The 55,682-nt window shown below is 66.5% G+C and carries 57 protein-coding genes and 2 pseudogenes (2 of these 59 running past the window's edge); 28 read left to right on the top strand and 31 right to left on the bottom strand.

Annotation, left to right across the window (positions count from 1 at the left end):
• Positions 1–480, top strand: partial view of an oxygen-dependent coproporphyrinogen oxidase gene (gene hemF, locus FPZ24_RS02500; RefSeq protein WP_146569567.1) — the 3' portion only. The gene continues 363 nt to the left of window position 1, outside the view; 480 of the gene's 843 nt are visible here — the last part of the coding sequence; its start codon lies beyond the left edge, outside the window; its stop codon occupies positions 478–480.
• Here hemF and FPZ24_RS02495 read toward each other — a convergent pair.
• Both FPZ24_RS02495 and FPZ24_RS02490 read right to left on the bottom strand, forming a co-directional pair.
• Entirely contained in the window at positions 467–1,234 is a 768-nt protein-coding gene (locus tag FPZ24_RS02495) for a hypothetical protein (RefSeq protein WP_146569566.1), read from the bottom strand. The genes hemF and FPZ24_RS02495 overlap by 14 nt on opposite strands.
• Positions 1,231–2,052 (bottom strand): hypothetical protein, encoded by an 822-nt coding sequence (locus tag FPZ24_RS02490; RefSeq protein WP_146569565.1) that lies wholly within the window; start codon positions 2,050–2,052, stop codon positions 1,231–1,233. The genes FPZ24_RS02495 and FPZ24_RS02490 overlap by 4 nt, the downstream gene beginning before the upstream one ends.
• A gap of 71 nt (positions 2,053–2,123) precedes the next feature.
• Between FPZ24_RS02490 and FPZ24_RS02485 the strand changes: the two genes are divergently transcribed.
• The 5 genes from FPZ24_RS02485 (at position 2,124) to FPZ24_RS02465 (ending at position 4,503) form a co-directional block, all read left to right on the top strand.
• The gene (locus FPZ24_RS02485; RefSeq protein ID WP_205012856.1) at positions 2,124–2,357 is read left to right on the top strand and encodes a DUF433 domain-containing protein; all 234 of its coding nucleotides are present in this window, start codon (positions 2,124–2,126) and stop codon (positions 2,355–2,357) included.
• Positions 2,354–2,674 carry a DUF5615 family PIN-like protein gene (locus tag FPZ24_RS02480; RefSeq protein ID WP_146569564.1) on the top strand — a complete coding sequence of 107 codons (321 nt, stop codon included), beginning with the start codon at positions 2,354–2,356 and terminating at the stop codon, positions 2,672–2,674. Before FPZ24_RS02485 ends, FPZ24_RS02480 begins: the two co-directional genes overlap by 4 nt.
• Complete coding sequence (lipB, locus tag FPZ24_RS02475) at positions 2,671–3,327, top strand: lipoyl(octanoyl) transferase LipB (protein WP_146569563.1); 657 nt, start codon at positions 2,671–2,673, stop codon at positions 3,325–3,327. Before FPZ24_RS02480 ends, lipB begins: the two co-directional genes overlap by 4 nt.
• 90 nt (positions 3,328–3,417) lie before the next feature.
• Complete coding sequence (locus FPZ24_RS02470; RefSeq protein ID WP_146569562.1) at positions 3,418–3,657, top strand: hypothetical protein; 240 nt, start codon at positions 3,418–3,420, stop codon at positions 3,655–3,657.
• A gap of 174 nt (positions 3,658–3,831) precedes the next feature.
• Positions 3,832–4,503, top strand: a complete 672-nt coding sequence (locus tag FPZ24_RS02465; protein WP_186728993.1) for a hypothetical protein — start codon at positions 3,832–3,834, stop codon at positions 4,501–4,503.
• Between the two features lie 4 nt (positions 4,504–4,507).
• Here FPZ24_RS02465 and queE read toward each other — a convergent pair whose 3' ends face one another.
• The 6 genes from queE to FPZ24_RS02435 form a co-directional block, all read right to left on the bottom strand.
• Positions 4,508–5,149, bottom strand: coding sequence for a 7-carboxy-7-deazaguanine synthase (gene queE, locus FPZ24_RS02460; RefSeq protein WP_146569561.1), 642 nt, complete (start codon positions 5,147–5,149; stop codon positions 4,508–4,510).
• The gene (gene queC, locus FPZ24_RS02455; RefSeq protein WP_146569560.1) at positions 5,146–5,835 is read right to left on the bottom strand and encodes a 7-cyano-7-deazaguanine synthase QueC; all 690 of its coding nucleotides are present in this window, start codon (positions 5,833–5,835) and stop codon (positions 5,146–5,148) included. Before queC ends, queE begins: the two co-directional genes overlap by 4 nt.
• 169 nt (positions 5,836–6,004) lie before the next feature.
• Positions 6,005–6,370 carry a hypothetical protein gene (locus FPZ24_RS02450; RefSeq protein WP_146569559.1) on the bottom strand — a complete coding sequence of 122 codons (366 nt, stop codon included), beginning with the start codon at positions 6,368–6,370 and terminating at the stop codon, positions 6,005–6,007.
• Between the two features lie 89 nt (positions 6,371–6,459).
• On the bottom strand, positions 6,460–7,365 hold the full coding sequence (gene hslO, locus FPZ24_RS02445) for an Hsp33 family molecular chaperone HslO (RefSeq protein WP_146569558.1): 906 nt from the start codon (positions 7,363–7,365) through the stop codon (positions 6,460–6,462).
• A gap of 116 nt (positions 7,366–7,481) precedes the next feature.
• Positions 7,482–8,399: an ornithine carbamoyltransferase gene (argF, locus tag FPZ24_RS02440; RefSeq protein WP_146574097.1), complete on the bottom strand. Its 918-nt coding sequence runs from the start codon at positions 8,397–8,399 to the stop codon at positions 7,482–7,484.
• Between the two features lie 132 nt (positions 8,400–8,531).
• The gene (locus tag FPZ24_RS02435; protein WP_146569557.1) at positions 8,532–9,728 is read right to left on the bottom strand and encodes an aspartate aminotransferase family protein; all 1,197 of its coding nucleotides are present in this window, start codon (positions 9,726–9,728) and stop codon (positions 8,532–8,534) included.
• 122 nt (positions 9,729–9,850) lie between these two features.
• Between FPZ24_RS02435 and FPZ24_RS02430 the strand changes: the two genes are divergently transcribed.
• Positions 9,851–10,573, top strand: coding sequence for a hypothetical protein (locus FPZ24_RS02430; protein ID WP_146569556.1), 723 nt, complete (start codon positions 9,851–9,853; stop codon positions 10,571–10,573).
• Positions 10,574–10,613: 40 nt separating this feature from the next.
• Here the strand turns inward: FPZ24_RS02430 and FPZ24_RS02425 are convergent, their stop codons facing one another.
• Together FPZ24_RS02425 and FPZ24_RS02420 are read right to left on the bottom strand one after the other, a co-directional pair.
• Positions 10,614–11,012 carry a hypothetical protein gene (locus FPZ24_RS02425; RefSeq protein WP_146569555.1) on the bottom strand — a complete coding sequence of 133 codons (399 nt, stop codon included), beginning with the start codon at positions 11,010–11,012 and terminating at the stop codon, positions 10,614–10,616.
• A gap of 109 nt (positions 11,013–11,121) precedes the next feature.
• Positions 11,122–11,931, bottom strand: a complete 810-nt coding sequence (locus tag FPZ24_RS02420) for an ABC transporter permease (protein WP_146569554.1) — start codon at positions 11,929–11,931, stop codon at positions 11,122–11,124.
• Positions 11,932–12,039: 108 nt separating this feature from the next.
• Between FPZ24_RS02420 and FPZ24_RS02415 the strand changes: the two genes are divergently transcribed.
• From FPZ24_RS02415 to FPZ24_RS02395, 5 genes are all read left to right on the top strand, one after another.
• Positions 12,040–12,699, top strand: a complete 660-nt coding sequence (locus FPZ24_RS02415) for a GcrA family cell cycle regulator (protein ID WP_146569553.1) — start codon at positions 12,040–12,042, stop codon at positions 12,697–12,699.
• Positions 12,700–12,862: 163 nt separating this feature from the next.
• Positions 12,863–14,080: a DUF1996 domain-containing protein gene (locus FPZ24_RS02410; protein WP_146569552.1), complete on the top strand. Its 1,218-nt coding sequence runs from the start codon at positions 12,863–12,865 to the stop codon at positions 14,078–14,080.
• A 97-nt stretch (positions 14,081–14,177) separates the two neighbouring features.
• Positions 14,178–16,160, top strand: a complete 1,983-nt coding sequence (gene parE, locus FPZ24_RS02405) for a DNA topoisomerase IV subunit B (protein WP_146569551.1) — start codon at positions 14,178–14,180, stop codon at positions 16,158–16,160.
• 18 nt (positions 16,161–16,178) lie between these two features.
• Positions 16,179–17,258, top strand: coding sequence for a serine hydrolase (locus FPZ24_RS02400; RefSeq protein ID WP_146569550.1), 1,080 nt, complete (start codon positions 16,179–16,181; stop codon positions 17,256–17,258).
• A complete protein-coding gene (locus FPZ24_RS02395; protein WP_146569549.1) occupies positions 17,216–17,485 on the top strand; it encodes a hypothetical protein in 270 nt (89 codons plus the stop codon). The genes FPZ24_RS02400 and FPZ24_RS02395 overlap by 43 nt, the downstream gene beginning before the upstream one ends.
• Here FPZ24_RS02395 and FPZ24_RS02390 read toward each other — a convergent pair.
• The 6 genes from FPZ24_RS02390 to FPZ24_RS02365 form a co-directional block, all read right to left on the bottom strand.
• Positions 17,482–17,748, bottom strand: a complete 267-nt coding sequence (locus tag FPZ24_RS02390) for a hypothetical protein (protein ID WP_146569548.1) — start codon at positions 17,746–17,748, stop codon at positions 17,482–17,484. The genes FPZ24_RS02395 and FPZ24_RS02390 overlap by 4 nt on opposite strands.
• Positions 17,721–18,278, bottom strand: a complete 558-nt coding sequence (locus FPZ24_RS02385) for a GNAT family N-acetyltransferase (RefSeq protein WP_338061667.1) — start codon at positions 18,276–18,278, stop codon at positions 17,721–17,723. Before FPZ24_RS02385 ends, FPZ24_RS02390 begins: the two co-directional genes overlap by 28 nt.
• A complete protein-coding gene (locus FPZ24_RS02380) occupies positions 18,275–19,066 on the bottom strand; it encodes a LysR family transcriptional regulator (RefSeq protein ID WP_146569547.1) in 792 nt (263 codons plus the stop codon). Before FPZ24_RS02380 ends, FPZ24_RS02385 begins: the two co-directional genes overlap by 4 nt.
• 94 nt (positions 19,067–19,160) lie before the next feature.
• Positions 19,161–19,559 (bottom strand): Co2+/Mg2+ efflux protein ApaG, encoded by a 399-nt coding sequence (apaG, locus tag FPZ24_RS02375; protein ID WP_146574092.1) that lies wholly within the window; start codon positions 19,557–19,559, stop codon positions 19,161–19,163.
• Between the two features lie 8 nt (positions 19,560–19,567).
• Positions 19,568–20,776 (bottom strand): trans-sulfuration enzyme family protein, encoded by a 1,209-nt coding sequence (locus FPZ24_RS02370; RefSeq protein WP_146569546.1) that lies wholly within the window; start codon positions 20,774–20,776, stop codon positions 19,568–19,570.
• A 165-nt stretch (positions 20,777–20,941) separates the two neighbouring features.
• The gene (locus FPZ24_RS02365) at positions 20,942–21,478 is read right to left on the bottom strand and encodes a J domain-containing protein (protein ID WP_240047675.1); all 537 of its coding nucleotides are present in this window, start codon (positions 21,476–21,478) and stop codon (positions 20,942–20,944) included.
• A 113-nt stretch (positions 21,479–21,591) separates the two neighbouring features.
• On the opposite strand from FPZ24_RS02365, the gene FPZ24_RS02360 reads away from it, so the two are divergent.
• From FPZ24_RS02360 to FPZ24_RS02340, 5 genes are all read left to right on the top strand, one after another.
• Positions 21,592–21,885, top strand: coding sequence for a BolA family protein (locus FPZ24_RS02360; RefSeq protein ID WP_146569544.1), 294 nt, complete (start codon positions 21,592–21,594; stop codon positions 21,883–21,885).
• Complete coding sequence (locus FPZ24_RS02355) at positions 21,872–22,582, top strand: glutathione S-transferase (RefSeq protein WP_146569543.1); 711 nt, start codon at positions 21,872–21,874, stop codon at positions 22,580–22,582. The genes FPZ24_RS02360 and FPZ24_RS02355 overlap by 14 nt, the downstream gene beginning before the upstream one ends.
• Positions 22,583–22,748: 166 nt before the next feature.
• On the top strand, positions 22,749–23,186 hold the full coding sequence (locus FPZ24_RS02350) for an NUDIX hydrolase (protein ID WP_146569542.1): 438 nt from the start codon (positions 22,749–22,751) through the stop codon (positions 23,184–23,186).
• Entirely contained in the window at positions 23,183–24,085 is a 903-nt protein-coding gene (locus FPZ24_RS02345) for a pirin family protein (protein WP_146569541.1), read from the top strand. The genes FPZ24_RS02350 and FPZ24_RS02345 overlap by 4 nt, the downstream gene beginning before the upstream one ends.
• Before the next feature lie 88 nt (positions 24,086–24,173).
• Complete coding sequence (locus FPZ24_RS02340; protein ID WP_186728990.1) at positions 24,174–25,136, top strand: TolB family protein; 963 nt, start codon at positions 24,174–24,176, stop codon at positions 25,134–25,136.
• Between the two features lie 7 nt (positions 25,137–25,143).
• Here the strand turns inward: FPZ24_RS02340 and FPZ24_RS02335 are convergent, their stop codons facing one another.
• Positions 25,144–25,569 (bottom strand): DUF5990 family protein, encoded by a 426-nt coding sequence (locus FPZ24_RS02335; RefSeq protein ID WP_146574090.1) that lies wholly within the window; start codon positions 25,567–25,569, stop codon positions 25,144–25,146.
• A 168-nt stretch (positions 25,570–25,737) separates the two neighbouring features.
• Here FPZ24_RS02335 and FPZ24_RS02330 point away from each other — a divergent pair, with 168 nt between their 5' ends.
• The gene (locus FPZ24_RS02330) at positions 25,738–26,637 is read left to right on the top strand and encodes an alpha/beta fold hydrolase (RefSeq protein WP_146569539.1); all 900 of its coding nucleotides are present in this window, start codon (positions 25,738–25,740) and stop codon (positions 26,635–26,637) included.
• Here the strand turns inward: FPZ24_RS02330 and FPZ24_RS02325 are convergent.
• Entirely contained in the window at positions 26,634–27,740 is a 1,107-nt protein-coding gene (locus FPZ24_RS02325) for a DUF2332 domain-containing protein (protein WP_146569538.1), read from the bottom strand. The two genes, FPZ24_RS02330 and FPZ24_RS02325, sit on opposite strands and share 4 nt — an antisense overlap.
• A gap of 60 nt (positions 27,741–27,800) precedes the next feature.
• Here FPZ24_RS02325 and hisG point away from each other — a divergent pair, with 60 nt between their 5' ends.
• Genes hisG through nusB form a run of 3 tightly spaced genes read left to right on the top strand, consistent with a single transcriptional unit; the run spans position 27,801 to position 30,216 of the window.
• Entirely contained in the window at positions 27,801–28,451 is a 651-nt protein-coding gene (hisG, locus tag FPZ24_RS02320) for an ATP phosphoribosyltransferase (RefSeq protein ID WP_146569537.1), read from the top strand.
• Positions 28,448–29,740, top strand: a complete 1,293-nt coding sequence (gene hisD / locus FPZ24_RS02315; RefSeq protein WP_146569536.1) for a histidinol dehydrogenase — start codon at positions 28,448–28,450, stop codon at positions 29,738–29,740. The genes hisG and hisD overlap by 4 nt, the downstream gene beginning before the upstream one ends.
• 17 nt (positions 29,741–29,757) lie before the next feature.
• Complete coding sequence (gene nusB, locus FPZ24_RS02310) at positions 29,758–30,216, top strand: transcription antitermination factor NusB (protein ID WP_146569535.1); 459 nt, start codon at positions 29,758–29,760, stop codon at positions 30,214–30,216.
• A 17-nt stretch (positions 30,217–30,233) separates the two neighbouring features.
• On the opposite strand, the gene FPZ24_RS02305 is transcribed toward nusB, so the two are convergent.
• Entirely contained in the window at positions 30,234–30,536 is a 303-nt protein-coding gene (locus tag FPZ24_RS02305; protein WP_146569534.1) for a hypothetical protein, read from the bottom strand.
• Between the two features lie 72 nt (positions 30,537–30,608).
• Between FPZ24_RS02305 and FPZ24_RS02300 the strand changes: the two genes are divergently transcribed.
• The 3 genes from FPZ24_RS02300 (at position 30,609) to pyrE (ending at position 34,532) form a co-directional block, all read left to right on the top strand.
• Positions 30,609–31,604, top strand: a complete 996-nt coding sequence (locus FPZ24_RS02300; protein WP_146569533.1) for a thiamine-phosphate kinase — start codon at positions 30,609–30,611, stop codon at positions 31,602–31,604.
• Positions 31,605–31,703: 99 nt separating this feature from the next.
• Entirely contained in the window at positions 31,704–33,815 is a 2,112-nt protein-coding gene (locus FPZ24_RS02295) for a sodium-translocating pyrophosphatase (RefSeq protein WP_146569532.1), read from the top strand.
• Between the two features lie 126 nt (positions 33,816–33,941).
• Positions 33,942–34,532, top strand: coding sequence for an orotate phosphoribosyltransferase (gene pyrE, locus FPZ24_RS02290; RefSeq protein ID WP_146569531.1), 591 nt, complete (start codon positions 33,942–33,944; stop codon positions 34,530–34,532).
• Between the two features lie 106 nt (positions 34,533–34,638).
• Here the strand turns inward: pyrE and FPZ24_RS02285 are convergent, their stop codons facing one another.
• From FPZ24_RS02285 to FPZ24_RS02275, 3 genes are all read right to left on the bottom strand, one after another.
• Positions 34,639–35,388: an isocitrate lyase/PEP mutase family protein gene (locus FPZ24_RS02285; RefSeq protein WP_146569530.1), complete on the bottom strand. Its 750-nt coding sequence runs from the start codon at positions 35,386–35,388 to the stop codon at positions 34,639–34,641.
• Between the two features lie 103 nt (positions 35,389–35,491).
• Positions 35,492–36,292, bottom strand: a complete 801-nt coding sequence (locus FPZ24_RS02280) for a LytR/AlgR family response regulator transcription factor (protein WP_146569529.1) — start codon at positions 36,290–36,292, stop codon at positions 35,492–35,494.
• A complete protein-coding gene (locus tag FPZ24_RS02275; protein WP_146569528.1) occupies positions 36,289–37,467 on the bottom strand; it encodes a sensor histidine kinase in 1,179 nt (392 codons plus the stop codon). The genes FPZ24_RS02280 and FPZ24_RS02275 overlap by 4 nt, the downstream gene beginning before the upstream one ends.
• A 753-nt stretch (positions 37,468–38,220) precedes the next feature.
• Here FPZ24_RS02275 and FPZ24_RS02270 point away from each other — a divergent pair.
• A pseudogene (locus FPZ24_RS02270) lies at positions 38,221–40,134 on the top strand (TonB-dependent receptor); the annotation flags it as partial.
• A 201-nt stretch (positions 40,135–40,335) separates the two neighbouring features.
• Here the strand turns inward: FPZ24_RS02270 and FPZ24_RS02265 are convergent.
• Both FPZ24_RS02265 and ligA read right to left on the bottom strand, forming a co-directional pair.
• Positions 40,336–43,710 carry a TonB-dependent receptor gene (locus FPZ24_RS02265; RefSeq protein WP_146569527.1) on the bottom strand — a complete coding sequence of 1,125 codons (3,375 nt, stop codon included), beginning with the start codon at positions 43,708–43,710 and terminating at the stop codon, positions 40,336–40,338.
• Positions 43,711–43,866: 156 nt separating this feature from the next.
• Positions 43,867–45,948, bottom strand: coding sequence for an NAD-dependent DNA ligase LigA (ligA, locus tag FPZ24_RS02260; protein ID WP_146569526.1), 2,082 nt, complete (start codon positions 45,946–45,948; stop codon positions 43,867–43,869).
• Between the two features lie 98 nt (positions 45,949–46,046).
• Between ligA and FPZ24_RS02255 the strand changes: the two genes are divergently transcribed.
• Positions 46,047–46,364 carry a hypothetical protein gene (locus FPZ24_RS02255; protein WP_146569525.1) on the top strand — a complete coding sequence of 106 codons (318 nt, stop codon included), beginning with the start codon at positions 46,047–46,049 and terminating at the stop codon, positions 46,362–46,364.
• Here the strand turns inward: FPZ24_RS02255 and FPZ24_RS02250 are convergent.
• From FPZ24_RS02250 to FPZ24_RS02240, 3 genes are read right to left on the bottom strand one after another with little or no spacing between them, the layout of a single operon-like run.
• Positions 46,361–46,666 carry a hypothetical protein gene (locus tag FPZ24_RS02250; protein WP_186728988.1) on the bottom strand — a complete coding sequence of 102 codons (306 nt, stop codon included), beginning with the start codon at positions 46,664–46,666 and terminating at the stop codon, positions 46,361–46,363. The two genes, FPZ24_RS02255 and FPZ24_RS02250, sit on opposite strands and share 4 nt — an antisense overlap.
• Positions 46,666–48,330 carry a DNA repair protein RecN gene (gene recN / locus FPZ24_RS02245; RefSeq protein ID WP_146569523.1) on the bottom strand — a complete coding sequence of 555 codons (1,665 nt, stop codon included), beginning with the start codon at positions 48,328–48,330 and terminating at the stop codon, positions 46,666–46,668. Before recN ends, FPZ24_RS02250 begins: the two co-directional genes overlap by 1 nt.
• 40 nt (positions 48,331–48,370) lie before the next feature.
• Positions 48,371–49,318 (bottom strand): outer membrane protein assembly factor BamD, encoded by a 948-nt coding sequence (locus FPZ24_RS02240; RefSeq protein ID WP_146569522.1) that lies wholly within the window; start codon positions 49,316–49,318, stop codon positions 48,371–48,373.
• A 143-nt stretch (positions 49,319–49,461) separates the two neighbouring features.
• Between FPZ24_RS02240 and FPZ24_RS02235 the strand changes: the two genes are divergently transcribed.
• Both FPZ24_RS02235 and FPZ24_RS02230 read left to right on the top strand, forming a co-directional pair.
• Complete coding sequence (locus FPZ24_RS02235) at positions 49,462–50,286, top strand: class I mannose-6-phosphate isomerase (protein ID WP_146569521.1); 825 nt, start codon at positions 49,462–49,464, stop codon at positions 50,284–50,286.
• Between the two features lie 121 nt (positions 50,287–50,407).
• On the top strand, positions 50,408–51,580 hold the full coding sequence (locus FPZ24_RS02230; RefSeq protein ID WP_146569520.1) for a glycosyltransferase: 1,173 nt from the start codon (positions 50,408–50,410) through the stop codon (positions 51,578–51,580).
• A gap of 98 nt (positions 51,581–51,678) precedes the next feature.
• Here the strand turns inward: FPZ24_RS02230 and FPZ24_RS02225 are convergent, their stop codons facing one another.
• From FPZ24_RS02225 to secD, 4 genes and pseudogenes are all read right to left on the bottom strand, one after another.
• On the bottom strand, positions 51,679–52,926 hold the full coding sequence (locus FPZ24_RS02225) for a DUF3089 domain-containing protein (RefSeq protein WP_240047577.1): 1,248 nt from the start codon (positions 52,924–52,926) through the stop codon (positions 51,679–51,681).
• Between the two features lie 57 nt (positions 52,927–52,983).
• Positions 52,984–53,358, bottom strand: coding sequence for an Mth938-like domain-containing protein (locus tag FPZ24_RS02220; protein ID WP_146569519.1), 375 nt, complete (start codon positions 53,356–53,358; stop codon positions 52,984–52,986).
• Positions 53,358–54,321: pseudogene (gene secF, locus FPZ24_RS02215) on the bottom strand (protein translocase subunit SecF). Before secF ends, FPZ24_RS02220 begins: the two are co-directional and overlap by 1 nt.
• Before the next feature lie 12 nt (positions 54,322–54,333).
• Positions 54,334–55,682 carry the 3' portion of a protein translocase subunit SecD gene (gene secD / locus FPZ24_RS02210; RefSeq protein WP_146569518.1) on the bottom strand. The gene runs 313 nt beyond the window's last position, so only the last 1,349 of its 1,662 coding nucleotides appear in the window; its start codon lies off the right edge, out of view; it ends in the stop codon at positions 54,334–54,336.

The following is a 55,682-nucleotide window of genomic DNA, read 5'->3' as shown; positions in this document are numbered from 1 at the left end:
CGGTTCCTGGTCACGACCAAGCGCTGGTTCGGCGGCGGCGCCGACCTCAACCCGCCGCTGCCGATCGCGGAGGATACCGGCGACTTCCACGCGACGCTGCAGGCGGCGTGCAACGCACACGATGCGAGCTACTATCCGCGCTTCAAGAAATGGGCGGACGACTATTTTTACATCCCGCATCGCCAGGTGCATCGCGGCGTCGGCGGCATCTTCTTCGATCATGTCGAGGGCGATTTCGCGACGAACTTCGCGTTCGTGCAGGATGTCGGGCGTGCGTTTCTCGACGCGTTTCCGCGGATCGTGCGGCGGCGGATGCTCGACGCCTTCACCGAAGCCGACGTGCAGGCGATGCGCGAGTGGCGCGGGCGCTATGCCGAATTCAACCTGGTCTACGATCGCGGGACGTTGTTCGGGCTCAAGACCGGCGGCAATATCGACGCGATCCTGATGAGCCTGCCGCCCGTCGCTAGCTGGAGCTGAGACGCCGCCACGCCGCGACCTGCACCAGCGCCGTCGCGATCGTGCCCAGCGTCGCCACGCCCGCCGTGATCGCGACGACGATCGCCCGCGCGATCGGATTGGGCGCGTAGGTCGTCATCCATTGGTCGAGCGCGAGGAACGGCATCGCGGCCAGGAACTGCGCGAGCAGGATGCTGAGCAGCACGCCGGCTAACAGCAGCATGTACCCGCGGGTCAGCGTGAAGCTCCGCCCGATTGCCGCCACCGCGCCGATCGGCCGCGCGGCCAGGATCGCCGGGCCGACCAGCGACATGCGCGCGCCGACCAGCGCGATCATCGGCATGATCAGGAACGGCAGCCACAGCAGCAACGGGCTGACCAACGCCAGCGGCAGGGTCCAGATCGTCCAGGCCAGCACGAACCGCGACACCAGTCGCAGCGCCACGTTCAACGCGTTGCCGACCGTCGTCCGCTCTCCCGCCAGATAGACCGCGACGAGCGCGAACTGGCCGAACACCATCGCGGCCAGCACGACGACGTACCAGATGCCGTACGCGCCGACCCACGCGCTGAACGCCGCCATCCAGGCACGAAAGATCGGATCGTTGGGGTCGGTGCTGGTCAGCGCACTGGTGTCGGGCAGCGCCGGCACCAGCAACTGCACCGCCAGCTGCGGCAGGAACACGAACACCCCCGCTACCGCGGTCAGCATGTTCCAGTCCGCCCGCCATGCAGCCCAGGCGTCGGCGTAGATCGTCGTTGCGCGCAGTCTCACGCCGCAGGTACGCCTTGCTGGCGACCGGTCACGGCGCGGTAGAGCTGCGCGGAAAACGCCGCGACGATCAGCGTGAACGCGGCCGTCACCGCGCCGCCGAGGATCGCGACCACGATTCTGCCCACCGAAAACGGGTTCTGCATGTCGGCGAACAGGCCGATTACCGTGCCGATCCCCGACGTGATCGCGGCGAGCGCGACAAAATAGACGATGACGAACAGCAACCAGACGCCGATCATCTTCCACACGATGCCGCGCGACAACGCCCAGGCGCGCTTGATCGCAGCTGCCACTCCGCCTTCCGCAACCACGACCGGATAAAGCAACGCCAGCTTGACCGCGACGACCAGCACCACAATCCCCAGCACGAGCGAATAGAGCGATACGAATACCGACGCGGCGCCCGACAGATTGGCCTGCGCCATCCCGCCGCTGCCGAATGTCGACAGATCGACACCGTTCGCGACGAGCGTTGCGATTACCGGCACGGCCAGGACCGCCGTCGCCGCCAACAGGATGAGCATCGCCCCGACCGCGCGCCCCAGACTGCCGGTCGCCGTCGAAATCGCGCGCGATCGGCCGCCGTCCGGCGCGAACGCCAGCGCGATCACCACGAGCTGCCCCCAGATCGCGATCAGCCCGCAGATCAACGCGATCCCCTGCGCCAGTGCGGACGGCACCGCCGGCGCGGCCCCCTTGATCAACGTGTTGACGGTATGCGGTATCAGGAAGGCGAGAAGGATAACGGGCAACAACGCGCGCATATTCTCGCTCAGGAATTCGGTGGTCCGGTCCCAGACGTTGCCCATATTGACCATTACATTCTCCGACCGACTACCGATGGGTCCATAAAGTTGCGAAAATCGCAATTCTATCGCAAATATCGCAAATGACGTTGGCAGGCTTTCCGCGCATCGCTGTCGATCCGCAAATCTGCGGCGGCCGTCCGGTCGTCGCGGGTACACGGGTTCGCGTCACCGATGTACTCGAAATGCTCGCGGGTGGTGCGACGGCCGACGAGATCACGGCCGATTTCCCGTACGTGAGCCACGAAGACGTTCGGGCCGTCTTGACCTACGCGGCCGCCCAGGCCGACCACGCGGTGGTGCTCGCCGCCGAATGAAATTCCTGGTCGATGCGCAGTTGCCGCCCGCTCTGTGTTCCTGGCTGCGAGATCAAGGACATGTGGCCATGCATGTCGCCGACATCGGTATGCTCGCCGCCAGCGATAGCGAGATCGCGCTCAGGGCCGAGACCGACAATGCCATCCTGATCAGCAAGGATGAGGATTTCCTGACTCTACGGTTGCCGGATCGGTTCGGCTTTCTTTGGATGCGATGCGGAAACGCGACCAATCGCGCATTGCTCGCATGGCTCGATCCGCGCTGGGAACAGATCGAACGCTTGCTCGCGACCGAGCGGCTCGTGGAAGTTCGATGATCCCCGACGATATCGAATGGCGCGTTTCCGCCGGCCTCACGCCGTATGCCGAGAGCCTGGCCGAGATGGAGGCGCGGGTCGCGGCGGTGGCGGGGCGCGAGGCGCGCGAGCTGGTGTGGCTGCTCGAACATCCGCCGGTCTACACCGCGGGGACCAGCGCCGATCCCGCCGAGCTGATCGATCCGCGCTTTCCGGTGTTCGATACCGGGCGCGGCGGGCGCTATACCTATCACGGGCCGGGGCAGCGGGTCGGGTATCTGGTACTCGACCTCGACAAGCGCGGGCGCGACGTGCGCTGTTTCGTCCATGCGCTCGAACAATGGCTGATCGCGACGCTCGGCGATTTCGGGATAGCGGCGCGCGCCGAACCCGGGCGGGTGGGCATCTGGACCGGCCAGGGCGCGGCCGAAGCCAAGATCGGCGCGATCGGCGTGCGGGTGAAGCGCTGGATCACGCTGCACGGTTTTTCGGTGAATCTCGACCCCGATCTGTCGCATTTCGGGGGCATCGTGCCGTGCGGGTTACCCGATTATCCAGTGACCAGCGCGGCGGCGCTGGGGAGGCCGATTTCGCTCGCCGACTTCGACGCCGCCCTCGCCGCCCGACTGCCCGATTTTCTGGCCGCGCTGCCGTGCGGACGAAAACCCGCTTGAGCGAAATGATATTACCGATTAATGTCCACCTCGATTTGGGTATTAAGGCCGGAAAAAGCCGACCAAATCCTTTATCTAGGGAGCTTCCAAATGCGTTCTTTCATCATCAAGGGCAGCATGATCGCCGCCGCTGCGCTCGCGATCTCGGCCTGCGCCAAGACCGAAACCACCAACACCGTCACCGAGATGAACACCTCGACCGAGACGATGAACGACACGATGACCGCGCCTGACGCCGGCACCATGAACGGTGGCGACATGATGGCCAACGACACGATGACCACCACCAACACCACGACCACCACCAACACGACCGGCAACGCGATGTAATTGCCAGGTCGTCCATTCCTTCGGGGATGGATGGTCGTTTCTTTAGGGGCCGTTCGCCTGGGCGAGCGGCCCCTTTCGATTCCGGCGCCGACGCGAAAACGAAAGCGCTTGGGGGCGGCAGGAAATCACCCTAGGATATTGGCCGACGGGGAATAAAGGTTCGAAGGGACGAGGATGGCAGCCGTTAGTTTTGGGCGTATCGTGGCGGGCGCGATGCTCGCCGCCGGCGTGGTCGCGGGGTCGCCGGCATCAGCGCAGTTCTTCCTGAAATCCTACGATTTTCGCGGCGGTCCCGTGACCGGCCTCGAGCCAGAACTGAGCATGCCGATGCCGGGTGCGACCCCGGCGGAGATCCGCGCCGGGCTGACCTGGAACCTGCGCGCCGCGCTCAACGTCGCCGCTTTGCAATGCGATTTCGCGCCGACGTTGCTGACGGTCGACAACTACAATGCGATGATCAAGGATCATGCCGGCGAGCTCAAGAGCGCGTTCGACACGCTCAACGCCTATTTCGTCCGCACTGCCAAGACCAAGGCGGCGGGCCAGTCGGCGTTCGACCGGTTCGGCACTCGCACCTATTCGGCCTTCGCGACGGTCGCGGCGCAATACGGCTTCTGCCAGACCGCCGGCAAAGTCGGAACCGCCGCGGTCTTCGCGCCGCGCGGGCAGTTGGGCGATGTCGCGGTCAACTACATGCGCGAGATGCGCAACAGCCTGATCCCCTATGGCGAGCAGCAATTCCCGCGCGCTTTCTATTCGCGTACCTACCTGTTCCTGCCCGATTTCCAGCCGAGCTGCTGGAAGAAGGGCAAGTACAGCGTCAGCTATTGCGGCAAGAAAAAGTAGCGGACTAGCGCAGGCCCAGCCGCTTGTGCACCTGTAGCGTCAGGCGCCAGCGCGGGCGATCCATCACGACGGCGATCGCGGCCGCCTCGCTGGCGGCATTGCCCGCCGCATCGCCGGTGTCGAGCGGCTGGATCAGCAGATTGGCGAAATCCCAGCCTTCCAACGTGTCGAGGTCGCTGCCCGGCTGCGGCCAGACCAGCTTGAGTTCGTCGCCCCGGCGCTGGACGACCTCGCTTCCCGCCTTCGGACTGATGCATACCCAGTCGATGCCGGGATGCGCGGGGAGCGTGCCGTTGCTTTCCATCGCGATGACGAACCCCTCGGCATGGAGCGCGTCGACCAGCGCATCGTCGATCTGCAGCATCGGCTCGCCGCCGGTCAGGACGCAGAACCGCTCGGCATGGTCCGGCCCCCAGAAGTCCGCCGCCGCGGCCGCGAGCGCCGGCGCGTCGGCGAAGCGCCCCCCGCCCTCGCCGTCCGTGCCGACGAAATCGGTGTCGCAGAACTGGCAGATCGCGCTCGCACGATCCTGTTCGCGCCCCGACCACAGATTGCACCCGGCAAAGCGCACGAACACCGCGCGCCGCCCGGCGTTCACGCCCTCGCCCTGGAGCGTGAGGAACATCTCCTTGACGGCGTAGCTCATGCGATCGTGGCGTAGTGCGTCGGGTCGGGGACGCCCGCTTCCTCGAAGCCCTTGGCGCGCAACCGGCAGCTATCGCACAGCCCGCAATGCAGCCCGCCCGGTGCGGGATCGTAGCACGACCAGCTCAGCCCGAGGTCGAGGCCCAGGCGCGTTCCCTCGCGGACGATGTCCGCCTTGGTCATGTGCTGGAGCGGGGCGTGGACGCGGAACCGGTCGCCCTCGACCCCCGCCTTGGTCGCCAGCGCCGCCATATCCTCGAACGCGGCGATGAATTCGGGGCGGCAATCGGGATAGCCCGAATAATCGAGCGCGTTGACGCCGATCACCAGATCGCGCGCGTTCGCCGCCTCCGCCCAGCCCAGCGACAGGCTGAGGAAGATCGTGTTGCGCGCCGGCACGTAGGTGACGGGGATATCGTCGCCGACGCCGGTCTTCGGTACGTCGATCTCGGCGGTCAGCGCTGATCCGCCGAACGCGCGCAGATCGAGCGGCAGCACGACATGGCGTTCGGCGCCCATCACGCTCGCGATGCGTCGCGCGGCGGCGAGTTCGATCTGGTGGCGCTGGTTATAGTCGATCGACAAAGCGAGCAGCCGATAGCCGTCCGCGCGCATCATCGCCGCGGCAACCATCGAATCGAGGCCGCCGGATACCAGGGCGACCGCCAGGGGCGATGTGGAGTTCATGGTCGTGACGCGAGCTAAGCGCTTCGTCCCCGCGCCGCAACCCGCCCAAAACAACGGGCCACCTTTTTGCAAAGGCGGCCCAGTTTGGACGCTTCCATGCGTCAACTAGGGAGAAAGCGTGCTCGAAAAAGGCACGCCTCCTTATGCGCGCCGATCCCTAAACGCCGGCTTAACGGGGCGACGGCCCACCGCAGGCACCGGCGAACTGACCTTCGTAGCTGGTGTCGAACGGCCGGCCGTCGGGCGTGATGCCTTGCGTATCGAGGCGGATCTGGCCTGGCTGAGTCATCGTCACCGTCGTCTTGCCATAGCCTTTCGGCCCGCAATTATACTGCACCGTGACGCGGTCGGCGGCATCGACGATCGTGAAGTGCGCGCACGCGACGCCGGGATGGTTGAACTGGATCAGCTGCCCCGGATCGCCGACGCAGACCGCCCGACCCATCGCGCTGCCGATTTCCTTGAACTGCCAGCGGCCGCGCTCGATCCCGGCGAGCGCGCCGAGCGGCCCCGCGGCCGCCGCAGCGCCAGCCATGGCCGCGATCAATGCCGCGGCGGCGAATCGTGTCCCCCCCTGTCATGCGCCCTCCTTCGCAGAAGATTGTGGCATGCTCGCGGCGTTACTCAAACCGCCGCGATCGCCGGGACCGGGAACGATTTGGCACAAAAGGCACAACCGACCTGGATCATCCCGTCGGCGTCCGCCATGTCGGCGCGGTCTTCCGGCGTGAACTTGGCGAGCACGCTGGCGATGTAGTCGGCATCGCAGCGGCATCCCTTGGCGAGGTGCGTACGCGCGAGCACGCGGACCTCGTCCTCCTCGTTGAACAGCCGCCAGATCAGCGTTTCCAGCGGCAGATCGGGGTCGGCCAGTTCGTCCGCGCCCATCGTCCGGCCGAGGATCGACACATGCTCCCATTCGGGATGGTCGAGCCGCGTGTGCAGCCGCTCGCGCCCATCCTCGCCCTCGGGCAGATGCTGGAGGAACAGCCCACCCGCGACATGGCGTCCGTCCGCGCCGCGCTTGACGCCGAAGTTGATCAATGTCGGAATCTGTTCCGACTGGACGAAATAGCTCTCCGCCGCCTGCGCCATCGTCTCGCCGTCGAGCGGGACGATGCCCTGATAGCGCTCCTTGGTCTGCGCAAGGTCGAAGGTGATCGCGAGATATCCTTCGCCGAACAGCGCGAACAGGCTCGGCTCGGCGGGCGCCTCGGCCAGCTTGTCGGCGTCGTACTGGACGTACCCGCGCAACTCGCCGCCGCGATAGTCGCAGACGAGCAACGTCACGACGCCCGATTGCGTCTGCGCCTGGAGCGTCAATTGCCCCGTCGGATCCTTGAGCGTCGATCCGATCAGCGCGGTCAGCGTCAATGCCTCGGCGAGCAACGCCTCGATCGCCGGCGGATAGGCGTGCGCTTCGAGGATTTCGTCGAGCACCGGCCCCAGCCGCACCAGCCGCCCGCGCGCATGGCGGGCGGGAAGCGTGAAGCCCAGCGCTTCGTCGATGTCGGTAATCTGGTCGGTCACTCAATAACTCCGTCACCCCAGCGAAAGCTGGGGTCTTGTGCGGCAAGCGCTGAATGGGTTGCCTGAGATCCCAGCGTTTGCTGGGATGACGAATGTGGGTAGCGGTTCCGCCCCGATCAACCGATCTGCCCGAAGCACCAGCGCAGGATAGCCTTTTGCGCGTGCAACCGGTTTTCCGCCTCGGGCCAGATCAGCGACTGCGGTCCGTCGATCACCTCGGCCGTTACCTCTTCGCCGCGATGCGCGGGGAGGCAGTGGAGGAACTTCGCGTCGGGTTTGGCCGCCGCCATCAGCGCGGCATCGACCTGGAACGACATCATCGCCGCCAGCTTGGTGTCGGCATGGTCCTGGCCCATCGAGATCCAGGTGTCGGTGACGACGATATCGGCGCCTTCGACCGCTTCCTTCGCGGTGCCGACCACCTTCGCGCGCCCCTGGCCCAGCGCGACGTCCTCGTCCGGCGGCATGAAGCCCTGCGGGCACGCTGCGACGACGTCGAACTGCATCAGCCCGGCGGCTTCCATGAACGACGCCAAGACATTGTTGCCGTCGCCGAGCCACGCGACCTTGAGCCCCGGCAGCGACCGCCCGCTCTCGATGATCGCCTGCAGGTCGGCGACGATCTGGCACGGGTGCGAGTAATCGGTCAGGCCGTTGATCACCGGCACCGACGCATACTCCGCCATCTCGACGACCTTGGCGTGGTCGTCGGTGCGGATCATGATCGCGTCGACGAACCCCGACAGCACGCGCGCGGTGTCGGCGACACTTTCGCCGCGGCCGAGCTGCATCTGGCCGGCGTCCATCACGATGCTGGTGCCGCCGAGCTGGCGGATCGCCATGTCGAAGCTCACCCGCGTGCGGGTCGAGTTCTTCTCGAAAATCATGGCCAGCACGCGGCCCGCGAGCGGCGCGTCGGCGTCAGGCTTGCCCTTGGGCCACCCCGCCCGCGCCGCCTTGCGGTCGAGCGCATCGGCCAGGATCGCCGCGATCCCGTCGGGGCCGGCGTCGGAGAGGTTGAGGAAGTGCCGCATGCTCATTCCTCCCCGTTTACGGGGAGGGGGACCAGCCGTAGGCTGGTGGAGGGGGCGGGCCGCAAGCGTTGCATGGGAGGATAGCCCCCTCCGTCGCGCTGCGCGCGCCACCTCCCCGTGAACGGGGAGGATTTAATCATCGCTCGGTCCCGCGAAACTCCTGGCGCCTTCGCTCAGTCGCTCGATGCACTCGGCGATGTGCTCTTCCTCGATGATCAGCGGCGGCAGGACGCGGAATACGTTCTCGCCCGCGGCCACCGTCAGGAGCCCGTGATTGTCGCGCAGATGCGCCACGAAGTCGCGGCTCACCGCCGGCTCCTTCATCTTGATCCCGAGCATCAGCCCCTTGCCGCGGATTTCCTCGAACAGGTGATCGTGGTTCGGGATCAACTGCTCGAACGCCGCACGTAACCGGTCGCCCATCTTGGTCACATGCTCCAGGAAGCCCGGCTCCTGCATCACGTCGAGCACCGCCTCGCCCGCCGCCATCGCGAGCGGGTTGCCGCCATAGGTCGATCCGTGCGTGCCGATCACCATGCCCTTGGCCGCTTCCTCGGTCGCGAGGCACGCCCCGAGCGGGAAGCCGCCGCCGATGCCCTTGGCCACAGTCATGATGTCGGGGGTGATGCCGTAATGCTCGTAGGCCCACATCTTGCCGGTGCGACCGTACCCGCACTGGATTTCGTCGAGGATCAGCAGCAGGCCGCGTTCATCGCATGCCTTGCGCAGGCCCTTGATGAACTCGGGCGTGCCCGCGGTCATCCCGCCCTCGCCCTGCACCGTCTCGACCATGAAGCCCGCGGTCTCGTCGTCGATCAGCGCCAGCGCACCGTCGAGATCGTTGAACTTGGCGTAATCGAAGCCCGGCAAGAGCGGCTCGAACCCGTCGCGCATCTTGGGCTGGTCGGTGGCCGAGATCGCGCCGAGCGAGCGCCCGTGGAACGCGTTCTTGAAGGTGATGAGCTTATAGCGCTCCGGATTGCCGTTGACGTCGTGATAGCGTCGCGCGGTCTTGATCGCGCACTCGATCGCCTCGACGCCAGAATTGGTGAAGAACACCGTGTCGGCGAAGCTCATGTCGACAATGCGCTGCGCCAGGCTCTCGCCCTGCGGACTGCCGTACAGGTTGGACACGTGCATCAAGGTCGCGGCCTGGTCGGCGATCGCCTTGACCAGCTTGGGATGGCCATGCCCCAGCGCGTTGACCGCGATCCCCGCCGCGAAATCGAGATAGCGCTCGCCGCGCTCGCCGATCAGGTAGCAGCCCTCGCCTCGCACCGGCCGCACGCCACACCGCGGGTAAACGGGCATGAGCGGGGTGATGGTCACGGGGCTGGCTCCTTCAAACGAGAAAGGGCGACCCGACAGGCCGCCCGGAGCGCGCATTTACTGGACCGTGCCGGAGAGCGTCAACACCGGGATCGAATCGGCTGCGTATCGGTTTTTACCGCATGGCAAAGCTCAACCAGGAATGGACCGTCCTGCCGCACGGCGAGCTGGAACAACTCGACGACGGCCTGCTGACGGTGACCGGCGACATCCCGATGCCGCTGGGCAATTTTCCCCGGCGGATGACCGTGATCCGCCTGAAGGGGGGCGGCACCGCGATCTGGAGCGCGATCCCGCTCGACGAACCGCAGATGCAACGGATCGAAGCGCTGGGTCAGCCGACCTTCCTGATCGTCCCCAACCAGCAGCACCGCCTCGACGCGCCGGCGTGGAAGGCGCGCTATCCGGATATCAAGGCGCTCGCGCCGCCGAGCGCGAAGGAGATGGTGAGCGAGGCCGCGCCGGTCGATGGCACCGGCGACGCGCTCGACGATTCCGAGATCGATCTGGTGCTCGTCGCGGGTGCGAAGGAAGACGAATTCGCCGCCATCGTCCGCCGATCGGGCGGCACGACGCTGATCGTCAACGACGTGATCGGCAACGTCCAGCATCCGCACGGCGTCGGCGCGTGGATCATGACTCGGCTGATGGGATTCGGTGCGTCCGGTCCGGAAGTACCGCGGCTGATCCGGCACATGATGATCGAGGACAAGGCGGCGCTCGCGGCACAGTTGCGCGGCTGGGCGGACATCCCCAACCTCAAGCGGATCGTGCCGTCGCATGGCGACGTCATCGCCGACGATCCGGCCGGCGCCTTGCGCGAGGTCGCCGACAGCCTGACCTGAAAGAAACGGCGGGCATCGCTGCCCGCCGTCCGATCATCGCTTACCGATAACGGTAGTCGTCGCCGCGGTCGCGGTCGCCCCAGCGGCCGTCACGATCGCCGCGTGCGTCGCGCAATTCGCGCAGGACGTCCATCGTCTTGCGCTGCAATTCGCGCTGCGCCCGCCAGTCGTTGCCGTAGCGGTTGCGCTGCTGCAACCGGAACAGGTCGCGGACATCGTCGCGCAAGTCGCGAGCTTCGCCGCGCGACACTTCGCCACGCTGGATCGCGCGCTCGACCATCTCGCGCACCTGCCATGGGCTCGGCACCGCATAGCCGTTATTGTAGCCGTTGCCCGGCTGGCCATAGCCGCCGCCCGGATAACCGTAGGACTGCGCCATCGACGGCGCGGCCGACAATGCCGCCCCAAGCGCGGCGATCGAAACGAGAACCTTACGCATTACAACCTCCTTGCACCGAACGTCGGTGACGGGATCGTTGTAGCGACGGCGATATGGGGCGGGGCTGAACGCGGTTTGCAGCCGCCGTTCAGTTAGGACCCGTCCGGCCCTAGCTCTTGATCTTCCAGCCCTTGTCGAGCAGCCAGTAGCAGACCAGCGCCAGCGCGACGTCGAGCCCGAACACGGCGACGCTGCCCACCAGGATCGGCGAGTCCGCTCCGCCGAGGAATCCGTAGCGGAAGCCCGAGATGATGTAGAAGAATGGGTTGAAGTGACTGATCACGCGGAATGCCGGCGCCAGGTTGGTGACCGAATAGAAGGTACCGGACAGCAGCCCGAGCGGGATGATCACGAAATTGCTGACCGCCGCGGCGTGATCGAACTTCTCTGCCCAGATCGACGTCAGGACGCCGAGCAGCGACAGGAACATCGCGCCCAGGAACCCGAACCACGCGACCGCCCATAGATGCTGCGGCCACACGCCGAGTCCGTACAGCGCCATCGCCACCCAGACGATGAATCCGACGATGAATGCGCGGGTCATCGCCCCGCCGATCAGCGCCGACAGCAACTCCAGCGTCGACAGCGGCGGCATCAGATAATCGACGATCGTCCCCTGGATCTTGCCGACCAGCAGCGAGAAACTCGAATTGGCGAAGGCGGGCCCCATCATTCCCTGGCTGATGATCAGGCCCGGCGCGATGAAATCGCCGAACGGGACGCTCATATCGCCGATCAGGACCGGGCGCTTGGCCCCCGTCGCGACCGTGAAAACGACCAGAAACAGCAAAGTCGTGATCGCCGGCGCCCAGATCGTCTGCAGGTGCACCTTGAAGAAACGGCGCACCTCCTTCACATAGAGGGTTCTCAAGCCACCCCAGTTCACGCTCCGGATGACCGGAACGCCCGGGGCGGGCATCGCAGTGATTTTTTCCGGGTGTGAAGTGGGAGCGTCCATCGGCCTAGGCAGTTAGGCTTTGATGGGAGGCACCGCAACCGCCCGAACGACGATTTGAAGAGGACGTTTATGAGCTGGACCGACGAGCGGATCGATTCGCTCCGCAAGATGTGGGAAGCGGGTCAGACCGCGAGCCAGATCGCCGAGGAACTGGGCGGCGTCAGCCGCAACGCCGTGATCGGCAAGGCGCATCGCCTGGGCCTGCAGTCGCGCCCGTCGCCGGTGAAGCCCAACGAGCCCGGCGCCGCGCCCGCGCCCGCGCCGGCCAAAAAGGCTCCGGCCCCAGTCGAGACGGCACCGCGCCCTGCCCCGACCCCGGCCCCCATGGCGGTGTCGGCGGCGCCGATCCCGGTCAGCACCGACATTTCGGCGCCGGCCCGGCCCGCCAACGAACCGATCCTGCGGTCGGTCGGCCCCGGCGGCTTCGTGCGTCAGTCGCCCGGCGAACAGCAGCCGCCGATCACGCCCGCGCCGCCGCGTCGGCTGGTCCCGGCCAAGCCGTCGCCCGAAATGGCGGACAAGACGAGTCTGCTCGAGCTCAACGACAAGATCTGCAAATGGCCGCTCGGCCATCCCGGTGAACCCGACTTCCATTTCTGCGGCGACAAGGTGAATCCCGGATTCCCCTATTGCGTCGAACATTGCGGCCACGCCTACCAAGCCCAATTGCCGCGTCGGGACCGTCGTCCCCCGCCGCCGTTGCCGTTCGGCGGTCCGCGCGTTCGCTAGCAATCCGGGCGGACCCGTCCTTTGGGCGGGTCGTACGCGTGCCCTTACGACAATGGTCGGTTTGCGGCGCGTTAACCCCGCCCCTTTACCTCAGATTCTGCCGACTCCGCTCATAACGCCCGCGAAATGGTCGCATCGACCGTGAACGGCGGGGTTACTGACAGTGAAAAAAGCGATCACCTGTATGGTGGCGATGGTCGTCGCGGGCGCGGCCTTGGCCGGTGCCAACAAGGCCGTCGGCCTCGGTAACAAGAAGAACATTCCGATCATCAGTATCCCGATACCGATCTTCTCGCCGACACCGACACCGACGCCCACACCGACCCCCGCGCCGGCGCCAGCCCTCGCGGGGATCGCGGCCCCGTCTCTGCAGGGGGTGGCAAAGGTAGTTTCGGGGCTCAGCTTGCAGAATTTTCTGCAGCCGTCCTGGGGTACGGGCGACATACCCGGATCGATGGCACCGGACGATGTAGGGGCGTTCCGCTTCAACTGCGCACCGTCGCACAACGCCTATAACGATCCGATCGTATATCCGGGCCAGCCCGGCAAATCGCACCTCCATACCTTCTTCGGCAATACGTTGGCGGACGCCAATTCGACCTATTCCAGCTTGCGCACGACCGGCGACAGCACCTGCAACAACATTCTCAATCGTTCGGCTTATTGGGTCCCGGCGATGATGAGCGGTGCGGGCAAGGTCGTTATGCCCGACGGCCTGGCCGTCTACTACAAGCGCTATCCGGTGACCGACGTGCGCTGCACCACGTTCGCAACGGCGTGTCTCCCGCTGCCGCGCGGGCTGCGCTATATCTTCGGCTACAACATGATGGACCCGGCAAGCACGCCGACCGACACCACCAAGCGCTGGTGGAATTGCGACGGCGCCGGCGCCACGACGGGCCATTTCGCGACAATGGGCGATGCCTTGAGGGGTTGCCCGACCGGCGACCGCATCGGCGTGGTCCTGGTCGCGCCCGATTGCTGGAACGGCACGCAACTCGACAGCCCGGACCATCGCAGCCACATGGCGTACCGCGTACAGGACGGGCAGGGTCATGCGGTCTGTCCGAAGACGCATCCCTATATCATCCCCGAGTTCCAGCTCGGCGTGTGGTATTCGACCGACGCGACCAGCGCGAACTGGTACCTGTCGTCCGATCGCATGCCGGGGATGCCCGACAGTGTTGCCGGCTCGACCGCCCATGCCGACTGGTTCGGCGCCTGGGACGACGGAATCGTCGATCTGTGGACTACGAATTGCATCAACAAGATGCTGAGCTGTTCGGGCGGCGATCTGGGCAACGGCCAGCAACTTAAACTTCTGGCGGGCTATACCCCGACGGTGCGGACGACCTTGGCCGATATTCCCGCGAAACCGTGACACGACTGGCCGTCACGGATCGAGCGTCCGTGACGGCTCTTGTGGATAAGCATCGACCACGCTTGCGTGAGGGAATCGCGGGCTCGTATAGCGGGCCATGTCCGACGATCTGTTTGCCTCCAACGCCAAGCCCAGCACCGATTATACCGCCTCTTCGATCGAGGTGCTGGAGGGGCTCGAGCCCGTCCGCCGCCGTCCCGGCATGTATGTCGGCGGCACCGACGAGCGAGCGTTGCACCATCTCGCCGCCGAAGTGCTCGACAATGCGATGGACGAAGCCGTTGCCGGGCATGCGACGCGGATCGAGGTCACACTGGACGAGGGCAACCGGCTGACGATCGTCGACAACGGCCGCGGCTTCCCGATCGACCCGCATCCGAAGTTCCCCGACAAGTCCGCGCTCGAAGTCATCCTGTCGATGCTCCATTCGGGCGGCAAATTCTCGGGCAAGGCGTATGCGACCTCGGGCGGCCTGCACGGTGTCGGCATCTCGGTCGTCAATGCGCTGTCGATCGATACGGTGGTCGAGGTCGCGCGCGACAAACAGCTCTATCGCCAGCGGTTCAGCCAGGGGCAGACGCTCGGCCCGATCGAGCATCTCGGACCCACGCCCAATCGTCGCGGGTCGTCGGTAGCGTTCACGCCCGATCCTGAGATTTTCGGACCCGAGCTGCACTTCAAGCCGGCGCGGCTCTACAAGCTCGTGCGATCGAAGGCGTATCTGTTCGCCGGCGTCGAGATCCGCTGGAAATGCGCGCCCGAGGTCATCACCGACGAGACTCCGGCCGAAGCCGTCTTCCAATTCCCCGGCGGGCTTGCCGACCACCTGAAGGAACAGATCGGCGACCGCGAGACCGCGACCGCGCAATTCTTCACCGGTCGCCAGGATTTCCCCGGCGAGAACCAGGGCCGCGTCGAATGGGCGGTGGCGTGGCCGCTGTGGAGCGACGGCTCGTACAGTTGGTATTGCAACACGATCCCGACCCCCGACGGCGGCACGCACGAAGCGGGGCTGCGGGCGGCGCTGGTCCGCGGCATTCGCGGGTTCGGCGAACTGGTCGGGCAGAAGAAGGCCAAGGACATCACCGCCGACGACGTGATGGTCGGGTGCGAGCTGATGCTCTCCGTCTTCATCCGCGACCCGCAATTCCAGAGCCAGACCAAGGACCGCCTGACCTCGCCCGAAGCGACGACCTTGGTCGAGCGCGCGATCCGCGACCATTTCGACCATTTCCTGTCGGACAACATGGATCGCGGCAAGGCGCTGCTGGCGTACGTCGTCGAGCGGATGGACGAGCGGCTTGCGCGCAAGCAGGAGCGCGAGGTCAAGCGCAAGTCGGCGACGTCGGCGCGCAAGCTGCGCCTCCCCGGCAAGCTCACCGACTGTTCGGCGGATGACCCCAAGGGCACCGAGATCTTCATCGTCGAGGGCGACTCGGCCGGCGGCTCCGCGAAGCAGGCACGCGACCGCAAGACGCAGGCGATCCTGCCGATCCGCGGCAAGATCCTGAACGTCGCCTCGGCCACCGCGGCCAAGATTTTCGCCAACCAGGAAATCGCCGACCTGACGCTCGCGCTCGGCTGCGGCACGCGCAAGGATTGCGAGCCCGACAATCTGCGCTACGAACGCGTCGTCATCATGACCGACGCCGATGTCGACGGCGCACACATCGCGACGTTGCTGATGACGTTCTTCTTCCAGGAAATGCCAGACCTGGTGCGCCGCGGGCATCTCTACCTCGCGCAGCCGCCGCTCTACCGCCTGACGGTCGGCGCGAAGAGCGAATATGCCCGCGACGACGCGCACCGCGCCGAGATCGAGGCGACGATCTTCAAGGGCAAGAAGGTCGAAGTGTCGCGGTTCAAGGGGCTGGGCGAGATGAATCCGGGCCAGCTCAAGGAAACCACGATGGACCCGAAGACGCGGAGCCTGATCCGCATCACGCTGCCGCAGGAATATGAGGAGCGCGCGGGCGTGAAGGATCTGGTCGATCGGCTGATGGGGACCAATCCCGCGCACCGCTTCGCGTTCATCCAGGAAAATGCGGCGCGGTTGGACGAGGAAGCGATCGACGCCTGACGGCGTAAAGGGGGGACGGTGATACGGAGACTGATCGGATTACTGTTGCTCGCCGCGACGCCGGCGGTCGCGCAGACCACGCCGCCGACGCCACCCGCGATCGTCACCGCCTCCGCCGATCCGGCGACACTGTCGCGCGTCGACGGGCTGCTCGGGCTGATCGGCGGCACCCTCACCTTCGACAACTACTTTTCGCCATCGTTCGCCGCGGCGATCCCCAAGGCGAAGTGGGACGCGCTGGTCGCGCAACTCTCGGCGCAACTCGGCAAGCCGGTGGCGGTCGCGTCGTTCGTCGCGGCGAACCCCTGGTCGGGAACAGCACGGATCAAGTTCGAGCGCGGGATCGCGAACATCCAGCTGGCGGTCGAACCCACCGCACCGCATCGCGTCAATGCGCTGTTGTTCGCCAGCTTCGAACTCGCCGACGACAGCGTCGAGAAGCTCGCCACGGCGTTCCGCACGCTGCCGGGCAACAGCGCGTTCGCCGTCTACGCACTGGGCGACGGCGCGCCGCGGTTGGCCGCCGGGTATAATCCCGACAAACCGGCGCCGCTCGGCTCCGCGTTCAAGCTGTGGGTGCTGGGCGAGTTGGCGCGCGAAGTCGGCGCGGGCGAGCGCAAATGGGCCGACGTCGTGCCGGTCGGCGCGGTGTCGCTCCCTTCCGGCATGCTGCAGAGCTGGCCGGCGGGAAGCCCGGTGACGCTCCAGACGCTGGCGACGCTGATGATCTCGATCAGCGACAATACCGCGACCGACACGCTAGTGACGCTGGAGGCGCGCAAGCTCGACACGTTCGTCGCGCGGACCGGCGCGCCCGATCTCGCGCCCATGCTGACGACGCGTCAGATGTTCGCGATCAAATCGAGCGCCAATGCCGATATCGCCGCGGCCTGGGCCAAGACGCCGCCCGCCGAGCGGCGCAAGCTTCTCGACGCCAGCACCGCCCGGCTGGCCGCTACCCCGCTCGACATCACGCTGTTCGCATCGGGCAAGCCGATCGCGATCGACACGCTCGAATGGTTCGCCAGCCCCGCGCAGACCGCGGCCATGCTGGATTGGCTCCGCATCAAGGGGGCGACACGGCGCTGTCGCTGCTGACCGTCAATCCCGGCACCGACGCCGTCACGCGCGCGCGGTTCGACTATGTCGGGTTCAAGGGCGGATCGGAGCCCGGCGTCCTGACGCTGAACTACCTCGTGCGGCGCAAGGATGGGCGCTGGTTCGCGGTGGTCGGCGATTGGTCCCGCACGGACGCCGGGGTCGATACCGGCCTGTTCGCACAACTGATGAACCGCGCGCTGATCCTGACGGCGGGAATGCCCTAATCGCCGCGCATTCGGCGGGCGTGATAGGCCGTGCGGAACGCGATCGCGGTGATCATCAGCGTGACCCCTAGCGCAATCACGACGAGCGGCACCAGCATCGGAATCGCCGGCCACAGTTTCGCACGCAGCAACGCCAGTACCGCCCCTACGATCTTCACACCGACGCTGCCCAGCCGCAGCCCGCGCACGACCTGACGCAGTTCCTGGCGATAGGCGGCGAGTTCAGCCGGATCGCTCAGGTTCGGGGGCGGGCGGTTTTCCATTCGTCCTCCAACAATCCCCAGATCAGGCTGTCGCGCACGCCGATATGCGTCTCCCACTCGGCGCGTAGCGTCGCCTCCAGCGTGAAGCCGAGCCGCTTGAGCACCGCGATCGACGGCGCATTGTCGGGGTCGGTATCGGCGAACACGCGCCGCTGCCCTTCGGAAAACAACAGGTCGATCAGTGCCGCGACCGCTTCGGTCACGTAGCCCTGGCCCCAATGTTCGCGCGACAGGATGTACCCGATTTCGGTCACCTTGCCCTGGCGCTTCTCGTAACTGGCGACGGTACCGATCACCGCGGTGCCGAGCGGCGTGTCGTCGCCCTTCAGCGTGATTGCCCAGGCGCGCCACGCGGTGTCGGCCAGCGCCTTGGCGACGCGATCGCGCGATTCCTCGATCGACCCACTGGCCGGCCGCGAGCCGTAGGTATTGGCCTCGACGTCCGAATACATCGGGTGGAGCGCATCGGCGTCATCCTGGCGAAGCGCCCGGAGCACCAGCCGGTCGGTGGTCATGATCGGGAGCGTCACGCTCCCAATGCTTCCACCAGCGCCTTGACCTTTTTCTGCCGCCATTGCGGGAGCGGCGCGACCAGCCAATAGCCGAGCCGATACGGTTTGGCCTCGCCGACCGCGGCGACGCGGCCACTCGCGAGATCGCGACGCGCGAGCAATTCGGGGACGGTCGCGCGACCCAACCCTTCCGCCGCGGCGTCGATCGCGAGGCCGGCATCGGCGACGCGGACCAGCGACACGCTGTCGTCGTTGAGGCAGCCCGGCCACGAAATCCGCGTGTCGGCACCGCCGCTAGGCCGCTCGATCGTAACCATGCCGTCGGATTCGAGCGCCTCGCCCTCATGCTCGCCCGGCCCCTCGCCCCAGCGGACGGCGAGGTCGAGATTGGCCTGGGTGAAGTCGAGATCCTCGTCGGCGGCGATCAGCACGAAGCGCAACTCGCCGTCGTCCCGCGAAATTTCGGCAAGCCGCGGCATCAACCAGCAATGCAGCACGTCGCGCGGCGCGGCGATGGTCAGCGACTTTGACGACTGGCCGGCCTGCATCGCGCGGACGGCTTCCTCGAACTGCAGGAATCCCTGGCGCAGCGCTTCAAGACCCGCCTCGCCTTCCGGCGTCAGTTCGAGGCCCTTGGTGGTGCGGCGAAACAGCACGACGCCGAGCGTATCCTCGAGTGCACGGACCTGCTGACCCACGGCGGCGGGAGTCACCGCCAACTCGTCCGCCGCGCGCGTGAACGACAAATGCCGCGCCGCGGCGTCGAGCACGCGGAGACCGTTGAGAGGGAGGTGGGTGCGCTTCATCGTTCGTCGCCCCGGCGAAGGCCGGGGCCGCTGGCGGCACGCGACCCAGTCGACAACGCGGCGGCCCCGGCCTCCGCCGGGGCGACGGTCGCGCTCACGCTCCCACCGCCGGCGCGAGCAACTGAAACCGCGGAATATCGACGTCGAACGCCGATCCGTCCTCGGCGATCATGTGATAGCTGCCCTGCATCGCCCCGCTCGGCGTCGCGAGCGGGCAGCCCGAGACGTAATCGAACGACCCGCCCGGCGCGATCACCGGCTGTTCGCCGACCACGCCCTCGCCCTCGACAGAGTGGCGCGCACCGCGGCCGTCGGTGATGACCCAGTGCCGCGTCAGCAGCTGGACGGTCGACGGCCCCGCATTCTCGATGCGTACGTGATAGGCCCAGAACCAGCGCCCGCGCGCCGGCTCCGACTGTTCGGGGAGGAAGCTGACGGAGACACGCACCACCACGCCGCGCGTTTCGGCGACGTTGGGGAACAGCGCCTTCATCGCGTCGCTCACAGGCCGACCGCCTTCAGCGCCCGGTCGAGATCGTCGATCAGATCGAGCGGGTCCTCCAGCCCGACGTTGAGCCGCAGCATGTTCTCGGTCACGCCCATATCGGTGCGGACTTCCTCGCTGACCCCGGCGTGCGTGGTCGAGCTAGGATGCGTCATCAGCGAGCGCGAATCGCCGATATTGTTCGAGATATCGATCAGTTCGAGCGCGTCGAGCAGCCCATGCGCCTGCGTACGCCCGCCGTCGACCTCGAACGCGAAGATCGGGCCGGTCGCATTCATCTGCGCCATCGCGAGGTTGTGCTGCGGATGGCTCGGCAGGCCGGGATGCAACACGCGCTGCACGCGGCCCTCCAGGAACTTGCCGACCTGAAGCGCACTGTCGCTCTGCCGCCGCGCGCGCAGGTCGAGCGTCTCCAGCCCCTTCATCACCACCCAGGCATTGAACGGCGACAGCGTCGGGCCGGTGTTGCGGATGAAGGCGAGCAGGGTGTTTTCGACGAACTCCTCCGTCCCGCATACCGCGCCAGCCAGCACGCGGCCTTGCCCGTCCATCAGCTTGGTCGCCGAATAGGCGACGACGTCCGCGCCGAACTCGAGCGGGCGCTGCAGCACCGGGGTCGCAAAGGCATTGTCGACCACCGACACGATGCCGCGTTCCTTCGCGATCCCGCACACCGCCGCCAGATCGACGATATCCATCGTCGGGTTGGCGGGGGTTTCGAAGAAATAGACCTTGGTCTCGGGCCTGGTCGCGTCGATGAACGCTTGCGGGTCGCGCGCGTCGATCACCGTCGTGGTGATCCCGAACTTCGGCAGCAGCGTATCGACCAGCCAGCGGCACGACCCGAACGCCGCGCGCCCCGCTACGACATGATCGCCGGTCTGAAGCTGGCACAGCAACGCCGCGGTCATCGCGGCCATCCCCGACGCCATCGTCCGGCACGCCGCCGCGCCTTCCAGCAACGCGATGCGCTGTTCGAGCATCTGCACGGTCGGGTTCTGCAGCCGCGAATAGGTCATGCCCTGCTGATCGCCGCGGAACCGCGCGGCGGCGTCCTCGGCGCAGTCATAGGCATAGCCCGAGGTCAGGAAGATCGCTTCGCTGGTTTCCCCGAATTCCGACCGCGCGGTGCCACCGCGCACCGCTTGCGTCGCGGGGCGCCAGTTCTGCGTGATCGCGCGATCCTGTCCGGTACGGCGTTTCATCGCCACCGGCTTTGCGGGGTGGGGGAGATAAATCAATCCTCCCCGGGACGGGGAGGTGGCAGCGCTTAGCGCTGACGGAGGGGGTGCTCCTCACTCGGATCGCTTGAGGCCCGCCCCCTCCACCATCGCTGCGCGATGGTCCCCCTCCCCGTGCCGGGGAGGATTTCACACAAACGCTAGCGAGCGTTTCAATTGCTGATACGCGGCGATCACTTCCTGCAGCGCCTTTTCCATGCTGCGGTCGCCGCCGTTGCGGTCGGGATGGAATTTCCGCACCAGTTCCGAATAGCGCGTCCGCAGCCCCTTGCGATCGGCATTGTGGTCGAGCCCCAGCACCCGCAAGGCGTGGCGATCGGCCTGCGACAGCGGCTTGCCGTCGGTCCGCTCCTGCACCACCCGCTCGCGGAACCGCGCGCCGATCGCGTCGAGCGGATCGCTGAAATCCGCCCAGCGCGGCGGCACGTCGGCGCCCGAATGCGCGAAGGCGCGCGTCTCGCGCTCCCACCCGGCATAGGGGCGTTGCGCGTCGTGGATTTCGTCGGGGCTCATCCCGTTGAAGAAGTTGTACTTGGAATTGAACGCGCGGACATGGTCGAGGCACAGATAGCGATACTCGCCCGGCCCGTCGCGGCCCGATACGAATCCGTCGGTCATCGGCGCGCGGAATTCGCCCGGCGCTTCGCAACCGGCTTCGGCGCACAGCCGCCCCGCTGCCTCGACGCGACCGTGGAAGCGGGCATTTGGGCGATCTTTCGGGTCGGGACGCGACAAGAAGGCTGGCTCCGGCAAAAGCATCTTATATAGGCGGCCCCGTCATGACTTCCACGCCTCCGCTCGCCGAAGAAATCCACGCCCGACTGGAGGCGACGCTCGCCCCACAAGTGCTGCATGTGATCAACACCAGCCACCAGCACGCCGGGCATGCCGGCGACGACGGCACCGGCGAAACGCACTGGGTCGTCGTCGTGGCGAGCGACCGCTTCGTCGGACAGAGCCGCATCGAACGCCAGCGGATGGTGAACAACGCGCTCGCCGATTTGTTGTCCTCCCGCATCCACGCGCTCGAAATCCGCGCGCGGGCACCGGGAGAAGCGCATGGACCCGTATAAGCTCTGGTATTGGCCCGGCATCCAGGGCCGCGGCGAGTTCGTCCGGTTGACCTTGGAAGCAGCCGGCGTGCCGTACGTCGATTGCGCGCGCGACCAAGGTGTCGACGCGCTGATCAAGGACATGAAACAGCGCGGACCGTTCGAGCCGTTCGCGCCGCCCTATCTCGATGTCGACACGATGGTGCTCGCGCAGGTCGGGCATATCCTGACCTACCTTGCCGACGCGCACGATCTCGCGCCGAAGGATGTGCCGACCCTGTTCTGGACGATCCAGCTGCAACTGACCGTCACCGACCTGGTCAAGGAAGTCCACGACACGCATCATCCAGTGTCGGCCGACGACTATTACGAGGACCAGAAGCCGGAAGCGGCGCGCTATGCGGCGGGATTCCGTAAGAACCGCATGCCCAAATATCTCGGCTATTTCGACCGCGCGGCCGGGGCGATCGACGGCGATTTCGTGGGCGGCGATCAATGGTCGCCGATCGACACCAGCCTGTTCCAGATCGTCGAGGGGCTGCGCTACGCCTTCCCCAAACGGATGGCGACGATCGAGCGCGATTATCCGACCCTGATCGCACTGCACGACAAGGTCGCCGACCTCCCGGGTATCGCGGCGTACCTGAAAAGCGACCGCCGTATTCCGTTCAACGAAGACGGTATCTTTCGTCACTATCCGGAGCTGGACGAAGCTTAGCATTAGCCGTCACCCCGGCCTTGTGCCGGGGTCCGCCCAACCCCAACCGATATCGCCCGAGGCTCGGCGGATGCCGGGACAAGCCCGGCATGACGGTGGTGGCGGAAACCCAAGATTTCCATTTGCAATGGATGCGCGAGAAGCCGGACCGCGCTATCTCCCTCCCATGTCCCGCACTCCTCGCCCCGCCGCACGCATCCTGCTGGTCGATGGCGACGGCCGCATCCTGATGTTTCGCTTCACGCCGGAGGATGGCCGCCCGCCCTTCTGGTGCACGGTCGGCGGCGCGGTCGATCCGGGCGAGAGCTACGAAGCGGCCGCCCGCCGCGAACTCTATGAGGAAACCGGCATCATCGCCGATCCCGGACCCGAAATCTTCCGCCGTAAGGTCGATTTCCTGACCATCGAAGGCGTCGAGGTCACCGCCGACGAACGCTATTTCCTGGTCCGGACCGACGCCCGCGAGATCGACACCGGGGCGCACACCGAACTCGAACAGCGCGTGATGCAGCAGTGGCGCTGGGTCGCCCCGGCCGACCTCGCGGCGCTCGGCGAGCAATATTTCCCCGAAGACCTGCCCCAGATGCTTGCGGAGGTATTATGACCAACGACGACCTGATCCTGCGCACGATCACCCCGACCACGCACGACCTTGGCGGGTTCAAGGTCCACCGCACCCTGCCGTCCAAGCCGCACCAGATGGTCGGCCCGTTCATCTTCTTCGACCAGATGGGCCCGGCGCATCTCGATGTCGGCACCGGCATCGACGTGCGCCCGCATCCGCACATCAACCTGTCGACCGTCACCTATCTGTTCGCCGGCGCGATCGACCATCGCGATTCGCTCGGCACCTTCGCGCGGATCGAGCCCGGCGCGGTCAATCTGATGACCGCCGGCCACGGCATCGCGCACTCCGAACGCTCCCCCGGCGACGAGCGCGCGCACGGGCCCGAACTGTCGGGCATCCAGACCTGGCTCGGCATGCCCGAGGACAAGGAGGAGATCGACCCGGCGTTCGAACATGTCGAAAAGGCCGCGCTGCCGGTGATCGACGGCCATGGCGCCACCGCGCGCATCATCATGGGTGACCTATGGGGCAAGCGGGCCCCGACCACGACCTATGCCGAAACGATCTATGCCGACATCCTGCTCGAGCCGGGTGCGAGCATCCCGATCGACAAGGGCGCCGACGAACGCGCGGTGTATCTCGCGCTGGGCGACGCGAGTATCGACGGCATGCCGATGGCGCTCAACACGCTCTACGTCCTGCAACCTGGCGTCGCGATGACGCTGCGCTCGGCGACCGGCGGTCGCGTGATGCTGTGCGGCGGCGAGGCGTTCGCGACCGAGCGCTACGTGTGGTGGAACTTCGTCAGTTCGCGCAAGGACCGGATCGATCAGGCCAAGGCCGATTGGAAAGCGGGCCGCTTCGCCAAGGTACCGGGCGACGAAAAGGAATGGATCCCGATCCCGGAGATCCCCAAGACCGCGACGTACCCCTGACGCGGCATCGCGATATAGTACGTTTCGTTGCAATCGCCGAACGTTGATGCATGGTGTCGTCGGATGGTGCCGAGTCGGGAGATCGGTATTGGCGAATGCAACGATTAGGGCAGCCTGCATCGCGATCGTCGTCGCGCTAAGCTCGTCGACGACATCGGCGGCGGTGGACGAGGCAGCGCGTGTCCCCAGGCTCGTGGCGCCGGGCGTCATATCCACGCCGGATTTCGAGTACGACACATCGTTCACGCCCGATGGCAAGACGATGTATTTCACCAAGGGCGACCCGGGCTATAATCGGCTGACCATCGTCGAAAGCCGTTTGGTGAACGGACGCTGGACCCAGCCGCGGGTCGCGTCGTTTTCGGGAATCTGGAAGGACGCCGACGCGCACGTTTCGGCGGACGGCACCAAGCTGTACTTCATTTCCAATCGCCCTGCGGACAACAGCGGCACGCCGCGAAAAGACTATGACATCTGGTTCGTCGAGCGGAGCGGCAATGGTTGGGGGGCGCCCCAACATCTTCCCGCCCCGATCAACACCGACGGCAACGAAGCCTATGCGAACGTGCTGGCCGACGGGACACTCTATTTCGAAGCGTCGCGCGCAGAGCATCCCGGCATCCATATCTATCGCGCCCGGCCGTCGGCGAACGGCTACGACGCGCCGGAACTGTTGAGCTTTGCGGGCAAGGGCAACGATATCAACCCAGTGGTCGCGCGCGACGGCGGCTTCCTGATCTTCGCCAGCCGCGACCGTGGCGGCATGGGCCAGGGTGACCTGTTCGTCTCGTTCGCGCGCCCGGACGGTCGCTGGTCCGATCCCGTCAATTTGGGCGGAACGATCAACACGGCCTTCGGCGAGTCCGCACCCTGGCTATCGCCGGATGGTCGGCGCCTCTTTTTCTCGAGCAATCGCCTTGCGGGACCCGTGATCAGGGAAAGACCGGCAGATTATGCGCAACTCGGGCGCGAGTTGCGATCGAACGAAAACGGTCTGCTCAGTATTTACGAAGTGACGTTGGGAGATATTCGCAAGCTCGACCGACCCTAGCCGTTGGCTAGGCGATCCGCCGCCCGGTCACCTTCACCGTCGCACACGCCGGCGACCCGTCCTTGCCGGTGCCATCGACCGTCAGTTCGACCACCCCTTTCCCCGCCATCGCGCGGTCGAGCAGGGCCTGCGGCGTGTCGTGGATGTCGATCTTCATCCGCCGCGACCATTCCGATGCGTGATCCCCCGCCGACTGGCCGATGCGGATATAGACGAAGCGGCGCGTCGGGCCTTCGCGGCGTATCTGGTCGCCGAAGAACTTCGGGCCGGGCGCGATCCGCACCGGGAAGTCGAAGGTCAATGGCTCCCCCGCCTTCGACCGCTTCGGGTCGAGCACGCCGGTGTCGCCGGTCTGGAGGCTGTGGAGTACGCCCGGCACCGGATTGTCGATCACGATCCGCATGCGGATTTCGGTCTGGTCGGCGCGGGCCATGAGTCGGCTATCGGCCACGCAATCACCGCTTGCAATGTAGGATTGCGTCCGACACCGTCTCCGCGCGCGCAATCGATCCTCGGGCGGATATGGCGGGGAAGCGGTGGCGAGAAAAAATGCGCGCTAGTGTCACCCTGGTGTCAACTTAGGCCGGCTCGGGAGGGGAATATGAGCGATTTCGACCTGCAGCGAGTGGACCTCGCGACGGGCGTCAGCCTTGATGTCGCGGTCGCGGGCGATCCGACCAACCCGGCGATCATCCTGCTCCACGGCTTTCCCGAATCGCATCGCACCTGGCGGCATCAGATCGGCGATCTCGCCAAGGACCATTTCGTCCTCGCCCCCGACCAGCGCGGGTTCGCGAAATCGTCCAAGCCGCTGGGGGTCGAAAACTATACTCCCGACAAGCCCGTCGCCGACCTGATCGCGCTCGCCGATCGGTTCGACATCGACCGTTTCACTTTGGTCGGCCACGATTGGGGCGGGGCGATCGCGTGGATGGCGGCGCTCAACCATCCCGATCGCGTCGCACGCCTGATCATCGTCAACGCGCCGCACCCCTTCGTCTTCCAGAAGACCTTGTTCGACGACATGGCGCAGCGCGAGGCGAGCCAGTACATCACGGCGTTCCGCAACCCGGATTTCGAGAAATATATCGACGGTATCGGCCTGTCGCAGTTCTTCGACGGCAGCTTCATGCGCCACACCGACTTCGCCAAGGTGATGGATGAAAAGCCGACCTATCTCGAGCAATGGGGCCAGCCCGGCGCGATGACCGCGATGCTCAACTGGTATCGCGCGAGCGCGGTCAACGTACCCGCGATGGACGCGACGCCGGAGCGGCCGGCATTCCTCGACGGCCCGTTCCCGGCGCTGAAGATGCCGACGCTCGTGATCTGGGGGCTGGACGACAAGGCGTTGCTGCCGAGCCAGCTGGAAGGACTCGATCCGCTCGTGCCTGATCTGACGATCGATCGCCTCGAAGGCGTCGGCCACTTCGCGCCGTGGGAAGCGCCGGACACGGTGACCAAGGCGATGCGGGACTGGCTGGAGGCGCAGGGCGCCTAGCTTACATCGACCTTCGCCGCTTCGGGCAGGTCGATCCGCACGCGATCCGCATCCGCCGCCTCGCCATATTTGATCCACGCCCCGTGCGCGTGCGCCGTCGCCAGGATCTGCCACTCGCCATCGCCGGGCCTACTCCGCACGCGGATCACATGCTCGGCGAAGGCACGGTTGGGTTCGACCATGACCCAGGCGAGCGGACGTTCTGCGGTAGCCTGTGCACCCGCCGCCTTCATCGCGGCACGGACGCGGTCGGCGCTCGCTTCGGGCAGATATTGCCACACCACCGAATGCATCAGCACCCGCGTCACGCCCGCCGCCTGCGGTTCGGCCAGCCGCGCCTCGACCCAGTCGGCGGCGTCGGCCTGGACCAGATCGACCGGCTTTTCGCGCTGCATCGCGATCGCCCGCTCCATCCGCCCGAACCGCACCGGCATTTCGGGCCAGACATACGCGAGCAGCCGCGTCGCGACGACCGGATCGGTCGCGTCGAGCGGCTGGATATCGCAGCCGCGCACGGACACGATATCGACGGGTGCCGGCTCGGGCGCCGGCCCCTTCCACTCCGGCGTGAGCGTCACGGTCGAATCCGTCGGGCCGACCCGGGTGCCGCCCAGGTCGAAGGCGTAGCGGTCGATCAGCAGGTTCAGCCCCGCACTCGACCCGATCTCGAGCAATTCGATCTTCGGCCCGAACCGCCGCGCGACCTCCAGCAGCCCGGTCATCAACGACCCCGACCGCCCCGGCTCGTTGGTCTGCGGCGGGCCGTCGAGCCACGGCAGCAGATCGTCGTCATGCGCCACCAGCGCGCGGTTGAGATCGGTGGCCACCGTCGCGGGATCGGTCGTCTCGCCGGCGAAGATCGCGGCGAGCCCGGCATCCCTGCCCGCCCGTACCAGCGCATGCAGCCCGCCGATGAACCGCAACGGTAAAGCATCGCGTGTCGGCTCGCCCGGCCAGTCGAGCACCCGCGCCCCGATCCTGCTCTCGCGCGTCAGCCCTTCCGCGATCGCCGCGCACAGCCGTGCGTAGATCGGCGCGCCGTTCTTCGTGCAATAGAATTCCTGGATCCGGAACGCGCCGCGGTTATTCTCTTCGCCTGCCATGTGCCACCTCCGTCGGCGACGCATTGCTCCTTCGCACCTGCACAAGTAAAGCCCTGCGCCATGGCCCAGCCCATCGTCATCGCCGTGCCCAAGGGCCGCATCCTCGCGGAGGCCGCGCCGTTACTGGCGCGCGCCGGGATCGAGCCCGAAGCCGCCTTCGCCGACGAGGACAGCCGCGCGCTGCGGTTCGCGACCAGCGACGCCGGCATCGATCTGATCCGCGTCCGCGCGTTCGACGTCGCCACCTTCGTCGCGCATGGCGCCGCACAACTCGGCATCGTCGGGTCGGACGTGCTGGCCGAGTTCGACTATCCCGAGCTCTACGCGCCGGTCGATCTCGGCATCGGGCATTGCCGGCTGTCGGTCGCGGAGCCCGCCGAACTTGCCGCGACCGACGACCCACGCGGGTGGAGCCACGTCCGCGTCGCGACCAAATACCCCTACCTGACGCAGCGCCATTTCGAGGCGCGCGGCGTGCAGGCCGAATGCGTCAAGCTGAACGGCGCGATGGAGCTGGCGCCGACGCTCGGTCTCGCGCCGCGGATCGTCGATCTCGTCTCGTCGGGCCGCACGCTCAAGGAAAACGGGCTGGTCGAGGTCGAGCGGATCATGGACGTGACCAGCCGCCTGATCGTCAACCGCGCCGCGTTCAAGACGCGACCCGAACTCGTGCCGCTGGTCGATGCGTTCCGGCGTGCGGTGACGGGATGATCAAGCTTTCGACCTCCGAACCCGGCTTCGACCGCCAGTTCCAGGCGCTGGTCGATGCGCGGCGCGAGGCGGATACCGATGTCGCGCGTGACGTCCGCACGATCGTCGCCAGCGTCCGCGACGAAGGCGATGCCGCGGTTCACGCCTTCACGCGCAAGTTCGACCGGCACGATCTCAACGACACCGGCTGGCGGATCGAGAAGGCCGAGTGGCTCGCCGCGCACGACGCGCTGGCACCCGACCTGCGCGCCGCGCTCGAACTCGCGGCCGAACGGATCACGGCCTATCACGTCAAGCAGAAGCCGGAGGACAGCGACACGACCGACGCCGCCGGCGCGCGGCTCGGGGCGCGGTGGCGCGGGGTCGATGCAGCGGGGATTTACGTCCCCGGCGGCCGCGCGGCCTATCCCAGTTCGGTGCTGATGAACGCCATTCCCGCCAAGGTGGCGGGCGTCGAGCGGCTGGTGATGGTCACGCCCACCCCGGATGGCGAGGTCAACCCGCTGGTCCTCGCCGCCGCGCACCTTGCCGGGGTCGACGAAATCTGGCGGATCGGCGGCGCGCAGGCGGTCGCCGCGCTTGCCTACGGCACCGGGCGGATCGCGCCGGTCGACGTCGTGTGCGGCCCCGGCAACGCCTGGGTCGCGGAGGCCAAGCGGCAGCTTTACGGCGTGGTCGGGATCGACATGGTCGCGGGGCCGAGCGAGATCGTCGTCGTCGCCGACGGCCGGAACGATCCGCAGTGGATCGCCGCCGATCTGCTCAGCCAGGCCGAGCACGATCCCTCCAGCCAGTCGATCCTGTTCACCGACGACGCCGCGCTCGCCCGGGCGGTAGCCGACGCCGTAGATCTCCAGATCGGCGAGCTCGCCACCGCCAAAGTCGCGCGCGCCAGCTGGGACGCGAACGGCGCGATCGTCGTCACCGCCGACCTGGCCGAAGCGATGCCGCTGGTGAACCGCCTCGCCCCCGAACATCTCGAACTCGCCTGCGACGACGCGGACACGCTGTTCGACATGGTCAAGCATGCCGGGTCGGTGTTCCTTGGTCGCCATACGCCGGAAGCGGTCGGCGATTACGTCGCCGGACCCAACCACGTCCTCCCGACCGGCCGCCGCGCGCGCTTTTCGTCCGGCCTGTCGGTGCTCGATTTCATGAAGCGCACCAGCTTCCTGTCGCTCGACGAAAAGGCGCTCCACGCGATCGGCCCTGCCGCGGTGACGCTGGCCGATGCGGAAGGATTGCCCGCCCACGCCCGGTCGGTGGCCTTGCGCCTCGGCCAAGGCTGACCCATAGCGCTCCGCCCATGTCCCGCCGAACCTCCGCCCGATCCAAAGCCCGCGCCGCCGCGCGGCTCGCCGCCACGCAAGCGCTCTATCAGCACGAGATGGAGGGCACCGCGCTCGCGTCGCTGCTCCACGAATTCCACCAGCATCGGCTCGGCGCGACGATCGAGGAAGTCGAATATGCGCCTGCGGACGAGGCGTATTTCGACGATGTCGTGACGGGCGTGCTGGCGCGCACAGATGAGATCGATGCGGCGATCGCGGCGAAGTTGAGCAAGGACTGGAGCTTCGACCGGTTGGACAAGCCGATGAAGGCGTTGCTCCGCGCGGCGACCTATGAATTGCTCGCGCGGGCCGACACCGCGACCGGCACCGTGATCAGCGAATATGTCGATGTCGCCAAGGCGTTCTACGAGCGCCGCGAGGCCGGGTTCGTCAACGGCCTGCTCGACGCGGTGGCGAAGGACGCGCGAGGCTAAAGGCTCGCGCTGTTAGGTCAGGCTCTCGGCATGGTGACCATGCATACCGCGATGGCGAGCCAGCTGCCGAGCGCAATTGCGGTCAAGATCCTCAGGTTGCGCACACGCCGGTCCAGTTCCGGGTCGTTCAAGCCGCGGAACCGGCTGTCGAAAGCGTAACGCCAGATGTGGTTGTGCGGGAAGAACGATGCCCGCTCCTGCTTCAGGAACACATTCGGATGGTGATCGATCAGTCGATCGCGCACACGCTTCACGAACCAGAATTGCGAGGCGCAGCAGATGAAGAATATCGCGAACGGGATGAGGAAATAGGTCGGCATGCGCGACAATTACAGCAGTCCGAGGCAACCTCAAAGCAAGACGCAGCATCGCCGATCGAGTAGGACAGCTGCGTGAACGAACACGACTTCCTGTCTGCGCTGCGCCGGTTACCGCTCCATCCCGGCGCGCACGGCCTCACCGACGACACCGCCAGCCTCGCCGAGCTGTCGATTACCACCGATACCATCGTCGAGGGTGTCCATTTCCTGCCCGACGATCCGCCCGGCGATGTCGCGTGGAAGCTGGTCGCGGTGAATCTGTCCGATCTCGCCGCCAAAGGCGCAACGCCGGCAGGCGTCCTACTGAACTATCCCTTGGCCCGCTCCCCGGCGCAGGCCGGGGTCCAGCCACAAACAACATCGCGCGCGGAAGCGCGTTCGGCGCTTCGCGCCGAGACTGGACCCCGGCCTGCGCCGGGGAACGAGGATGATTGGGACATAGGCTTTCTTGCCGGTTTGGGAGAAGCGCTTACCGCGTTCAATTGTCCCATCATCGGCGGCGACACGGTATCATTGCCCGCCGGCGTTCCCCGCGTACTCACGATGACCGCCTTCGGTCGCGACGGCGTCGCGGTGCCAAGGTCGGCCGCGCAGGCGGGTGATGCGCTTTGGGTAACCGGCACGATCGGCGATGCCGGCGCGGGGCTCCGCATCGCGCGCGGGGAGAATGGCCCCGCCAACCTGCTCGCCGCTTATCGTCGCCCACAACCGCGTCTAGCCGAAGGCCGCGCGCTCGCGCCGCATGTCCATGCGATGATGGACGTCTCCGACGGCCTCCTCCTCGATGCCTCCCGCATGGCCGAAGCGAGCGCGCTCGGGGTGGCGATCGATCTCGCGCTGGTGCCGCTGTCGAGTGCGTATCGCGCGTTCGCCGGCGACGACCGTGCCGCGCGGATCGCCGCGGCGACGGCGGGCGACGACTATCAATTGCTGTTCGCTGCCCCGCCCGCATTCACGCCCTCGGTTCCTGCCACCCGGATCGGCGCCTTCACCATCGGGACCGGCCTCTCCCTGACCGACGGCGCAACCCCCGTCCCGCTCCCGGCCAGTCTCGGGTTTCGCCACTGATCTGATACGCTTGCGCGCGCGGCGTGCGTCTTTATAGGCTGGCGCCAATTAGGGACGCGCGAATGCAGAACGACGCGCGAGCATAAGGGGAAGAAGAGGATGACGATCGTGTATGCGGCCATCGTCTGCGGCCTGATCGCCGTGGCCTATGGCATCATCACCAGCATGCAGGTGCTGCGCGCGCCTGCCGGCAACGAAAAGATGCAGGACATCGCCTCGGCCATTCAGGAAGGCGCCAAGGCCTATCTCGGCCGGCAATACACCACCATCGCGATCGTCGGCGTCATCGTCGCGGCCATCGTGTTCTTCACGCTCGGCGGACTGTCGACCGTGTCGTTCCTGATCGGTGCGATCCTGTCGGGCATCGCCGGCTATATCGGCATGAACATCTCGGTCCGCGCCAACGTCCGCACCGCTGAGGCTGCGCGTACGTCGCTGCAGGGCGGCCTGACGCTGGCGTTCCGCTCGGGCGCGATCACCGGCATGCTCGTGGCGGGCCTCGGCCTGCTCGCGATCAGCGGGATCTTCTGGTACCTGACCGGCCCGTCCAACCTGCAGCCGGGCGACCACAAGGTGGTCGAGGCGCTGACCGCGCTCGCGTTCGGCGCATCGCTCATCTCGATCTTCGCGCGTCTCGGCGGCGGCATCTTCACCAAGGCCGCCGACGTCGGCGCCGACCTGGTCGGCAAAGTCGAGGCCGGCATTCCGGAGGACGACCCCCGCAACCCCGCCACCATCGCCGACAACGTGGGCGACAATGTCGGCGATTGCGCCGGCATGGCGGCCGATCTGTTCGAAACCTATGTCGTGACGATCGGCCTGACGATGGTCTCGATCGCGCTGCTGCTCCCGAACGTTTACAATCTGTTCCAGCTGATGACGCTGCCGCTGATCGTCGGCGGCGTGTGCATCATCACCTCGATCATCGGCACCTATCTCGTCCGCCTCGGCAGCAAGCAGTCGATCATGGGCGCGATGTACAAGGGGTTCTGGACGACGGTGATCCTGTCGATCCCGGCGATCTTCTTCGCCACCCAGCACGTGCTGGGCGACATGGCCGCGCCGATCCAGGCGGGTGCCATTTCGTTCACCGGCGCCAAGCTGTTCTGGTGCATGATGATCGGTCTGGCCGTCACTGGCCTGCTGGTATGGATCACCGAATATTACACCGGCACCAACTATCGCCCGGTCAAGTCGATCGCCAAGGCATCGACCACCGGCCACGGCACCAACGTCATCCAGGGTCTGGCGATCAGCCTCGAATCGACCGCGCTGCCGACCCTCGTGATCGTCGTCGCGGTCGTCGCGACCTTCCAGCTCGCGGGCATCATCGGCGTGGCGTTCGCCGCGACCTCGCTGCTCGCGTTGGCCGGGATGGTCGTCGCGCTCGACGCGTACGGTCCGGTCACGGATAACGCCGGCGGCATTGCCGAAATGGCGGGCCTGCCCGACGACGTCCGTCACCGCACCGACGCGCTCGACGCGGTCGGCAACACGACCAAGGCAGTGACCAAGGGCTATGCGATCGGCTCGGCGGCACTCGCGGCACTGGTGCTGTTCGGCGCCTACACGACCGACCTCGGCCGCTATCAGACCGAACTCGGCATCGGCACGATCGATTTCACCCTCAGCAATCCGTACATCATCGTCGGTCTGCTGCTCGGCGCGTTGCTGCCGTATCTGTTCGGGGCGTTCGGCATGACCGCGGTCGGCCGTGCGGCCGGATCGGTGGTCGAGGACGTCCGCGCGCAGTTCGCCGCCGACAAGGGCATCATGGAAGGGACCAGCCGTCCCAACTATGCCCGCACGGTCGATATCGTGACCCGCGCGGCGATCAAGGAAATGATCATCCCGTCGCTGCTCCCGGTGTTGAGCCCCGTCGCGGTGTTCTTCATCATTCAGGCGGTGGCGGGTCGTGAACAGGGCTTTGCGGCTTTGGGCGCGATGCTGCTCGGCGTGATCGTCTCCGGCCTGTTCGTCGCCATCTCGATGACCTCGGGCGGCGGCGCGTGGGACAATGCCAAGAAGTATATCGAAGACGGCAATTACGGCGGCAAGGGCAGCGAAGCCCATAAGGCCGCGGTCACCGGCGACACCGTGGGCGACCCGTACAAGGATACGGCCGGCCCGGCGGTGAACCCGATGATCAAGATCACGAACATCGTGGCGCTGCTCCTCCTCGCCGCGCTGGCCGCGCACGGGGCGGGTTGACGCTTCGCGCGGCCGGCGGGCCGGCGAAGGCCGGTCCGTCCGACGCGACTTGATCCCAAGCCACAACTGAACGAAGGGAGGGCGCTACCGGCAACGGTGGCGCCCTTTCCTTATCGGGAGACCGTCATGGCCGCTTACGACCGCGACGCGCTGCGCGCGCTGCTCGCCACCCGCACCTTCAAGCGCGGCGACTTCCTGCTCGTGTCGGGCAAGCGCAGCCGGATCTACTTCAACATGAAGGCGACGATGATGACGCCCGAGGGCGCCGCGCAATGCGCACGCGGGCTGTTGTCGGTGCTCGACAAGCTGGACGCGGATTACGTCGCGGGCCTGGAGATGGGTGCGGTGCCGCTGCTCGGCGGGATCGCGGCGGCGAGCTGGGACGCCGGACGACCGATCGGCGCGGTGTTCGTGCGCAAGGCAGCCAAGGCGCACGGCACGTCGCTGATGGTCGAAGGGCTCGACGATGCCGGCGGCGAGACGCTCAAGGGCAAAAACGTGGTGCTAATCGACGACGTCGCGACCAGCGGCGGGTCGATCCTGAAGGCCGCGGACCAGATCGCGGCGGCGGGCGGGGTGATGAAGGACGCGATCGTCATCCTCGACCGCGAACAGGGCGCGACCGAAATGCTCGGCGAGCGCGGCATCACGCTGCACGCGCTGTTCACGGCGACCGACCTTGGCGTGACCGAGGAGGATCGGAAGCCGATCGACTGATATCGATCGTCACCCCGGCCTTGTGCCGGGGTCTGCCGCGCCCCAAGCGATACTGGTTGCGGCTATGCGGACCCCGGCACAAGGCCGGGGTGACGACTACCTTAAATCAGCCCCGCCAGTTGATCGCCGGTCGCGCCTGTTCCTCCAGCCACGCCATCGCCGCGAACCATGGCCCGCCGCCGTAGCTCACCCGCGCCACGCCGGCATCGGCGAGCGGCCGGGTCGGCTGGCCGGGGCCGGGAATGACGTTGATCAGCGCGCCCGTCCGCCTGACGATCTCGCCGATCGCCGCGGTGTCGCGCAAGCCGGGCACGAAGATGCCGCTTGCCCCCGCCGCCATATACGCCTGCGCACGATCGATCGCTTCGCCGAGCAGCCCGCCATGCTTGTCCGCCGGGTTGCGCAGATACAGGTCCACGCGCGCGTTGATGTAGAAAGCCTCGCCCGCTCCCTTGCGCGCGGCCGCGACCCGTGCGGCCGCTTCGTCGATCGGATAGACGCCCTCGCCGCCGATCACCGAATCCTCGAAATTGCAGCCGACCGCGCCGGTCGCGGCGAGCCCCGCCACGTTCGGCGTGATTCCCGCCGCATCGCGCGCATAGCCGCTCTCGAAATCGATCGAGACGGGTACGTCGACCACCCCCATGATCCGCTTGGCATTGTCGAACACCAAGTCCAGCGGGACCTTTTCGCCGTCGCCGAACCCGAGCGATTCCGCCGCGCCATAGCTGCCCGTCGCGATCGCCTTCGCGCCAGCCTTGGCGATCGCGACCGCGCTGCCCGGGTCCCAGCAATTGTAGATGATCAGCGGGTCGCCGGGCACGTGAAGCGCGTGGAAAGTCTCATAGGCGGACATGGCGATTCTCCCGACAGGAATGAGCGCTTGTTGCCAATTTGTTCCGCAGTCGTCAACCAAGCGAAACGATTTCGGGGAGGGGCGCGCCCTCCCCTGTCGTCGATCAATGAACGAACCGCGCCACCACGTCGCGATAGCTGCGGCTGACCTTCACTTGTCCGCCCGAATCGAGCACCAGAAAGCACTCGCCGTTGGTGTGCGGCTTCACTTGCCGCACCAGGTCCAGGTTGACGATCGTCGAGCGATGCACGCGCTGGAACCGGCGCGGATCGAGCCGCTTTTCCAGGTCCTTCATCGTCTGGCGCAGGATCAGCGTGTTGTCGCCGGTCTTGATGCACATGTAATCGCCAGCCGCCTCGACCACTTCGATCGTGTCGACGTCGACGCGGAAGATCTTGCCGCGATCCTTGATGTTGATGAGCTTTTCGAAACGGCTAGACGAATGCCCGTCGCCGCCATCGGCGATCTCGTCGGCAGTCTCGGGCGCGACCTCGGCCAAGGCTTCCTTGTACTTCTCGACCTCCTCGGCGCCGCGCTTTTCGGTCAGCCGCTGGCGAACACGGTCGAGCGTGTCGGCCAACCGCGATTCCTCGACCGGCTTGACCAGATAATCGACCGCATCGGCCTCGAACGCGCGCAAGGCGTGGTCGGAATACGCGGTGCAGAACACGAACAGCGGCGGTTCGACCTCCATCAGCCCCTGCACGACCGAAAAGCCGTCGAATCCTGGCATCTGGATATCGAGGAACACCAGGTCCGGCTTGTTGGTCTTGATGCTACGGATCGCTTCGCGGCCGTTGGCGCACCGGTCGATGATTTCGACATCGTCGTGCGGCTGCAGGCGGAGTTCGAGTCCCTGGATCGCCAGCGTCTCGTCATCCACCAGGATAGTTCGGATAGTCATGCGGCCTCTCTATTCGGATCGTCCAATTGGTACGGAATCTCGATCTCCACGGCAAAGCCGCCCCCTGGAGTCGATCGACTGTCAAAACGGTGGTCAGGCCCGTACGCCTGAACCAACCGGTCTCTTATATTGGCGAGCCCCACGCCGGTTGAAAGGCTTGGACCTAACTTGTTCTCGATCAAGCCAGGACCGGTGTCCGACACGGCAATTCGCACGCGTTCGCCGACGAGCCGTGCCGAAACCGCGATTTCCGCCCCCTCTTCGCTCGGCGTGACGGCATATTTGATCGCGTTTTCGACCAGCGGCTGGAGCAGCAAGGACGGCAATCGTGCGCGTTCGGCGCGCGGATCGATCTCGAACACGGGCCGAAGGCGGCTTTCGAACCGCATCTTCTCGATTTCGAGATAGAGCTTCAGCGTCTGCACTTCCTGCGCGACGGTGACGTGTGCGGTCGGCTCGTAGATCAGGGTGAAGCGCAGAAAATCGGCGAGCCGCGACAGCATCGCGTTGGCGCGTTCGGTTTCCTTGAGCAGCACCAGGGTCGAGATCGAATTGAGCGTGTTGAACAGGAAATGCGGGTTGAGCTGGTACCGCAACATCGCGAGTTGCGCCGACGACGCCTGCGTCCCGAGCCGTTCGAGCTGGTCGTTCTGATCCTCGACGATCAGGTAGAAATTGATCCCGAAATACAGCGCGGTCCATCCGCCGAGCACGGTGAAGGTCAGGAACAGCTGGCTGACGATGCTTTTCAGCGTGACGCCGGGCGACACCACCGCCGTGCTGGCGCCGGTTGGCGGTTGGAAGCTCAGGGCCCAGGCGTTGATCGTCGCCGCGATCAGCGTCGCCGCTCCCAGCGTCACGACGGTCAGCAGGATTTCCTGCAGCCGCGGCATCTGGCGATAGTAAGCGTACAGCGTCGAGAGCAGGACCGTGACGCAATAGCCGACGATCGCCTGAAGCAGGATCTGGACGAAATTCTGCAGCGGCAAGGTATTGGCGAGCGAGAAGACCGAGACCGAGCGCAGCAGCATGTATCCGCCCCACCCCACACCCTGCAGCCGCCAGAACGCCTTGCTGCGATCCTCGAAGAACGGACGCGACAGAAAGGCCGGCCGCCAGAACGGCGTCTTGGTCGCCACGACGGGCGGATCGGCGGGGGCGGGCAAGCTGGCCATGGAGCGGCGCCCTTATACCCGATGGGGCGTGCACGAAAAGGCGCAGGGCGGGCTGGAACATTAACCAATTTGCGATAGGGCCGACGGCGATGATGCGTCGTCGATCCTTTGCCCCGCGGCACCGCCAGTTCGTCTGGCTGATGCTGCTGGTCTGCGTGCTGTTCGCGCGCGGCATGGGGCCAGAGGGCTGGATGCCTGGCAAGACCGCGACGGGCGCGTTCGCCATCGTCGCCTGCGACGGCATGCAAGCCGACGATCCGATGCCGATGGCGATGGGCATGAAGATGTCCCACGATACATCGCATCAGATGCCTGCGAAGAGTCAGTCGGCGGGTCATCCCTGTACGTTTGCCGACATCGGTCTTGCCGACGCGCCGCCGCCCCAGCTCGCGATCGCGCCGCCGCTCGTCCCCTATGCGAAGCCGACCGCGCTCGTCGCGGTGGCGATCGTTCCCGGCCGCGGTCTCGCCGCGCCGCCGCCGCCCGCTACCGGACCCCCGCTCTCGCGTGAACCGTCGCCGCACCAGCGGCTCTTCGTGTTTCAGCAAGGGTATTACCGTGACCATTTCGCACCGCGCTCTACTGCGCGCCTCGCTTGCCATGCTCGCAAGCACCACCGCTTTGCCCGTCTGGGCGGCCGATGGCCCCGCGCCGCCGGACGATGCCGGGCCGGACATCCTGATCAGCGCACAGCGTCAGAAACAGACGATCGAAAACGCGCCCAACGCCGCCGCCTCGGTCGATGCCGACACGATCGCGCGAACGACCAACGCGATGAACGTCGAGGATACGATCAAGTACCTCCCCAGTCTGATCGTCCGCAAACGCCATATCGGCGACACGCAAGCGCCACTCGCGACGCGCACCGCCGGGCTCGGCGCCAGCGCGCGCAGCCTGATCTATGCCGATGGCGCTTTGCTGTCGGCGCTGATCGGCAACAACAACACGTCCGCCAGCCCACGCTGGAGCGCGGTCAGCCCGCAGGAGATCGCGCGGATCGACGTGCTCTACGGGCCGTTTTCCGCCGCCTATCCGGGCAATTCGATCGGCGCGGTCGTCAACATCACGACGCGTCTGCCTGACGAATTCGAAGCCACGGCGACGGCGGGTACCAGCGTCCAGACCTACGACCTGTACGGCCGCAGCGATACGTTCGCCGCCTATCAGGCCGGCGTGACGGTGGGCGACCGGTTCGGGCGGCTGGCGCTGTTCGCGAGCTACGATCACGTCACCAGTCGCGGCCAGCCGCTGGGTTACGCCACCGCGACCAGTGCGCCCGCCGGGACCGGCGGCAGCCTCCCCGACCTCAACCGATTGGGCCAGCCGATCCGCGTGCTCGGCGCGACGGGGATCGAGAGCCAGGGGCAGGACCGGCTGAAACTGAAAGCCGCGTTCGACCTCAGCGAGACGATCCGGCTGACCTATGTCGGCGGGCTGTTTCTCAACCGCACCGATTCCACGTCGGAAAGTTATCTGACGACGATCGCCACGGGGGCGCCCAACTATCCGGTGGCGCTAAGCGGCGGTGTCTATCGCACCGACCAGCGGCATTGGTCGCACGCTCTGTCCGCGACCGGCTCCAGCCGGCAGTTCGACTGGCAAGTGATCGGCACGCGCTACACCGTCGCTCGCGACGAGCAGCGCATCGCGACGACCGCATTGCCGGCGGCGGCGAGCGGTGGTGCGGGAACGATCACTAGGCTCAACGGCACCGGCTGGACGACGCTCGACGCCAAGGCGGTCTGGCGGTCGGACGACGCCGGGACCAACGCGCTGAGCGTCGGCGCGCACTGGGACCAGTTCCGCATCACCAGCAACCGCTTCGCGACGACCGACTGGATTGCGGGGGCGCCCGGCGCGCTCAATCTGCAGTCGCTGGGCAAGACACGCACGGCGGCAGTCTGGGCGCAGGATGCCTTCAAGATCGTCCCGAGCGTCACGCTATCGCTTGGTGGGCGCTACGAATGGTGGCGCGCATCGGATGGGGTCAATTTCTCGCTGACGCCGGCGATCTCCGCGATCCAGCCCGAGCGGTCGGCATCGACCTTCTCGCCCAAGGCATCGCTCGCATGGGAGCCGGCCAAGGGTTGGAAGGTGCAGGCGTCGTTCGGCCAGGCATGGCGCTTCCCGACCGTCGGCGAACTCTACCAGATCGTCACGACGCCGGTCGCCGCCATCCCCAATCCCAATCTGCGCCCCGAACGCGCGCGATCGTTCGAGGTCGCACTCGAACGCAAGGACGCCAGGGGCAGCGTGCGGCTGTCGCTGTTCAGCGAGTCTGTGAAAGACGCCCTGATCTCGCAAAGCGGCCTGCTCAACGGCGGACCGGCGGTCGCGACCTTCGTCCAGAACGTCGACCGTACGCGAGCGCAGGGCGTGGAGTTCGCCTTCGCCCGCACCGACCTGCTCCCGCGTTTCGACCTGTCGGGCAGCGCAACCTATGCCGACGCCACGACGCGCGCCGACGCCGCCCTTCCCGCGGCGATCGGCAAGCGCATCCCGACCGTGCCCGAATGGAAGGCGACTGCAGTGGCGACGTGGCGCCCGGTCGACGGCATCGCACTGACCGCGGCGGGGCGCTACGCCAGCCGGATGTACGGGTCGCTCGATAACAGCGACATTGTCGGGAACACCTATCAGGGGTTCTACAAGTATCTGGTCGTCGATCTGCGTGCGCAATTCGCCGTCGCGAAGAACTACACGCTCGGGATCGGCGTCGATAACGTCAACAACGACAAATACTTCCTGTTCCACCCCTTCCCGCAGCGGGACCTTCCACGCCGATCTGACGATCAGGCTGTAGGAACGAAAAAGGCCGCCGTCCCGATTGGGGCGGCGGCCGATTTTTTGGCCCGAGGGGCGAACGCTCTAGAAGCTGAAGCGCGCGCCGACGCGGATCAGATAAAGCGAGTTCGACGTGCTGACCGCGCTCTCGTTCGGCGTGCGATAGCCGCTGTAGCGGTACTGCGCGCACGCGGTGCTGATCGTCGAGGTCTGCGCCGCGGTCGGTGCGGTGCCGGTCACGACCGGGGCGGTGAGGCAGGTCACCTGAACCACCGCCGCCGTCTGCGGGAAGCCGAACTGGCGCAGGCCGCCCCAGTTCTTGTTCAGCAGGTTCGGCAGGTTCTCGATGTCCGCGAACAGCGAGATACGCGAGCCGCCGACGAAGGTCGGGATTTCCTGCTCGAGGTGCAAGTCGATGCGGGTGAAGGCCCGGTTACGCGCGATGTTCTTCGGCGCGATCATGCCACGATAGTTCTTCAGGTTCGACGCGTTGATCAGCGTGTCGAGCGCATCGGCGGTCGCCTGAGTGTCATAGCTGACCTTCGTATCGCCGGCACCGGTCGGCACGTACAGCAGGTAACGGTCGGTGTTGCCGATCGTACCGAACACCGGCGAACGCGTGCCGTTGTTGTTCTGCATCGTGAAGCTGTACGGACGGCCCGCGCGGGTTTCGCCGAACAGCTGGATCACCGTGCGGTAATCACCGAAGAACGCATGGTCGAACCCGACGCTGTACTTGAACGACCATTTGATCTGGTCGGCCGAGATACCATACGCCTGGATGTTCGGGTCGGCCATCGCCGCGTTGCTGTAGAGCGAGCTGGCGGTCGACGACGTCGCCGGGCTCTGATCCTTGACGTCGGTCCAGGTGTAGCTGCCGGCCAGCGACAGGCCCCAGTCGAAGTCCTTCGTGATGCGGATGTCGGCCAGGTGGCTGCGCCCGCGGGTGGTGTTGTACAGCAGGAAGTCGGAGTTGGTGTCACCGTTGACCAAGCCCGCGCCAACGCCGGTAACGCCCGCCGTCGGACGATAGTTATACCGCGTACGCCCGTCCGGCAGCACGCCGCAGGCGGCGCACGCCGTATTCACTACCGAACGCAGATCGGTGAAGGCCACCGCCTGGCGCGTCTTGCTGAACAGATAGTCGGCGCCGATACCGATGCCGAAGATCTTGTAGTCGACCGACAGATTGGCCTTCCACACCGACGGAAGTTTGAAGTTCTTCGCCAGCGCATTGACCGGAGCGGTCTGAAGCGACGCCGTCGCGGTCGACAGATAGGTGTTGATCGCGCCCGGGATCGTGTTGCCGGTCACGCCGTTGAGCGCGGTCGTGCACAACGGAGCGTTCGTGCCGACGTACGGCGAGGTCGCCAAGCAGGTCGAGGTCGTCTGCGATCCCGGAACCGTGCCGACACCCGGCGTTGCGCGCTGCACCGTCGAGATGCGGTTGGCGAGCACGCCGGTGTTCGAGAACGAGTTCGACATGTAGATGTCGGGCGAACCGCCGCCGAAGATGCCGACACCGCCGCGAACCTTCAGGCCCGTGGTCGGCTTCCAATTGAAGCCGATGCGTGGCTGGAAGTTGCCCAGACCCTTGTAGGTCTTGGTGTTGTCGAAGCCGTTACGTCCCAGGAAGAAGGTGTTGAGCGCCGGGGTCGAGCGCATGCCGTACAGGTCGTAGCGCACGCCATAAGTGACGGTCAGCGTGTCGTTGACCTTCCAGTCGTCCTGCAGGCCGAAGGTGTACTGCGTATACTTGAAGTTCGCGGCTACGTCCGGCGTGTTCAGCGACACGGCGTTCGCATAGTCGAACGTCGAGGCGCTGCGGTTCTGGAAGTCGGCGATCGAGTCGAAATAATAAGCGCCGGTCACATATTGCTGGAACAGGTTGAAGGTCCGGTTCTCGGACATCTCGAACAGCAGTTTGAACTCGTGACCACCGGTCGTGTAGCGGCCGAGGAACGATCCTGCCCACGTATCGAAGAACAGCTGGTTGGCCTGGCGGCTGATGTCGGGACCGAACGCCACGATTGGATTGACGGCCGTGCCGGAACCGCAGTTCGTGACCGTGTTCGCCGACGTGACGATGCTGGTCGGGTCGGTACAGACGCGGAACTGCGCGAAGCCCAGGCCGTTCATCGGCGTCTGGTTGACGCGGTTCGACTTGTAGAGACCGCGAATTTCGGTCGAGAGGCTGTCCGTCCAGTCCGAGTTCAACTGGACGATGCCGGCGCGGACCAGCACGCTGCGCGTGTAGGCGTCCGACGACAGGCCGAGCGACGGGGCCGAGGTGCTCTGCGAGGTGTTGTTGAGAACGTCGGCCGATTCGAACGCGTTGATGTACGAGAACGACAGGCGCTGGCCGGTGGTGATGTTCAGATCGATCTTGCCGACGATCTTCTCATCCTTCTGGTTGTTGACCGCGAGGACCGAACCGGCGTCGTAATTATAGACGCTTTTGGCGATATTCACGACATTGGCGACCGTCGCGTCGGTCAGGCCGGGAACCTGCGAGGCTGCCGACGGCGAGAACGGACGCGGATCGGTGTTGCGCTCGGCGGCGACCATGAAGAACAAGCGGTCCTTGATGAGCGCGCCCGACAGCTCGGCGCCGTAAGTCTTCGAATTATAGTTCGGCACGGTGATCGTGGTCGAACCGATCCGCTTGCCCTGAAGATTGTCGGTGCTGCTCGAGTAGAAGGTCGTACCCTGCCACTTGTTCGAGCCCGAGCGCATCACGGTGTCGATCGCGCCGCCGACGAAGTTGCCCTGACGGATGTCGTAGGGAGCGATCGAAACCGACACCTGCGCGATCGCGTCGAACGGGATCGGGCCGCGGCCGGTCGGGTTGGCGTCGGAGTTCAGACCGAAATTGTCGCCGATCTGCACGCCGTTGATGGTGAAGCGGTTGAAGCGCGGGTTGACGCCGCCGAAGCTGACCGCGCGCGTGTTCGACAAATCGAGGTTGGCGAAAGGATCGCGGCGCTCGATGTCGCGGATGTCGCGGTTCACCGATGCGACCTTGCTGATGTCGGTCTGCTTGAGGACGGTCTGCGGACCGTCCGAGGTCACGCCCGCGCCCTTGATCGAACTGGCGGTGACGACGATGTCGCCGGCGGTGGCGGCCGTCGACGGCGTCAGATCGACCGGCAGGTCATAGGGCTGACCGACGACGGTATAGACGTCGGTAACCGTCGTGTTGCCCGACGCGCTGGTGATTTCGACCGAGTAAGGGCCGCCGGCACGCAGGCCGGACGCGTTGAAGTTGCCCGAGCTGTCGGTGCCGGTTTCGACCTTCGTACCCGAATTGACGTCGGTGATCAGGATCCGCGCGTCGGCGACGGGGGCGCCGTTGGCGGAAACGCTGCCGCGAATCGAGGAGGTCGTTTCCTGCGCGTAGGCCGCCGCAGGCATGATGAGCGCGGCAACCGCCGCACCGATAAGCAGATGATTTCGCATGATTTCCCCTTAGTGGCGTTGGCCGCCCAAGCCCGGTCTTTTCACCGTTGCCCGGTCCATTGGACGTTTAATATGTCGGTTAGATGACAGTGCAAATAGGGGCTGTGGACAGCCCGTGATTCGTCATGCTGCGTTGCAAAAAAGCATCACCGGCCGCTAGCCCGCCGCGGCGACGATCGCTGCCCAGCCGGCCTCGTCGATGACCTCGATCTCCAGCTCCGCCGCCTTCTTCAACTTCGACCCTGCGCCGGGTCCGGCGACGACGAGATCGGTCTTGGCCGACACCGATCCCGCGACGCGCGCGCCGAGCGTTTCGGCCTGCGCCTTGGCTTCGTCGCGGCTCATCGTTTCGAGGCTGCCGGTGAAGACGATGGTCTTGCCGCTGACGCGCGATTCGCGCGTTTCGACGACGAACGGCGGCGGCGACACTTGGGCGAGGAGATCGTCCCACACTTGCTGGTTGTGCGGTTCGTGGAAGAAGTCGCCGAGCGCCTCGACCACGACCGGGCCGACCCCGTCGATCAGCGCGAAGCGTTCGGCCGCCTCGGCATCGCCCGCCTGCGCCGCTTCCGCCGCATGTCGCAATGCCGGCAATTCGACGAACATCTTCATCAGATCGCGCGCGGTGATCGCGCCGACGTGCCGGATGCCGAGCCCGAACAGCAATCGCGCGGCGTCGGGCGCACGGCGCGCCTCGATCGCGGCAATCAATGCATCTACCGACTTGGCCTGCCAGCCCTCGCGCCCGACTAGGTCTTCGCGATGCGCGGCCAGCCGGAAGATATCGGCCGGCTCGCGGATCCAGCCGAGGTCGAGGAATTCGACCAGGGTCTTCTCGCCCAGTCCGTCGATATCGAGCGCGCCGCGCGACACGAAATGCTTGAGCCGTTCGAGCCGCTGCGCCGGGCAGATCAGCCCGCCGGTGCAGCGCACATCGACCTCGCCCTCCTCGGCCACGGCCTCGCTGTCGCATTGCGGACAGCGCGCCGGAAACGTCCAGGCCGGACGGTCTTCGTCGCGCGTCAAATTCTCGACGATCTGCGGAATGACGTCACCGGCGCGCTGCAGCACGACGCGGTCGCCCGGCCGCACACCCAGCCGTGCAATCTCGTCAGCGTTGTGCAAGGTCGCGTTGCGCACCACGACGCCGCCGACCGTCACCGGTTCGAGCTTGGCGACCGGGGTCAGCTTGCCCGTGCGGCCGACCTGGATCTCAATATCGTTGAGCGTCGTCTGCGCGCGCTCGGCGGGGAATTTGTGCGCGAGGCCCCAGCGCGGGGCGCGCCCGACGAACCCCAGCCTTGCTTGCCAGTCGAGCCGATCGACCTTGTACACGACGCCGTCGATGTCGAACGGCAGGTCGGCGCGCTCGGCCTCGATCGCCTGGTAGGTCGCGAGCGCCTGGTCGAGGTCGCCGCCCGGCTGAAACTGCCGCGTCACCGGAAAGCCCCAGTCGCGGATCGTGGCGATCACCGCCGACTGCGTGTCGCCCGGCAGGTCGCTCGCGTCGCCCCATCCCCAAGCGAAGAACGCCAGCGGCCGCGACGCGGTGACGCTCGCATCCTTCTGGCGCAGCGATCCCGCGGCGGCGTTGCGCGGGTTGGCGAACTGGCGGGCTTCCTTTTCGGATGCCTCGGCCTCCGCGAGCAGCCGCGCGTTCAACGCGGCGAACGCGGCCTTTTCCATGTAGATTTCGCCGCGCACCTCGAACACCGCCGGAGCGCTTGCGGGCAGCTTGTCGGGTATGTCCGAGATCGTGCGGACATTGGCGGTGACGTCCTCGCCGACCTGCCCGTCGCCCCGCGTGAGCGCCTGAACCAGCTTGCCGTTCTCGTACCGCAGCGAGCAGGACAGCCCGTCGATCTTGGGCTCGGCGGTCAGCATCACCGGCTCGCCATCGGGCAAATTCAGGAACCGCCGCACGCGCCCGACGAAATCGCGGACCTCGTCATCGTCGAATGCATTGTCGAGGCTGAACATCGGGCGCGCATGCGCGACCTTGGCCAAATGCCCGGCGGGCGCCGCCCCGACCTTCACACTCGGCGAATCGGCGCGGACGAGGTGCGGGAATGCCGCCTCGACCGCGGTGTTGCGCCGCATCAACGCGTCATAATCGGCGTCCGAAATCTCCGGCGCATCATCGGTGTGGTAGAGCCGGTTATGGTGCGCGATCTCGGTCGCGAGGCGTTCCAGCTCGGCGGCTGCAGCGGAATCGTCGGCGGGGAGCGGCGCGGCCATGCGTCCAGCTATCGGCGTGTCGCGCGGCGATCAAGCGCTGCCCCAATTCGGCTGCGATTCAGAGGTAGATCGTCGTCGGCAACGGGAAGGACGACACGATGCTGGGTGCGATGCTGATCTTGATGCAGTCGATCCCCGTCGCGCCGCCGCCGCTGCCCACCGCGGGGCCGGTCCTGCCCAAGGCATTGAGCGTCGTGTCGAGCTGCGATCCATCGGACACCGACATCGTCGTCTGCGGCAAGATCGATCCTGATCAATATCGCGTGCGCCCGCTCGGTCCGCCGCCGAACGGCAAGCCGCTGTCGCCGATGACCGCGAAGCTCGGCAACGGCACGATCGACGGCCGCGCCAAGGAACGCTGCGTCGGCGGCTTTTGCGCGCCGGCGTTGATGGGAACGATCAAGCTACCCTTCTAGGCCAGCCACCACCCGGGATAGGCAGCGACGATCGCCGCCGACAGGGCGATCGTGATCAATGTCCCGCCGACGTCGAGCGCGGACATGTTCTGCAGCGAGCGGACGAGGTTGCGGACGCCGATTGCCGCCGCGCCCAGCGCCCAGCCGGCATACCAGCCCCAATTGCCGTCTTGCCGGATCAACTCGCTCAGCCCGAGCGCGAGGGCGGCGACGCTGCCGATCGCCGCCGCCAGAACTAGTCCCAGCCCGATCGGCAGCATGGCGAAGCTGATGCTCGCGTCGCGGCGCTGCGCGGGCGTCATCACGCCGCCTCCAGCAACCGCTCGGCCTGCGCGCGGGCTTCGTCGGTGATCGTCGCGCCCGACAGCATCCGCGCGATTTCCTCGCGGCGTTCGCCCTCATTGAGCGCATGGACGCCGGTGCGCGTGACGGTGCCGTCGGTGGACTTGGCGATGAAGAAATGATCGAGCCCGCGCGCCGCGACTTGCGGGCTGTGCGTGACCACCAGCACTTGCGTGTGCTCGGCTAACCGCGCCAGCCGCTCGCCGATCGCGCTGGCGACCGCGCCGCCGACGCCGCGATCGATCTCGTCGAACACCATCGTCGCCGCGCCGCCCTCCTCGGCCAGCGCGACCTTCAATGCCAGGATGAAGCGCGAGAGTTCGCCGCCCGATGCGATCTTGGTCAGGGGCGCGAACGGCGCGCCAGGGTTGGTCGATATCTCGAATTCGACTCGATCCTTGCCGCCCGCCCCCCATTGCTCCTCGCCAAGCGGCGCGACGACGGTGCGGAAGCGCGCGGCGTCGAGCTTGAGCGGGGCGAGTTCGCCCGCGACTGCGCGGTCCAGGCGTTCGGCGGCGGCGTGGCGCTCGACGGACAGCGCATCGGCGGCGGTTTCGTACGCGGCGCGCGTTTCTTCAACCTTGGCGGCAAGCGCGGCCAGCCCCTCTTCGCCGGCCTCGATTGTCGCCAGCCGCCCCGCCATTTCTTCGGTCAACGCGGCCAGATCGTCGGGCTGGACGCGATGCTTGCGCGCCATCGCGCGGAGGTCGAACAGCCGCGCTTCGTCTTCCTCCAGCGCGCGCGGATCGAACAGCAGGGCTTGCCGCGCGGCGACGATATGGTCCTCGGCCAGCGCTCCCTCGTTGATCGCACGATCGATCGCCGCCAGCGCCTCGCCCAGCGCCGGATGCGCGTCGGCGATCCGTTCGAGCGCGCGCGCCGCCTGGCGCAACTGCGCCAACCCGCCGTCCGATCCGCCCAGCCACGTATCGAGCGATGCCATGTCGTCGGCGATCTTCTCCGCGCGCTGCATCGTGCGGCGGCGATCGGCGAGCATCTCCTCTTCGCCGGGCTCGGGCGAGAGCTGGCGCAATTCGCCGACGGCATGCTCCAGATAATCGCGGTCGCGCGCCGCCGCGTCGATCTGATCGCGCGCGCCGGTCAGCGCCTGTTCGGCGTCGCGCCACGCCCGGTGCGCGTCGGCGACACCGGCCGCACGACACCGCCCGAACGCGTCGAGCAACGCGCGATGCCCGCTCGGCGCGAGCAGACCGCGATCGTCGTGCTGGCCGTGGACCTCGACCAGATATTGCGCGAGATCGCGGAGCAGGCCCGCCGACGCCGGCTGGTCGTTGACGAACCCGCGGCTGCCGCCATCGGCCTTGACAATCCGGCGGATGATGAGCGGTTCGCCCGGCTCGACGTCGAAGCCATTGTCGGTGAGCAGCGCGGCGATCGGTCCATCGGCGTGCGGCGTATCGAAGCTCGCGGTCACCACCGCTTGCGCTGCGCCATTCCGCACCAGCCCGCTATCGGCGCGCGCACCTAGCGCGAGCCCCAATGCGTCCAACAGGATAGACTTGCCCGCACCGGTCTCGCCGGTCAGCACGCCGAGCCCGCCGCCGAATTCGAGTTCGAGCGCTTCGATCAGCACGACGTCACGAATGGCCAGCGCGGTCAGCATCGTGGCTGTCTTACCGGCAAACCCGCGCCCGGGTCATCACCTAGTTCTTGGGCGGTCCGCTGCCCGCGCCACCGGTGTTGCTGGTGCCAGTCGACCCCGCGCCCTGATCCTTCGCCGACACACCCGGCGTGCCCGGCGCAACCGGCTGCGCGTCCTTCATCCCCAGCGGGATCGGCAGTTCGCCCACCGCCAGCGGCTTGGCAGCCGTCCAGGGGTGATCCTGCATCAGCTTGTACGCGCGCTTGTACCAGTCGGTACCGGGATAGTTGGCGCCGAGCACCGCCGCAGCCTTCTGCGCTTCCTCCGGCACGCCGAGCGCCAGATACGTTTCGGTCAGTCGCATCAGCGCCTCCGGCACGTGCGTCGTCGATTGGTACTGATCGATCACGGTGCGGAAACGGAGCGTCGCCGCGAGCCACTGGCCGCGCGTTTCGTAGAACCGCCCGATCTCCATTTCCTTGCCGGCCAGGTGATCGCGCACCAGATCGATCTTCAGCCGCGCGTCGGCGGCATATTTGGAATTGGGGAAGCGACGGACCAGTTCGCCCAGCGCGTCCTGCGCCTGCTGGGTGATCTTCTGGTCGCGCGTCACGTCGGCGATCTGTTCGTAATAGCCGAGCGCGACGAGGTAATAGGCGTAGGGCGCGTCGCGGTTGCCCGGGTGGACCGAAATGAAGCGCTGCGCCGACTGGATCGATTCGGTGTAGCTCTGGTCCATGTAGTAACTGAACGCGCTCATCAGCTGCGCGCGGCGCGCCCAGACCGAATAGGGGTGCTGGCGCTCGACTTCGTCGAACAGCACCGCCGCTTCCTTGTACCGGCCCTGGTCGAGGCGGCGCTTGGCGAGCGAGTAGAGCGTGCCGACGTCGCGCGCGACATAGGGGACGTCGCCCTTCTTGAGAGCGCCACGCCCGGCGCACCCGGCGACCGGAAGAGCGAGGACGGCGATCAGCGCGAGAGCAAGCGAACGAGACGGAGTAATACGCATGGAGATGTGCCTTAGCCGAGCGGCGGGGATGCGAACAATGATTTTCCGCCAATGACCAAAGGCTATGGCTTTTTCGCGGCAAGGATCACAACGGAATGCCACGCGTTGGCGTGCTGTACCGAATTCCGGGAGGGCCGAACCGAATGACCGCCACCTTGCTCGCCACCAAGCGCGTCGAAAAGCCGTGGGGGCGGCACGATCTGTGGCCTGGCTTCGCCAATCCCGCACCCGATGCACCGCCGGTCGGCGAGATCTGGTTCCAGACCCCGGATGCGGGCACGCCGGAGTTGCTGATCAAATATCTGTTCCCCGGCGAACGTCTGTCGGTGCAGGACCATCCGACCGACGCCGATGCGCAGAAGGCGGGATACAAGCGCGGCAAGGACGAATGCTGGGTCATCCTGGCCGCCGATCCGGGCGCGACGATCGCGATGGGGACGAAGCAGCCGACCACGCGAGAGGCGTTGCGCAAGGGCGCCGAGGACGGGTCGATCGTCGATATGCTCGACTGGAAACCGGTCAAGGCGGGCGACTTTTTGTATTGCCCGGCCGGCACGATCCACGCGATCGGCGGCGGGATCACGCTGGTCGAGACGCAACAGAACGTCGATCTGACCTATCGGCTCTACGACTACGGTTCGGACCGCGAACTGCATCTCGACGACGGGTTGGCAGTGGCCGATCCCAACCCGATCACGCCGAAGCCGATCGTCGGCGAGGTGAGCGAGGGCCGCACCATCCTGTGCGAGGGGCCGAAGTTCGTGCTCGAGCGGTGGAGCGGTGGCGAGCGCGACGTGACGTTGCCCGACGGCGTCACCGGCTGGCTGACCCCGCTCAAGGGCGAAGGCGTGGTCGATGGCGTCGCGTGGCGCGCGGGGGAATGCGTGACGGTTACCGGTGCGGCGCATATCCACGCCAGTGTCGGCAGCGACCTGTTGTTCGCATACCCGGGCGACCAGCGGATCTGATCAATTCGTCACCCCAGCGAAGGCTGGGGTCTCAAGCGGATCAATACTGCCGGAGACCCCAGCCTTCGCTGGGGTGACGGGAATGAGGGCGGGATTAACCCCCTCATGCTAAGGAAACCGGATGCTCCGCGTCCTGATGTTATCGACCCTGTTTCCCGACGCGTCGCGGCGCAATTTCGGGGTGTTCGTCGAGCGCCAGACGTTGGGCCTTGCCGCGCATCCCGATGTCGAACTCCGCGTCGTCGCGCCGGTCGGCCTGCCCCCGTTCCCGCTCAGCCTGCGCGGACGGCACGCACCGCTCGCCAAACTGCCGCTGGGCGAGCAGTGGAAGGGCGTCGACGTCTATCGCCCGCGCTTCCTCGCGATGCCGGGCACCGCAGGGCGCCTGTTCGCCGCGTCGCTGAGCCGCACGCTCGCGCCCCTACTCGCCAATCTGCGCAACGATTTTCCGTTCGACGTCATCGACGCGTCGTTCTTCTTCCCCGACGGGCCGGCGGCGATCGCGATGGGCCGGCGGTTCGGGGTGCCGGTATCGATCAAGGCGCGGGGCAGCGACATCCATTATTGGGGCCGCGCCGCCGCGACCGCCGGCCAGGTCCGCACCGCGGGCAAGGCGGCGGACGGCCTACTCGCCGTGTCGGAAGCGATGAAGCACGACATGGTCGCGATGGGCATGCCCGCCGATCGCATCCACGTGCATCGCACCGGGGTCGATCTCGGCCAGTTCGCCCCGCGCGACCGGGGTGCGGCCAAGGCCGGGCTGAAGGTGCCGGGCGCGCTCATCGTATCGACCGGCGCGCTGATCGAGCGCAAGGGGCACGATATCGTGATCGAGGCGATGGCCGCGCTGCCCAATGCGACGCTGATCGTCGCCGGCGAGGGCGCGTATCGCCCTGCGCTGGAAGCGAAGATCGCGGCGCTGGGTCTCGGCGATCGCGTCCGATTGCTTGGCGCGGTGCCGCATGGCGACATGGCGGCGTTGCTCGGCGCGGCCGACGTGATGGCGCTGGCCTCGTCGAGCGAAGGGCTCGCCAATGCCTGGGTCGAGGCATTGGCGTGCGGCACGCCGATCGTCGTTCCCGATGTCGGCGGCGCAAGCGAAGTCGTGACCGAGCGCGCCTATGGCCGGATGGTCGGCCGCTCGCCCGCCGGGTTCGCCTCGGGAATCACCGCGGTGCTCGGCGACCACGCGCCGGCGGCCAAGGTTCGCGAAGGCGCGGAACGCTTCACCTGGGAAGCGAACACCGCCGGGCTGTACGCCCATTTGAAGGAGTTGGTCGACGCGGGCGAATAGCGACCGTGCTCCTGCGAAAGCGGGAGCCTAGAGCCAAATAACCTGTCGCGTGCGAACAACCCTGGGCTCCTGCTTTCGCAGGAGCACGGGCCGCAATCCTACTTCTTCGGCGGCGCCATCGGGATGCCGCGCCACGACGCGGCCTGATACTCGCTGATCGAGACCAGGTTGCCCATCTCGACCGGCATGTCGATCAGGTGCAGCCCCCAATCCTTCAGTATCGTGCCGTTGACCACCACGTCGCCGACGATCGTGTCGGTGCGGGTATCCTTGGGATCGGCGTTGACCGTCACCGCCAGGTAGGTGAACCCGTTGTTGGACACGCATTCGGCGGAGATCAGCCCAGGCACCGACACGAACGGCGTCGTCACTGCGGCGCCGTCGGTCGTCCAGTTGCCCATCGGCGTGCTGCCGAGCCCGGCGCCCTTCGCACCGAAGATCGCGTCGGTCACCGCCTTGCCGCCGCCGAGCGCGGCCGGGTTGGTGCAGGCCGCGACCATGCCGGGCTGATCGGCGATGCGCGCGAACCGGCTATTCTCGGGCGGGGGCGAATCGGCGCGGAAGGTCGTGTAGGTCACGACGCAGCCATATTGTTGCATCGACTTGCACAGCCGGGTCGACTTGAAGTCGCCGCCGACATCACCGCCTGACGGCACCGCGACGTTGGTGCCGATCAGGTAGGCGGCGATCATCTTGCGCTTCATGTCGGGGTCTTTTTCGATGACCCCGGCGACGAGCTGCTTTAGGATGCCCGCGCCCTGGCTATGCCCGATCAGCACGACGCCGCGGCCGGCATTGTCGCGCTTGAGATAATTGTACCATGCCGCCTCGACGTCGAGATAGGCGAGCTTGCGGTCGGCGGCGCTCGCCTTGCCCGCCATCAGGTCGCGCAACGCCGTCAGCGTCACCTGGCGATAGAGCGGCGCGAACACGCGGCACTTCGACGTGAAGCGCGCGGCCTGCGACGCCGCGACCATCTTTTCCTCGGGGCCGATATTGAGGTCGCTGTTCGGCGTCGGGTCGAGCGACACGGTCGGGTAGACGTAGAAACAGTCGTAGAGCGTACTCGCCGCCGGCGCGGGCCTGAACTTCACGACCTTGCCCTTGCCGGTCGCGGGGATGACGGTGACGTTCTGGTCGACCGCGCACGCATCCTGGCGACCCGGACGGCACAGCCAGGCGGCATCGGTGTTGTAGTCGGGGGCCGGGATCGGTGCGAATGCCGGTGCGGCGGGCGCGGGGGCGACCGGAGCGGGCGCGGGCGCGGCGGGCGCCGCCGGCGGCATGGTCTGCGCGGCGACCGGTACCGCCGCGAGCAAGGCACCAAACATCATCAGCGATTTCATCGACGCTCTCCCCCAGAATCGGATTCGCGCGAATGATTATCCGCCCGTGCGCCGGGATCAAGACTCGATCGGATAGAAAGCGCCGACGATCCAGCGCCCCTCGCCGCGCAGCACCGCCCAGGCGCGCGCGGCGGCACGGCTGTCCATCGCCTCGACGCCGATTCCGCGCGCCTCGAGGCTGCGGACCAACGCTACCGGCGGACGGATCAGCGCGCGCCCGGTACCGAGCAGCAGGAATTCGGGCTGTGGGTCGATCGCGAGAACGGACACCAGCGCTGCCTCGGTCAATTCACCGATGGCGGGCGGCGACCATTCGTCGGCGCGCTCGGGCGTGATCGCCAGCGCGCGATAGACATTGTCGTCGACGCGGAAACCGCCGCTCGACAATCCGCTGACGACCGGCCCGTCGGCGCGGGTCCGGTCGATCCGCATCAGCCGACGCGCTCGGCGCCGTCGATCGCTTCCTTGCCCGGCTTGCCCGTGGTGGCGATCGGTTCGGCGCGCAGGCCCAAGGTGATCAGCAGCGACGACGACACGTAGATCGACGAATACGTCCCGACAAACACGCCCAGGATCATCGCCGCCGTGAACCCGCGCAGCACGTGCCCGCCGAAGATCAGCAGCGACGCCAGCGCGAGCAGGATCGTCAGCGAGGTCATCACGGTGCGCGGCAGCGTCTCGTTGACCGACAGGTTGATGATCTCGCGCATGTCCATCTTGCGATAGCGGCGCATGTTCTCGCGGATGCGGTCGTCGATCACGATCTTGTCGTTGATCGAATAGCCGATGATGGTCAGCACGGCGGCGACGATGTTGAGGTCGAACTCGAACTGCGTCAGCGCGAAGAAGCCCATCGTCATCAGCACGTCGTGCAGGATCGCGACCCCGGTCGAGATGCCGAACTGCCATTCGAAGCGGAAGATCGCGAACAGACAGATGCCGATCACGGCCAGCGCGACCGCAAGCAGGCCGTTGCGGACCAGCTCGCCCGACACCTTGCCCGACACGGTCGATTGCCGTTGGAAGCTCGATCCCGGGAAATCCTTGGTCAGCTCGTTGGTGACCTTGGTCACCGCGATGTTGGTCGCGTCCTCGCCGCCCTTCTGCACCGGCAGGCGGATCGACAGGCGATTGGCCTCGCCCAGCTGCTGCAGCTGCGCGTCGCCGAGCCCGAGCCGATCGACCGAGCTGCGCACGGTGTCGAGGCTGGGCGGGGTCTGGAACTTTGTATTCGATCATCAGGCCGCCGACGAAATCGACGCCCATATTGAGCCCCTTCAGCGGCACCAACGCGATCGCCGCCAAGGTCAGCAGCGTCGTCAGGCCGAACGCCCAATAACGCAACCTGACGAAGTCGATATTGGTGTTGTCGGGAATGATCTTGAGCAGGCGCATGTCCGTCGGCCTTTAAATATTGATGGTCTGCGGACGATTCTTCCGCAGCCAGAGGACGACGAGCATCCGGGTAAAGGTGACCGCGGTGAACACCGACGTCGCGATGCCGATCAGCAGCACGACCGCGAAACCCTTCACCGGGCCGGAGCCGAGCAGGAACATGATGACGCCCGAAATGGCGTGGGTCATGTTGGCCTCGAAGATCGTGCGACTGGCTTCCTTGTAGCCGAGCTCGACCGACTGGATCACGCTGCGCCCGCGCCGCCGCTCTTCGCGGATACGCTCGTTGATCAGCACGTTGGCATCGACCGCGGTGCCGATCGTCAGCACGAAGCCGGCGATGCCCGGCAAGGTCAGCGTGCCATTGATCAGCGCGAGCACGCCCATGATCACCATCACGTTGATGACGACCGCCCAGTTCGCATAGACGCCGAAGCGGCCATAGGTCACCAGCATGAACAACACGACCAAAACGACCGCGATGATCGATGCCTTGATGCCGGCATGGATCGAATCCTTGCCGAGGTCTGGACCGACGCTCGATTCCTCGACCACCTTCAACGCCACGGGCAGCGCGCCCGACTTGAGCTGGATCGCCAGGTCGTTGGCGCCCTTCGCATCATAGCCGCCGGTGATCCGGCCGCTGCCCCCGAGGATCGGCGTCTGGATGTTCGGCGCGGAGATGACCGCGTCGTCCAGGATGATCGCGAACGGCTTGCCGACATTCGCCTGTGTCGTCTTGGCGAAGTTGCGCCCGCCCTCGGTATCGAACTGAAAACCGACCGCCCAGGCGCCGGGATTGTCGCTGTCGGTTTCGGCACGCGCGTCGGTCAGGTTCTTGCCGGTGATGATCGCTTCGTTGCGCACCGCGATGACGGGGCCGGTATAGGGCGCGTCGCCGATCTTGAGCGTCGGGCCGGTATAGGGCGTGCTGCTGATGAACGGCGCGCGATATCCGGCCGCGGCGGGATAGGGTAGGATCTGGTCGCCGATGGGCGCGATACCCTTGGCCAATTGCGTGCCGTCCGCGCTGGTATCGACCAGCTTGAACTGCAGCGTCGCGGTCTTGCCGAGCAGCGCCTTCAGCGCGGTCGGATCCTGCAGGCCGGGCACCTGGACGACGATGCGCGTCGTGCCCTGCTTGATGATCGTCGGCTCGCGCGTGCCGAGCGCGTCGATGCGCTTGCGGACGACTTCGGTCGCGCCGTCCATCGCGCTGTCGATCGCATAGTCGATGCCGGCCTTGGTCTGGCTCAGCACGAACGTCGATCCGTTGATGACCGCGATGTCCCAGTCGCGCTGGCCGGTCGTGCCGACGCCGGTGGTCTTCTGCGACAACAGCTGACGCGCATCCTCCAGCT

The organism is Sphingomonas panacisoli (assembly GCF_007859635.1).
Classification (GTDB): Bacteria; Pseudomonadota; Alphaproteobacteria; order Sphingomonadales; family Sphingomonadaceae; genus Sphingomonas; species Sphingomonas panacisoli.
This window is presented reverse-complemented; position numbering and strand designations above follow the sequence as displayed.

Coding starts and splice junctions, on each gene's coding strand:
- FPZ24_RS02420 (WP_146569554.1), bottom strand. CDS start 11,931: ATGCCCGCCCCGGGCGTTCCGGTCATCCGGAGCGTGAACTGGGGTGGC.
- argF (WP_146574097.1), bottom strand. CDS start 8,399: ATGCGGCACTTCCTCAACCTCTCCGACGCCGGCCCCGACGGGATCGCG.
- FPZ24_RS02355 (WP_146569543.1), top strand. CDS start 21,872: ATGGACCCGTATAAGCTCTGGTATTGGCCCGGCATCCAGGGCCGCGGC.
- FPZ24_RS02280 (WP_146569529.1), bottom strand. CDS start 36,292: ATGACTATCCGAACTATCCTGGTGGATGACGAGACGCTGGCGATCCAG.
- FPZ24_RS02380 (WP_146569547.1), bottom strand. CDS start 19,066: ATGAAGCGCACCCACCTCCCTCTCAACGGTCTCCGCGTGCTCGACGCC.
- FPZ24_RS02330 (WP_146569539.1), top strand. CDS start 25,738: ATGAGCGATTTCGACCTGCAGCGAGTGGACCTCGCGACGGGCGTCAGC.
- FPZ24_RS02295 (WP_146569532.1), top strand. CDS start 31,704: ATGACGATCGTGTATGCGGCCATCGTCTGCGGCCTGATCGCCGTGGCC.
- FPZ24_RS02250 (WP_186728988.1), bottom strand. CDS start 46,666: ATGACGCCCGCGCAGCGCCGCGACGCGAGCATCAGCTTCGCCATGCTG.
- FPZ24_RS02230 (WP_146569520.1), top strand. CDS start 50,408: ATGCTCCGCGTCCTGATGTTATCGACCCTGTTTCCCGACGCGTCGCGG.
- FPZ24_RS02255 (WP_146569525.1), top strand. CDS start 46,047: ATGCTGGGTGCGATGCTGATCTTGATGCAGTCGATCCCCGTCGCGCCG.
- FPZ24_RS02225 (WP_240047577.1), bottom strand. CDS start 52,926: ATGAAATCGCTGATGATGTTTGGTGCCTTGCTCGCGGCGGTACCGGTC.
- FPZ24_RS02425 (WP_146569555.1), bottom strand. CDS start 11,012: ATGCGTAAGGTTCTCGTTTCGATCGCCGCGCTTGGGGCGGCATTGTCG.
- FPZ24_RS02220 (WP_146569519.1), bottom strand. CDS start 53,358: ATGCGGATCGACCGGACCCGCGCCGACGGGCCGGTCGTCAGCGGATTG.
- pyrE (WP_146569531.1), top strand. CDS start 33,942: ATGGCCGCTTACGACCGCGACGCGCTGCGCGCGCTGCTCGCCACCCGC.
- hisD (WP_146569536.1), top strand. CDS start 28,448: ATGATCAAGCTTTCGACCTCCGAACCCGGCTTCGACCGCCAGTTCCAG.
- FPZ24_RS02285 (WP_146569530.1), bottom strand. CDS start 35,388: ATGTCCGCCTATGAGACTTTCCACGCGCTTCACGTGCCCGGCGACCCG.
- FPZ24_RS02360 (WP_146569544.1), top strand. CDS start 21,592: ATGACTTCCACGCCTCCGCTCGCCGAAGAAATCCACGCCCGACTGGAG.
- FPZ24_RS02325 (WP_146569538.1), bottom strand. CDS start 27,740: ATGGCAGGCGAAGAGAATAACCGCGGCGCGTTCCGGATCCAGGAATTC.
- FPZ24_RS02485 (WP_205012856.1), top strand. CDS start 2,124: ATGACGTTGGCAGGCTTTCCGCGCATCGCTGTCGATCCGCAAATCTGC.
- FPZ24_RS02370 (WP_146569546.1), bottom strand. CDS start 20,776: ATGAAACGCCGTACCGGACAGGATCGCGCGATCACGCAGAACTGGCGC.
- FPZ24_RS02265 (WP_146569527.1), bottom strand. CDS start 43,710: ATGCGAAATCATCTGCTTATCGGTGCGGCGGTTGCCGCGCTCATCATG.
- FPZ24_RS02490 (WP_146569565.1), bottom strand. CDS start 2,052: ATGGTCAATATGGGCAACGTCTGGGACCGGACCACCGAATTCCTGAGC.
- FPZ24_RS02305 (WP_146569534.1), bottom strand. CDS start 30,536: ATGCCGACCTATTTCCTCATCCCGTTCGCGATATTCTTCATCTGCTGC.
- lipB (WP_146569563.1), top strand. CDS start 2,671: ATGATCCCCGACGATATCGAATGGCGCGTTTCCGCCGGCCTCACGCCG.
- FPZ24_RS02415 (WP_146569553.1), top strand. CDS start 12,040: ATGAGCTGGACCGACGAGCGGATCGATTCGCTCCGCAAGATGTGGGAA.
- FPZ24_RS02275 (WP_146569528.1), bottom strand. CDS start 37,467: ATGGCCAGCTTGCCCGCCCCCGCCGATCCGCCCGTCGTGGCGACCAAG.
- recN (WP_146569523.1), bottom strand. CDS start 48,330: ATGCTGACCGCGCTGGCCATTCGTGACGTCGTGCTGATCGAAGCGCTC.
- FPZ24_RS02240 (WP_146569522.1), bottom strand. CDS start 49,318: ATGCGTATTACTCCGTCTCGTTCGCTTGCTCTCGCGCTGATCGCCGTC.
- parE (WP_146569551.1), top strand. CDS start 14,178: ATGTCCGACGATCTGTTTGCCTCCAACGCCAAGCCCAGCACCGATTAT.
- queC (WP_146569560.1), bottom strand. CDS start 5,835: ATGAACTCCACATCGCCCCTGGCGGTCGCCCTGGTATCCGGCGGCCTC.
- queE (WP_146569561.1), bottom strand. CDS start 5,149: ATGAGCTACGCCGTCAAGGAGATGTTCCTCACGCTCCAGGGCGAGGGC.
- FPZ24_RS02480 (WP_146569564.1), top strand. CDS start 2,354: ATGAAATTCCTGGTCGATGCGCAGTTGCCGCCCGCTCTGTGTTCCTGG.
- apaG (WP_146574092.1), bottom strand. CDS start 19,559: ATGAAGGCGCTGTTCCCCAACGTCGCCGAAACGCGCGGCGTGGTGGTG.
- FPZ24_RS02235 (WP_146569521.1), top strand. CDS start 49,462: ATGACCGCCACCTTGCTCGCCACCAAGCGCGTCGAAAAGCCGTGGGGG.
- FPZ24_RS02450 (WP_146569559.1), bottom strand. CDS start 6,370: ATGGCTGGCGCTGCGGCGGCCGCGGGGCCGCTCGGCGCGCTCGCCGGG.
- hisG (WP_146569537.1), top strand. CDS start 27,801: ATGGCCCAGCCCATCGTCATCGCCGTGCCCAAGGGCCGCATCCTCGCG.
- FPZ24_RS02390 (WP_146569548.1), bottom strand. CDS start 17,748: ATGGAAAACCGCCCGCCCCCGAACCTGAGCGATCCGGCTGAACTCGCC.
- FPZ24_RS02345 (WP_146569541.1), top strand. CDS start 23,183: ATGACCAACGACGACCTGATCCTGCGCACGATCACCCCGACCACGCAC.
- nusB (WP_146569535.1), top strand. CDS start 29,758: ATGTCCCGCCGAACCTCCGCCCGATCCAAAGCCCGCGCCGCCGCGCGG.
- FPZ24_RS02470 (WP_146569562.1), top strand. CDS start 3,418: ATGCGTTCTTTCATCATCAAGGGCAGCATGATCGCCGCCGCTGCGCTC.
- FPZ24_RS02335 (WP_146574090.1), bottom strand. CDS start 25,569: ATGGCCCGCGCCGACCAGACCGAAATCCGCATGCGGATCGTGATCGAC.
- FPZ24_RS02350 (WP_146569542.1), top strand. CDS start 22,749: ATGTCCCGCACTCCTCGCCCCGCCGCACGCATCCTGCTGGTCGATGGC.
- ligA (WP_146569526.1), bottom strand. CDS start 45,948: ATGGCCGCGCCGCTCCCCGCCGACGATTCCGCTGCAGCCGCCGAGCTG.
- FPZ24_RS02465 (WP_186728993.1), top strand. CDS start 3,832: ATGGCAGCCGTTAGTTTTGGGCGTATCGTGGCGGGCGCGATGCTCGCC.
- FPZ24_RS02430 (WP_146569556.1), top strand. CDS start 9,851: ATGGCAAAGCTCAACCAGGAATGGACCGTCCTGCCGCACGGCGAGCTG.